Source organism: Micromonospora sp. NPDC047740 (assembly GCF_043204735.1).
Classification (GTDB): domain Bacteria; phylum Actinomycetota; class Actinomycetes; order Mycobacteriales; family Micromonosporaceae; genus Micromonospora.
Genome location: NZ_JBIDCT010000029.1, coordinates 1 through 57,671, shown reverse-complemented (window position 1 = coordinate 57,671; position 57,671 = coordinate 1). Strand labels below are relative to the sequence as shown.

Here is a 57,671-nt window from a genome sequence, read left to right as displayed (position 1 = left end):
CGCCGAAGGTCACCGTTCCGTCGCTCCGGGCGATGAAGGCCGCGGGTGAGAAGAGTGTCTGCTTCGTCGCCTGGGACTACCAGATGGCGCAGCTGGCCGACCGCGCCGGCGCTGACATCGTCTCGGTCGGCGACACGGTCGGGGTGAACCTGTGGGGCCATGCCCACCCGCTCGAGATCACGCTGGACGAGCTGCTGGTCGTCGCCAAGGCGGTGCGCCGCGGGGTGCAGAGAGCCCTGCTCAGTGCCGACTTCCCGTTCGGGCCACTCCAGGAGGGCACTGCGACCGCAGTCAGGGCCGCCGTCCGACTGGTGAAGGAGGCCGGTGTCGACCTGGTGAAGCTCGACGGCGCTTCGCAGCACCCCGAGGCAGTCGAGGCGATCACGCGTGCGGGCATCCCGGTCTTCCCGCAGTTCGGCATCACGCCCCAGACGTCGCTGAAGTACGGCATCGAGTACTCCGCCGCCAGCAGCGCCCAGGTCCCGGACGAGATGCTGGACCAGCTCGTCACCGAGGCCAAACGGCTCGAGGCGGCCGGCGCCGTTGCGCTCAACTTCACCAACTCCGGTCCGGTCGTCGGCCCGGTGGTGGTCGATGCCGTGGACATCCCGGTGCTCGGCGGCTTCGGCGGCGGCCCCTGGCTGGACGGCCGGATCCGCATGGTCACGGCCGCGATCGGCTACGACGCGGGCAACGTCGACAAGGAGCCCGACACCTACGCCAACGTCGCGAAGGTGGCCTACGACGCGCTCGTCGAGTGCGCCTCCGACATCCGCGGCGCCCGGAAGCTCCGCGGACAGAAGTAGAGCACCAGACACAGAGGAGCAGCCGTGCCCATCGTCGACCTCGACGGCATCCCCACCCGTTACGAGAGCATCGGCAGCGGGCCGGCTGTTCTCATGTTCAGCCCCGGCGGGTTCGACTCGAGCCTCGAGAACTGGACGACGTTCGGCCGGTACAAGGATCTCGGCTTCATCCCCGCCCTCTCGCAGAGCTACACCTGCATCGTCTTCGACCGGCGCGAGTCCGGGCGGTCGGGTGGCCGGCTCGAACGGCTGTCCTGGGACAAGTACGTCGCCCAGGCCGTCGCCCTGCTCGACCACCTCGGCATCGAGGACGCCCACGCGATGGGCGGCTGTGTCGGCTGCTCGACCGCCGCCCTGCTCGCGGTCGCCCACCCGCAGCGCGTGCGCTCGATGGTTCTGTTCTCCCCGGCCGGTGGGGTGACCTACCGCGCCGCTCAACAGCGCCGCTTCACCCAGCACCTCGGCTTCGTCGCGGAACACGGGTTGCAGGCCGTCGTCGAGCTGGCCCGCTCGACGGACGCCGGCTTCAGCAAGGATCCACGGGTCGGCCCGTGGGCGGCGGCGCTGCGCACCGATGACGCCTTCGCGGCGAGCTATGCCGGGCGCGATGCCGGCCGCTACGCCACCATCGTCAGCGGAACGGCTCGGCTCCTCTTCGACCGCGACACCGTGCCCGGCCCCGAGCCCGAGGACCTGCAGGTCCTCGACGTCCCGGCGCTCATCGTCCCGGGTGAGGATCTCTCCCACACCCGCTCCGCTGCGCGCTATCTGCAGGAGTGCCTGCCCGACAACGAGTACTGGGACGTGCCGGTCGCCGAGCAGACCCCGGAGTCGTCCCAGCGGCGGGTGCTGGACTTCCTCGGGCGGCACTGATGCTCGTCCTGGCCCGCCACGGTGAGAGCGCGTGGAACGCGGCCGACCGGTTCGCGGGCTGGGCCGACGTCGCGCTCACCGAGGCCGGCCGAGAAGAGGCCCGCTCGACCGGCGTCCGGCTGCGCGCGAAGGGGATCTCGCCGAACGTCACGCACACGTCGTTGCTGGCTCGCGCGCGCGACTCCGCGGACCTCATCCTGGACGCGTGCGGGGTTCCCGATGCTCCGGTCCTGCGCACCGCGCGGCTCAACGAACGCCACTACGGCGCCCTGCAGGGGATGCCGCGCGCCGAGGCCGCCGAGCGCTACGGCGCCGCTCGCGTCGCCCGCTGGCGGCGTGGCATCGACGCCCGGCCGCCCGTCGACGCCGACGGCAGGGCCGAGAGCCTGTCCGACGTACGCGAGCGGTTGCGACCGTACGTCGACGACGAGTTGTTCCCCGCCCTCGACGCGGGCCACACCGTCCTGGTCGTCTCGCACGGCAACGCGCTCCGCATGCTCGCCCAGCTGCTCGAAGGCCTCAGCGACGACGACGCCTCGGCGCTCGTGGTGCCGACCGGGAGCGCGCGCGTCTACGAGGCCGGCAGCGGCCTGCGCCGGGTCTGCTGACCTGTCCCGGACGGGTTGACGACTGTCAGTCGTGCAGGCGCAGCGTGTTGGCGACGAAGACGTCCTCCAGTGCGAGGGAGCCGGTCAGGATGTGCTGGGCGCGGGCATGCTCGAGCAGTTCGGTGAGCACCTTTCGGTTCGCCTCGAGCCCGTAGGGGAGCGGGTCCGCCCCCGTCTCGGCCAGGATCCGGCCGAGCAGCCGGTCGTCCTTGCTCTCCACGAGGCCGCGGCCCAGCTTCTGCACGTAGCGACGCTTCGCCTCCGCGAACGCCTCGAAGAGCGCGACCGAGAGGTCGGGGTCCTCCGCGAGCAGCGAGTCCTTCACGACCACGAGGTGGTTGATCGGGAAGATCCCGCGCTCGAGAAGCATCCTCATCCCCGCCTCGGTCGGCTCCGGGATGAGCGGCACGACGTCGGGGTGCTCGATCCCGGCGTTGACGACCGCGTCCAGCTCACCGGCGAGCAGCATCTCCTCGAGCGAGCGGCCCTCGGGCGCGGGAACGACGTTCGTCGGAGGGACGTACGTCGCCACGTGCTCGTCGCCCGAGAGCATCCAGGTGACCGAGTCGAGGTCGAGCCCGTGCTCGGCGAGCGCCGCACGCGCCCAGACGCCTGCGGTCACGGTGTAGCCCCGGTTGACGCCGACCCGGGCCCCGGTCAGATCCTTCGGCGTGCTGATCGAGCCGTCGCGCAGCACCTGGATCTTGCCGTGGTGGAAGCCGCGGACGAGGAAGACCGGGAGGGCGGTGAAGGCGGCGCCGTGCTCCTTGGCGGTCAGGTACGTCGTGAGCGCCATCTCGGCGATGTCGTACTCGAGACCGCGGACCATCTTGCGGAAGCCCTTGACCAGCACCGGCTCGTCGGCGAACGCCAACGAGTAGCCCGGAAGGTCGATCTCACCATCGACAAGGGCTCGGTTGGCGCCCTGCGGGCGGGTCAGGGTCAGCAGCTCGGGCATGGGGCTCCTCGCGGGCGGCGCAGCGGATCTCGGGCAGATAGGCCGTTGGAGGTGAGTCAGTGACCCGCCTCATGACCCGATGATATGCTGGTCAGACCATTCTGCCAATGACGGTTTGCGGCGAGGGAGAATCGATGACCGACAAGGTGCTCGCGGCGGTCCGGACCGCACCCGGCACGACCGAGATGCGCGAGTTCGACAGGCCGCGGATCGACGCCGAGTCTGCTCTGCTCGAGGTGGAGGTCGCCGGCATCTGCGGCACGGACGTCAAGCTCTACTCCACCCCGCCGACCAGCCCCGCGACTCAGGGGGAGGTCATCATGGGCCACGAGAACGTCGGCGTGATCGCCGAGGCCGGCGAGAGGTTCAAGGAGCGCCACGGCCTGCAGGAGGGCGACCGCGTCTTCGTCGAGCATTACGTCGCGTGCTTCAACTGCGAATGGTGCCGCATCGGCGAGTACCGCCACTGCGAGGCCACCGACTGGCGCACGAACCCGGACGCGCGCCGCTTCGGCTACACCTCGACCGGCTTCGAGGGGACCCTGTGGGGCGGCTTCTCGGAGTACATGTACCTGCCCTGGAACGCTGTCCTCCACAAGATCCCGGACAGCATCACCGCCGAAGAGGCCGGCCTGGTGATGCCGCTGTCCAACGGCATCGAGTGGGCGCTGCTCACCGCCGGCGTCGGCTACAACGACACCGTCTTGATCCAGGGCCCCGGTCAGCAGGGCCTCGCCCAGCTCGTCGCCGCCAAGACGGCCGGTGCCGCCCAGGTCATCGTCTCCGGCACCACGCGCGACAAGGCTCGCTTCGAGCTGGCCATGGAGCTCGGCGCCGACGCCGTCATCGACGTGATGACCGAGGACCCGCGGGAGAAGGTCATGGACCTCACCGGCGGTCGCGGTCTCGACCATGTGCTCGACTGCACTTCACGCGCGGGCACGGCTCCCGTGCTGCTCGGCGTCGACGTGCTCAAGCGACGTGGGGGCACCTTGCTCATCCAGGGTGAGCTCGCGGCGTTCCCCGACTTTCCGGTCAAGAAGATCACCGAGAAGGCGATCACGATCAAGTCCGCGCGCGGCCACTCGTTCAACGCGTGCGAGCTCGCCGTCGCGCAGCTGGCCTCCCACCGCTTCCCCCTGGAGAAGCTGGCCACGCACCGCTACGGCATCGATCAGGTCGACCACGCCATCCGGGTGCTCGCCGGCGAGACCGACGAGGACGCCATCCACGTCTCGATGATGCCCGCCCTGATCGGCCAGCCCGGCGGAGCCGTCCGTTGAGCGGCCTCATCGTCACCAACCCGCCCCGCGCCGACCGCGCGGTGGCGGACGCGCTGGGCGGCTTCGGCGTCGCCACGGTGCACGAGGCGCAGGGTCGCTCCGGCCTGCTCGGCTCGCACATCAATCCGGTCCAGCGGGGGGTCCGCATCTCCGGCAACGCGGTCACCGCGACGGTCGCTCCTGGTGACAACACGATGATCGGGGTCGCCGTCGAGCAGTGCGGCGAAGGCGACGTCCTCGTCGTCTCGCCGACGGCTCCCTGCGACATGGGCTACTTCGGAGACCTGCTCGCCACCTCGCTCAAGGCGCGAGGAGTACGTGGGCTGATCATCGAGGCCGGCGTCCGCGACGTGGCGGACCTCAACAAGATGGGCTTCCCGGTGTGGTCCAAGGCGGTCTCCGCCGAGGGCACCGTCAAGGGGACGCTCGGTGACGTCAACGTCCCCATCAGCATCGCCGGACGGATCGTCTCGCCCGGTGACGTGATCGTCGCCGACGACGACGGAGTCGTGGTCGTCGCCCGGCTCCGGGCTGCGGAGGTCCTCGCCGCATCCCATGCGCGCGAGGAGAAGGAGGCGCTCGCGCGGTCACGGTACGAGGCCGGTGAGATCGCGCTCGACGTCAACAACATGCGCCCGCTGCTCAAGAGGGCCGGTGCGCGCTACGTCGACTACGCCGACTGGGTCAAGGAGACCGACTCTTGATCATCGACATCCACGGGCACTACACGACCGCGCCCGGCCAGCTCCAGGCGTTCCGCGACGCCCAGCTGGCAGCCCTGGCATCCGGTGGCGTCTCTCCGCTGATGTCGCCGATCAGCGACGACGAGCTGCGCGAGAGCGTCGAGGCCAACCAGCTCCGGGTGCTGCGAGAGCGGGGCGGCGACGTCATGATCTTCTCGCCGAAGGCGTCCGGCATGGAGCACCACGTAGCCGATGCCGACACCGCCACCGCATGGGCGCGCGCGTCCAACGACCTGGTGCACCGCATCGCCGAGCTCTACCCGACGACGTTCGCGCCGGTGGCCCAGCTGCCGCAGACGCCGGCGGGCAACATCGACGGCGTCGTCACCGAGATCCGCCGCACCGTCGACGAGCTCGGCTTCGTGGGGGTCAACCTCAACCCCGACCCCTCGGGCACCTGGGCCGGCAAGCCGATCACCGATGAGTCGTGGTTCCCTGTGTACGAGGTGCTCGAGGAGCTCGACGCTCCGGCGATGGTCCACGTCTCCACGGCGTGCAACCCCAACTTCCACACGCTGGGTGCGCATTACCTCAACGCCGACGTCAGTGTCTTCGTGCAGCTGCTCCAGTCCGACCTCTTCGAGCGGTTCCCGGCGCTACGCCTGGTCATCCCGCACGGTGGGGGCGCGGTGCCCTATCACTGGGGCCGCTTCCGCGGTCTGGCGATGCGCAACGGCTGGCAGGACCCCGCGGACCTGTGGCGCAACGTCTTCCTCGACACCGCCGTGTACCACCAGCCGGGCATCGACCTCCTGCTCGACGTCGTCCCGGCCGACAACGTGCTCTTCGCCTCGGAGATGCTGGGTGCGGTGCGAGGCGCCGACCCGGCGACCGGCATCGAGTGGGACGACACGTTGCGCTACCTCGAGGCGGCGTCGCTGAGTGATGCGGACCGCGCGAAGGTCATGAGTGAGAATGCGCTGCGGGTCTACCCGGGTCTGGCCGCGCGGCTGGGCCGCTGACCGCTGCCGACGAGGAGGAGCTGCCGATGCGACGCCATCCGGTGACGCTCGCCTGCGGCGACTACGACCGCACGCGCGCGCTGTGGGAGGGCTCGGTGCGTCCCGACGGCATCGACCTCACCTACCTGCGGCTGCCGGTGGAGGAGACCTTCTTCCGGATGGTGCGGCACCGCGAGTTCGACGTGGCCGAGATGTCGCTGTCCTCGTACTCGGCCGCGCTGAGCCGTGCTGTCGCGGCCGGTGAGCCGTCGCCGTTCGTGGCGATCCCGGTCTTCACCTCGCGGATGTTCCGGCACGGCGGGATCTTCGTCAACGCCGACAGCGGCATCGAGCAGCCCGGCGACCTGCGCGGCAAGCGGGTCGGCAACGCCGAGTTCCAGCTGACCGCGAACGTCTGGATCCGCGGCATCCTCGCCGACGAGCACGGCGTGCCGGTCGACTCGGTCAGCTACCTGACCGGTGGTCAGGAGACCCCCGGTCGGGTCGAGAAGGGCGCCATCGACGTGCCCTTCGACGTCCGTGCTATCCCGGCGGACCGCACGCTCGCCGAGATGCTGCACACCGGCGAAATCGACGCGTTCTACGGTCCGCGGATCCCGAGCTCGTTCTATGCCGACGACGGTCGGGTACGTCGCCTGTTCGCCGACCCCGTCGCGGCCGAGAAGGCGTACTACGCCCGCACCGGGATCTTCCCGATCATGCACGTGGTCGCCATCCGACGGGATGTCTACGAGGCGGACCGCTGGATCGCCCAGTCGCTCCACCAGGCGTTCACTCGGGCCAAGGGCCTGGCCTACGAGGCGTTCCTGGACTCCTCCGCGCTGCGTTTCATGTCGCCCTGGCTCATCCAGCACGCCGAGGCCGACCGGGCGCTGCTCGGCGACGACCTGTGGTCCTACGGGCTGGAGCCCAACCGGCACGTGCTCGAGTCGTTCCTCGGCCATCACCACGCCCAGGGCCTCTCGCCGAAGCTGTTGCGGCCGGAGGACCTGTTCGCCCCGGAGACCCTGGAGAGCTTCGTCATCTGAGGGTGACGGTTGCCGCTCCCTACTATTTGGTCTAACCTTTGGACCATACCGCGACACGCTACCCCACGGGAGGCTCACTGATGTCCGATGACGAGACGACGGCGAAGGTCTGGCGGGAGCCGACGGGGCACGCTCGGGCCGGGTTCGGCGACTTCAAGAAGCAGCCGACGCCGTACGACTCGTTCATGGAGTCCGAAGGCGTTCCGGTGTGGCGTGGGCTCGGTGTTCGCACTGTCCTCGACCTGCCGCTGCAGGACTGGGAGCGCAAGGGCGGCCGCGGCAGCTACATCCAGACCTACGGCACCGAGACCAAGTGGGGCCACTTCGTCGTCGAGGTCCCCGCCGGCGGCGCGCTCAACCCCGAGAAGCACATGTTCGAGGAGATCTACCTCGCCGTCGAGGGGCGGGGCACCTGCGAGGTCTGGCAGGAGGGAGACGTCAACAAGCACGTCTTCGAGTGGCAGAAGGGCTCGATGTTCTCGATCCCGATGAACGCCTGGTTCCGGATCGTCAACGCGACCTCGAAGCCCGCCGTGCTGATGGCCGGCAACACCGCCCCCAACGTGCTGAACCAGCTCAACAACGTCGAGGCCGTCTTCAACAACGACTTCATCTTCCGTGACCGCTTCAGCGGTGCCGACGACTTCTACAAGTACCGCGAGGAAGTCGAGCCGGACCCTGTCCGCGGCCTCGCCATGCGGCGTACCAACTTCATCCCCGACGTCGTCAACTGCGACCTGCCCCTGGACAACCGTCGGTCGCCCGGCTACCGCCGGGTCGAGCCGATGATGACCAACAACCAGTTCTACTACTGGATCGCCCAGCACGAGAACGGCCGCTACTCGAAGGCCCACGCGCACACCTCCGCGGCGATCCTGATCTGCCTCAAGGGGAAGGGCTACACGCACACCTGGCCCGAGCACCTCGGCCCAACCCCGTGGGCCGACGGCAACGGCGACCAGGTCCAGCGCCTGGACTACGAGCAGTTCGGCTTTATCACCGCCGCTCCGGGCGGTCAGCGCTGGTACCACCAGCACTTCTCGGTCTCAAAGGAGCCGTTCCGCCTCAGCGCCTGGTTCGGTCCGCACAACCCGGGTCGCGACCCGGGCGCGCCCGGCAGCAAGCACACCGACTACACGGCCCGGGAGCTGCACGAGGGCGGCACCGCGATCGCGTACTGGCAGGAGGACCCGCACGTCCGCGAGGAGTACGAGGCGCTCCTGAAGGAGAACGGCGTCGAGCTGCGGATGGACCCGACCTGGTACGAGAAGCCCGCCGGGATCGAGTGGGACTACGAGAAGCGGCAGATGGCCGATGGGATTCAGTGACCCGGCCGAGTCCACGCCGCTCGACCACGCCGGCGGCCGGATCTTCACCAGCAGCGGCCGCAGCCTGATCCTGGAGGACGACCAGGTCCGCCTCGTCAGCGTCGGCGTCGACATCGGCTCGTCCACGACGCACATGGTGCTGTCGCAGATCGTGCTGGAGCGACGGGACAACCGCTACCAGGTCATCTCGCGCGAGGTGACCCACGAGTCGGCGGTCCTGCTCACGCCCTACAGCACGGGCGACGCCGGAGGGGACACCCTCGACGGTGACGCCCTCCGGGAGTTCTTCGACCAGCAGTACGCCCTGGCGGGCGTGCAGCCGGAGCAGATCGACACCGGCGCGCTGATCATGACCGGCGTCGCGGTGCGGCGTACCAACTCGCGCGTCATCGCCGACGTGTTCTCGCAGCTCGCCGGCAAGTTCGTCTCGGTGAGCGCAGGCGACGCGCTGGAGACGCAGCTCTCGGCCTTCGGGTCCGGTGCCGTGAAGAGATCCGAGCGCAACGGCAACCGCACGATGAACATCGACATCGGTGGTGGCACGTCGAAGATCGCCGTGTGCCACGACGGCGAGGTCGAGGCACTCACCGCGATCGACGTCGGGGCGCGCATCGTCGCGTTCGACGCGGAAGGCAGGGTCACCCGGATCGAGGAGGCGGGCCGCCGTCTCGCAGCCGAGGCCGACCTCGCCCTGGCGATCGGCGAGGTCCCCGACCGCGACGGTCTGTCGCGGCTCGTCGATGTGATGGCCGACCACCTGTACGCCGCCATGCAGAGCGGTACGCCGGCCGCGGCGACGGCCGACCTGCTGCGCCTGGACCCGCTTCCGGCCGGTCCGGACCCGGACGCGATCTCGTTCTCGGGCGGTGTCGCGGAGTACGTCTACGGGCGCGACACCAGCGACCACGGCGACCTCGGCCCCCGACTGGCCGAGGCGATCCGCCGGCGTGTGGACGGCTGGGGCCCGGAGCTGCAGGCCGCCGAGCAGGGCATCCGTGCCACCGTCGTCGGCGCCTCGCAGTACACCGTGCAGGTGAGCGGCACCACGATCTTCGTGGAGCCCACCTCGCTGCTGCCGCTGCGCAACGTCCCGGTGCTCACGCCGCAGTTGCCGCTGAGCGCGGACGAGCTGGACGCCGACCTCATCGCGGCGACGGTCCGCGACGAGCTCAAGCACTTCGACGCGATGCCGAAGGACCAACCGGTCGCCCTGTGCTACCGCTGGGAGGGGTCGGCCACCTTCGGGCGGCTCGACGCCTTCTGCCGCGGTGTCGTCGCCGGCATGGCCGAGTGGACGGCCGACGGCCAGCCGCTGGTGCTGGTCGGCGACGGCGACGTCGGCGGACTGATCGGCATCCACCTCGACGAGGAGCTCGACCTGCCCGTCCCGGTGGTCTCCATCGACGGGCTCAGGCTGCAGGCGTTCGACTTCGTCGACATCGGCGCGCTGCTGGCTGCCACCGGTGCCGTCCCGGTGGTGATCAAGTCGCTGGTGTTCCCGACCACCGCGGCGCTGGGTCGTAACGCAGCCTCGAGCGAGGACCGCCCGTCGCTCGCAGGCGCGCACTGACGCCAGCCCGCGTCACGTACACACCCGAATCCACTTCACCGCCCAAGGAGGTCATGGCTCACATGACGACTGCATCCGCCCCCCGGCCGCACGAGGTCGAGCAGGCCCCGTCCCAGCCGGGCTACCTGGTCGACCCGTACAAGGACTGGGCCGAGGGCGAGGGCATCCCGATCCACCTCGACTTCGGTCACGACCTGCTGACCCTGGAGACCGGACTCTGGGAGCGCTACGGCGCCAAGGGCTGCTTCGCGCACACCAAGGGCATGGGTGACTTCATGGCCAACTACGTCCTGGAGATCGAGCCCCGCAAGAACACCGAGGTCGTGCGCCACCTGTACGAAGCGTTCTTCTTCGTCCTCGCCGGCCACGGATCGGTCGTCGTCCGGCTGCCCGGCGGCGCCCAGCGGACGTTCGAGTTCGGCCCGAAGGCGCTCTTCGCGATCCCGCTCAACTGCCGGTACCAGATCTTCAACGGCTCGGGCTCGGAGCCGGTGCGCCTCTCGGTCACCAACGACGCCCCGCTGACGATCAACCTCTACCACGACCTCGACTTCGTGTTCGACAACCAGCACGACTTCGTCGGCCGCGTCGGTGACCCGAAGTACTTCGACGGCGAGGGCAAGCTCGACACCTTCAACAAGGACTCGGTGAAGGTCCAGAACATCTGGGAGACGAACTTCGTCAACGACCTCACCAGCTTCAAGCTCTACGAGTTCGAGGGCCGCGGCAAGGGCTCCATGAACGTCAACTTCGTGCTCGCGGACGGGACCATGCACTCCCACGTCTCGCAGATGCCGGTCGGTCGCTACAAGAAGGCCCACCGCCACGCCGCCGGAACCCACGTGCACGCGGTCGACGGCTCCGGCTACTCACTGCTCTGGTACGACGGCGACTCCGACTTCGTCGAGCTGCCGTGGCGCCACGGCATCATGTACACCCCGCCGTTCTGGATGTTCCACCAGCACTTCAACACCGGCGACCAGCCGGCCCGCTACGTCGCGATGAGCCTGGGCAGCCGGCGCTACCCGTTCATCTCGCTGCGTCGCAAGAGCGCGGAGGGCCAGGGCGCGGTCTCGGTCTCCAAGGGCGGCCGTCAGATCGAGTACGAAGAGCAGGACAACCGGATCCACCGCAAGTTCCTGGAGGAGTGCGCCAAGACCGGTGTGCCCTCGCAGATGGGCGACGTCTTCGACGAGCCGGCGATCCTGGCGATCCCGGAGTCGGAACTGACCGGCGTCATCCGCAACCCACAGTTCGACGGTCCGGCGGTCTGAACGGTGCACGACCTGGACTTCGACCACTACCACGACCTCGGGATCACCGAGGACGAGGCCGCGGCCATCAAGCAGCTCATCGAGGAGCAGGACACCCTCGAGCTGGTGACCGTCGGCATCGACATCGGCTCCTCGACATCCCACCTGCTCTTCGCGAAGGTGGTGCTGCGACGGCGCAGCACCGACCTGTCGAGCAGGTTCGAGGTGGTCGACCGCCAGGTCGTGTCGACCTCGCCGATCATCCACACCCCGTTCCGGGCGGACGGGATGATCGACGCGCACGAGCTGTCCCACTTCATCGCCGACGCCTACGCGGCGGCCGGGTTCACCGCGAAGGACATCGACAGCGGCGCGGTCATCCTCACCGGTGAGGCGATCAAGCGGCCCAACGCCCGCGCGATCGACGAGCTCTTCGCCAGCCAGTCCGGCAAGTTCGTCTGCGCCAGTGCCGGCCACGAGCTGGAGAGCCTGCTCGCCGCGCACGGCTCGGGAGCCACCCGGCTCTCGGGCCAGCGCGGCGGGGCCAGCCTCCACGTCGACATCGGCGGCGGCACCACCAAGCTGGCGCTGCTCGACGGCGGGGAGGTGCTCGACGTCGCCGCGTACGCGGTGGGCGGCCGCCTGCTCGCCCAGGACGCCGACGGAGGCTGGACCAGGATCGACGACTCGGCGCTGCTGGTCGCCGAGGACCTGGGCATCGAGCTGACCCCGGCCACGGCGGCCGACCCGGCGGTCCGCCGGCGGATCTGCGAGCGGCTCGCCGAGGTCTCCGTCGACGAGATCCTCGGGGAGGAGCCGACAGCGCTCGGCAAGGCGCTGCGGCTGACCCGTCCGCTGGAGCGCAGCCTCGCACCGGCCTACCTGACCTTCTCCGGAGGTGTCTCCGAGTACATCTTCGGCTCCGAGGCGGGCGACTACGGCGACATCGCCCGCGACCTCGCCGGAGAGATCGTCAAGCAGCTGGGCGAGCGGGCCGACATCCCCGCGATCGACGCCGGCCAGCGGATCCGTGCCACCGTCATCGGTGCGTCGCAGTACACGGTGCAGGTCAGCGGCAAGACGATCCACATCAGCGACCAGTCGGTGCTGCCGGTGCACAACCTGCCGGTGGTCCATCTCGGCCTCATCGACGCAGCGACCGTCGACCGTGAGCACGTCGCAGCCGCGATCCGGCGCGGCGCCGAGATCCGCGGCGCGGACCTGGCCCTGCCGGTCGCTCTCGGCTTCGGCTGGACCGGCCTTCCGGCGTACGCCGCACTCGAGGAGCTGGCGGTCGGGATCGCCGCCGGCGCCGGCGCCTCCGAGGAGCCCCTGACCCTCGTGATCGACGGCGACGTCGGCCAGCTGGTCGGCCGCATCCTCGGCATCGACGTGGGACTGGACCGCCGGGTCGTCTCGGTGGACGGCGTCGAGCTCAACGACCTCGACTTCATCGACATCGGAGAGGTGTTGACTCCGCCGGGCGTCGTGCCGGTGGTCATCAAGTCGCTCCTCTTCTCGTGACCGGAAGCACCGGATGAACCTCGCGGAGGTGCTGCGCAACCGCTCCTTCGTCACCTACCTCCTCGGAGTAGTCCTCTCCCAGATCGGGACCCGCGGCGCGATGGCGGCGAGCCTCTACCAGGTCTACGACCTGACCGGGTCGTTGGCGACCACCGGCCTCGTCGGCGCCGCCGGGGGGATCGCGGTGATGGTGCTCAGCCCGGTCGGCGGGGCGCTCGCCGACCGGATGGACCGTCGCCGCCTGCTGCAGCTGTCGCAGGGCGCCGGCGGTCTGGTCGCGTTGGCCCTGGCGGTCCTCACCCTGACCGACCACGTGCAGGCGTGGCACGTCGTCCTGGCCTCCCTGCTGTCGATGGGGGCGACCACCTTCGACAACCCGACCCGGACGGCGCTGATCGGGTCGATGGTGCCGGCGCACCAGCTCCCGCAGGCCTTCGCGCTGGTCAACCCGTGTCGCGAGATCGCGGTCCTGGTCGGCCCGGGGCTCGCCGGCCTGATGATCGCCCTCGGCGGCCCGGGCCTCGTCCACGCCTTCGACTCGATGACCTACGCCGCGATGATCGGGCTGCTCGTCCTCGTCAGGGCGCCGACCGCGCATCTCGACCGGGAGCACAAGCCGATCTTCGGCGCGATCGTCGAAGGCGCGCGCTACGTCGTGCACCGGCCGATCATCCTGCTGCTGATGTCGCTCGACCTCTCCGCGATGGTCTTCGGGGCCTACCGGGTGCTGCTGCCGGCCCTCGCGCTCGACGTCCTCGAGGTCGGCCCGAAGGGGTACGGCGTGCTGGCGGCCGCGCCCTCGGCAGGTGCCCTGCTCGCGACCTACAGCATCGTCAGGGTGCTCGGCCGCTCGCGCACGCTCGGCCGCATCCTGCTGTTCGCCACGGGCGGCTTCGCGGTCGCGGGCCTGGTTCTCGCGCATTCGCACTGGTTCGCGCTGGCGATCCTCGCCGCACTCGGCCTCGGCGTCGCGGACGCCCTGGCGACCTCGATCCGACATGCCGCCGTGCAGATCGAGACCCCCGACGAGCTCCGCGGCCGGGTCTCGTCGATCTATCAGGTGTCCTCCCGCGGAGGTCCGGCCATGGGCGACGCACTCGTCGGCGCCCTCGCCGGGGCCCTCGGGCCGGCGCTCGCTCTCACGATCGGTGCCGGGATTACGCTGAGCTACGTCACCACCATGCTGGTCCGCGACAATCCGGTACGCCGCTACACCGGCCCGGACCGCTCGCTGGCAGAGGTCGGCTGACCGCTCGGCCCGACCCCCGGCAGAGCGCCCCCGCAGCGTCAGCGACCATGGGACGCGTGCGCACGATCGACGTGGACCTGGGTGCCGAGTCGGCGCACGTCCACCTCGACCTCGGCACTGAGCGCCGTCGGCGGCGAGTGGACTATCGCGCGGGCGGTCCCTGGGGGCTCACGCGCTGGGTGGACCCCTCCGACGGCGCGGCGTACGTCCTGTTCAGCGGTGCGCTCGGAGGGGCGGCCGACCTTCTCGGCGAGGCGGGCCGTCCCGACGACCTGACCCGGACGACGCTGACCGTCCGGGTCTCCGGCGACGTCCCGGGGCCGACTCCGGTCAGCGTCGTCCCTGCTGCGGGGAGTGTGCTGGCCGGACACCACCTCGGCTTCGCCGTGGGGCCGTGGCGCCACGAGGCGGCCGACGGCGTGGCCATCCACGCCCGCCGGTCCTGCGACGCGGCGTTGCGCACGCCGCTGGCCGAGACCCGGGCTGCGCTGGACTGGATGCTCGACTTCTTCGGAGGTGACGCGCCGTGGGGGAGCGAGTACGTCCAGGTGTTGGTGCCGGACGCGCCGTGGCTTGCCATGGAGCACCCGGGATGTGTGCTGCTCTCCGAGCGACTGCTGACGGCCGACCGGGCGCGACGGGTCGCCGCCCTGGCGCACGAGGCCGCCCACCAATGGCTCGGCAACCTGGTCGCGCCGGCATGCTGGGCCGACCTCGGCGTCTTCGAAGGGCTCGCCGAGCTGCTCGGGCAGCTCGCCTGCCGGGACCTTCTCGGCAGCGCCGCCGACGCCTACCTGGACCACCGGCGCCGGCCCGCCCGGCTGGCGAGAGTGCCCGGGGTCGACCCGCGGGGTCTGGCCGAGACGGCCGGGCTGGCCGAGGTCGCGGGCCCGACCCAGCACGCGGAGCTGTTCCGGGCGGCGCGACACGGCCTGGCCGCCGACGTCTTCCGAGGCAGGCTCAACGAGCTCGTGCGGACCAGGGCAGGACTCGCCACCAGTGCCGCCCAGGTCTGGGCCGCCCTCGGAACCGAACCCCGGGAGCCCGTGCAGGTGCGCCTGCCGGCGGCCGCCGGCACGGGGGGCGAGACGTGGACGCGGGAACTGCGCGGCCTGCGGCAGGTGGACCCCGCCACCGCCGTGGTGCGTGCCAGACGGGCCTTCCGGTCTGCACCGGCGGGCCAGGGACGCGTCGAGCACGCCCTCGCCGCTCTCGCGGACCCCTCCCTTCCGACCGCGGTGGCCGTCGGTCTGGCGGCGGAGTTAGCCGGTGCTGGGCAGGTCAGCCGCTGATTGGCACGATCCAAGGTGAAAAGAAGACCACTAAGGTCTAACCATTCGTCCGTATCCTGTGATATCCATCTCGTGCTGGACTAACCATCAGTCCTACGAGGTCGTCCCGGCCTTGCGGATCAGCTATGGGAGAAACAATGAAGAAGAAGGCCCTGATCATTCCGGTCGCGCTCCTGACGGCCGTCCTCAGCGCCTGCGGCAGCCCGACCGCGAGCTCGGCCGGCGACAGCAAACCGAAGGTCGACAACCACGCGAAGCAGGTCTTCGACAAGTTCAACGGAATGACCGGCGCCGAGCGCACCGACGCGCTCGTCAAGGCCGCCAAGGACGAGGGCACGCTCTCGCTCTACACCTCGAACACCGACATGGACGACATCGTCAAGGGCTTCACCGACAAGTACAAAATCGACGTCAACGTCTACCGCGGCAACTCGGAGTCCGTCCTCCAGCGCATCCTGCAGGAGTCGAAGGCGGGCTTCGCGGGCGCGGACCTCATCGAGACCAACTCCGGCGAGCTCAACATCATCGGCGACGAGGATCTCTTCTACCCCTACAAGAGCGAGTTCCGCGACGCGGTCCGCCCCGAGGGCCAGAAGGACGACTGGACCGCCGACCGCTTCAACGCCTTCACCATCGCCTACAACACCAGCATGGTGAAGGGCAAGGACGCCCCGACGTCTCTCGACCAGCTCGCCGACCCGAAGTGGAAGGGCAAGGTCTCGATGGAGGTCGGCGACATGGACTGGTTCTCGGCGATGTACGGCTACTACCTCCAGCAGGGCAAGAGCGAGCAGGAGGTGACCGACCTGTTCAAGGCGATCGCCTCGAACGCGAAGATCGTCAAGGGCCACACGGTCCAGGCCGAGCTGCTCTCCGCTGGTGAGTTCGCGGTCGGCACCTCCATGTACACGCACTCCGTCCAGAAGGGCACCGAGCAGGGGCGCCCGATCGCATGGCGCACCGCCGCCAACCCGCCGGCACAGCCGATCGTCATCCGCCCCAACGGTGCCGGCCTGCTCGGCACCGCCAAGCACCCGGCCGCCGCGCTGCTGTTCATGGACTACCTGCTCACCGACGGGCAGAAGGCCATCGCCGACGCCTACCGCATCGGCTCCGTGCCGACTGCCGACGACCCGCTGGCCGGCCTGAAGACCATCGAGGTCGACGAGGACGAGATGCTCCACAACGCGAAGAAGTGGGACGACCTCTACGCGAAGGTCCTCGAGGGCGGCAAGGTCACTAAAAAGTGATCCCGCTGAGCCTCTCAGCGTGACCCGCTCAGCATGACCCTTGCGCCCCGGCTCGGTCCCCGACGAGCCGGGGCGCACCCATGCGCGCCCCCGTCGGGTGCCCGCCCGAAGGAGCCCCTCGCGTGACACGGCCTCAGGTCCGACTCCGGTTCCAGGCCGACGGCGCATGGGTCGGCGCGGCCAACGCCGGCTTCTCGTTCGCGCTCGGTGCCGCCTCTGTCGCGTTGCCGCTGCAGGCGGTCGCCGCCGGCTACGGGCCGGTCGAGGTCGGTGTGCTCACCGCCATCTCGGCGATCTCCCAGATGACCGGCCGCATGTCACTGGGCCGCCTGATGCGCGTGATGCCCGACTGGGTCATCATCGCGATCGCGTGCGTGGTGCTCGCGATCTCGAGCACGATGGTGGTGATCAGCAGCGCGCTGGCGCCCTTCGTCATCGCCCAGCTCCTGCAGGGCGTGGCTCGGGCGTACTTCTGGACCGGTTCGCAGACCCATGTGGTGCGCGGCGAGGGCTCGTCGGTCAAGGCCCTCGCGTCGGTCAACCTGATCGGCAACCTGGGCCTTCTCGCCGGTCCCGTGATCGCCGGTCTCCTCATCGGTGAGGACGCCCATACGGCGCTCCTTGTCGCGGCGGCGGCTGCGATCGTCTCGCTCATCCCCACCGCGCGCCTGGACCGGCTCCCGCCGTTCCGGAAGGTCCAGAACCGGCCGCCCGGACGTCTGTGGGCCAGGGCCGGCGTCTGGGAGGGGTGCTACGCAGGCGTCACCGCCGGTGCCTGGCGCGGTCTGCTGGGCTCCTACGTCCCCATCGCGCTCGTCCGCGCGGGGCATCTCTCGGCGACCGTGGGCATCCTCGTCGCGGTCGCCAACGCGACCGCGATCCTCGGATCGTGGCTGGTGCGGCACGTCGACGGCGATGCACGTGCCCGGCGGATCATGCGCGCGGGTACGCCGGTCACCGGTGCGGCGATGGCCGTGATGGGTCTCGCCGCCGGGTCGAGCGTGCTCGCCGGCTTGGCTCTGGCGGCCTCCGGGATCGCCGCCGGAGCGCTCCAGACGCTCGGTCCGGCACTCGCCAGCGACTCGGTGCATCCGGAGGAACGTGGCGAGGCCATCGCGGCGACCGGCGTCTGGCGGGCGGCATCGCTCTTCGTCTCGCCCCTGGTCACCGCCGGTCTGGTCGCCGTGGCGCCGATCGGCGCCGCGATGGTCGTCACCGGGGCGCTGATCGCGGCGCCGATCGGGCAGTGGGTGCGACCGCGCGCCGCTTCGAGCTGAGCTGCGAGGACCCTCAGGCGCCCGCAGGCGGCATGTCGCGGACCAGGCCCGCCGTCCGCTCCAGATGCGTCGTCATGACCTTGATGGCGGCCTCGGTGTCGCGCGCCTCGATGGCGTCGACGAGAGCCGCGTGCTCGTCGGTCCCGCGCCGTCCCATGGCCGGCGCGACCAACTGCGCCTGGCGCAGCGAGAGCAGCATCGGCCCGTGGAAGCTCTGCACGAGCGTCTCGATGGCCGGGTTGTGGGTGCACACGGAGACGCCGACGTGGAACGCCGCCGACAGGTTCATGGTGTAGGCGTTGCGGTCGAGCGCCTCCTGACCCTCCTCGACCATCCGACGCAGCCTGGCGATGTCTGCCTCGGTGGCGCGCTCGACGACGAACGGCAGGATGCCCACCTCGATGATGGTGCGAGCCTCGGTGATGTGCGCCGGTGTCAGCGAGGACAGGCTCATCAGGTCGGCCAGCCCCTCGCCGAGGCGCTCGCGGGTGGGGGAGGAGACGAAAGCGCCACCGCGCGCGCCGACCCGGATCTCGATGAGGCCGCTGGCCTCCAGGACTCGCAGCGCCTCGCGCACGGTGACCCGGCTGACGCCGAAGCGCTGGCAGAGGTCGCGCTCGCTGGGCAGGCGATCCCCGGTGGAGAGCTTGCCCTCGCGGACCAGGAGCTTGATCTGGTCGACGATGACCTGCGAGACCCGCTCGACGCTGACCGGCTTGAACAGGTCGGCACCCGTGTCGGTGGCGTCGGACATGGAAGACCTCGAGACGTAGGAGGGGCTGACTGTTGGACTAACGGTCAAACGTATAGCAAGCAGGGCCATTGTGCTCCCGGTGACACGCCCTTCCAACAAAAATCGCGGAGGGACGGCTGTCGTACCGTTCGCAGTGCGGCGGGGCCGAGAAGAAAACCCTGCTTGACGGGCTTCCCCTCGACTGATGTGATGTGCTACACATTGTGGTTAATGGTCTGACCGTTATTCCAGTGAGAGTCGGGCCGCCGCTTGGAGGAGCTTCGAATGTCACCCGCCCTCGTCCTCAGGGACATGCTGCTGTGTGAGGCGATGTGAGCATCGCCACCACCACGCCGGAGCAGGACCAGCGCGCCACCACTGACGCGGCGCCCGCCGTCTGGCGACGTCTCGTCCCCACCCCTAAGGTGCTGATCCTCGGTGTCGTCGCGCTGGTGGTCGCCTACCTGGCGATCGTGCCGCTGTGGTTCCTGATCCAGGGCACCTTCCTCGACCAGAACACGAGCGCGTTCACGTTGGACGGCTTCACGCGGGCGTACACCGATGACAAGGCCATCGAGATGATGCGGAACTCGATCTGGTTCGCCGTCGGGTCCGCTGTGCTCTCGTTGGTCGTCGGCACCGCGTTGGCGTTCTTGAACGTCCGCACCGACGTGCCGTTCAAGAGCCTCTTCTTCGCCGGCTCGATCGTGCCGCTCATCATCCCCGGCATCCTCTACAGCGTCGCGTGGATCTTCCTGGCCAGCCCCGACATCGGCCTGATCAACTACGTGCTGGAGCCGATCTTCGGCAAGGGCGTCCTCAACATCTACAGCGTCTGGGGCATGATCTGGGTCGAAGGTCTCCACCTCTCGCCGATCACCTTCCTCTTCATGGTGGCCGCGTTCCGCGCCCAGGACCCCTCGCTCGAGGAGTCGGCGCTGATGTCGGGCGCCTCCCGCTGGACGGTGATCCGCCGCATCACCGTGCCGCTGCTGCGCCCGGCCATCGCGGCGAGCGTCCTGATCATGACGGTCCGCGCCCTCGAGAGCTTCGAGGTCCCGGCGCTGCTCGGCCTGCAGAACGGCATCTACGTCTTCACCAGCAAGATCTACTTCATGCTGCGGACCTACCCGCAGGACTTCAACGGCGCCGGAGCGTTGGCGCTGGGCCTCTTCGCGATCGCCGCGCTCGGCATGCTCGTGGAGCATCTGATGAGCAAGGGCGCCAAGGCCTATCAGACGGTGACCGGCAAGGGCTTCCGCCCGCGCCCGATCGAGCTGGGCAAGTGGCGCCCCCTGGCCGGCGCCGCCATCATCGGCTACTTCGTCCTCACGGTCATCCTGCCGCTGCTGCTGCTCGTCTACACCTCGCTGCTGCCCTACTACCAGAAGCCGTCGGGCAAGGCGTTCAAGTCGATGACCCTGGACAACTACACCGCGCTGCTGGACATGTCCAAGGCCACGACCGCGCTGAAGAACTCGCTGTTCCTCGGGGCCGCCGCGGCGACCCTGGTCATGATCCTCATGGCCGTCGCCGCCTGGATCGTGGTCCGCTCCGGCATCCGTGGGCGCAAGCTCCTCGACCTGCTCTCCTTTGCGCCACTGGTCATCCCGGGCCTGGTCCTCGGTCTCTCCCTCCAATTCGTCTACCTGCGGAGCCCGATCGCCATCTACGGCACCATCTGGATCCTGCTGGTCGCCTACTGCACCCGCTACCTGCCCTACGGCATGCGGTATGCCGTCACCTCGATGCAGCAGATCTCCGCCGAGCTGGAGGAGTCGGCCGCCGTGAGCGGGGCGACCTGGTGGCAGGTCTTCCGTCGCGTGCTGCTGCCCTTGCTGATGCCGGGCCTGCTCGCCGGCTGGATCTACATCTTCGTGGTGTCGTTCCGCGAGCTGTCGAGCTCCATCCTGCTCTACAGCTCGGGCAACGAGGTCCTCTCGATCCTGATCTGGGAGCAGTTCGAGAACGGCAAGTTCACCGTCCTGGCCGCGCTCGGCGTGGTGATGATCGCCGTGCTCATGGTGCTCGTCTCCATCGCCTACAAGCTCGGGGCCAAGGTCGGCCTCCAGCAGGACTGACCCCGCGAGACTTCGAAGAAAGAGATAAGGACCATCGCCATGCTGGAGATCAGCAACCTCATCAAGTCCTACCCTGGTGAGAAGGCCAAGAAGAGCGGCTCGCAGGGTGCCCGGGTCTTCGCCATCAACAACGTCAACCTGCAGGTGCAGCAGGGTGAGATGTTCACCCTGCTCGGCCCGTCGGGTTGTGGCAAGACCACCACACTGCGCTCGATCGCAGGGCTGGAGCACCCCGACTCCGGCCACATCTCGGTCAAGGGGCGGACCCTGTTCCAGGCCGGCAAGGGCGCCAGGACGGTGAACGTCGCCGCCAACCGCCGCGGCCTCGGGATGGTGTTCCAGTCCTACGCGATCTGGCCGCACATGAGCGTCTTCGACAACGTCGCCTTCCCGCTGCAGGTCAAGCCCCGGAGCGAGCGTCCGGGCAAGGCCGACATCGAGCAGCGCGTCCACCGGGTGCTCGAGGTCATGGAGCTGCGCCAGTACGCCGACCGCCAGGCCACCAAGCTCTCCGGTGGTCAGCAGCAGCGTCTCGCGCTGGCCCGCGCCCTCGTCATCGAGCCGGAGCTGCTCCTGCTCGACGAGCCGCTGTCCAACCTCGACGCCAAGCTGCGCGAGTCGCTGCGCTACGAGCTCAAGCGCCTCCAGCGCGAGCTCGGCATCACCTCCATCTACGTGACCCACGACCAGATCGAGGCGCTCTCGCTCTCCTCGAACATCGCCGTGATGCGTGCCGGCGAGGTCGTGCAGCTGGGCAGGCCGCGCGACATCTACGAGAACCCGACCAGCAAGTTCGTGGCCGAGTTCATCGGCAGCTCGAACTTCATCCACGGTGACGTCGTCAACCGGACCGGTGACAACTACGTGGTCGACACCGCCGCAGGACAGCTCCACCTCGCCTCCAGCGCGGAGGTTCCCACGGGCAGGGAGGTCTCCGTCTCCATCCGTCCGGAGACGGTCGACCTCACCACGCAGCGGCCGGCCGACCTGCAGAACGTCCTCGAGGGCACGGTCGGCACCCGTGCGTTCCTCGGTGACGCGGTCGACCACCTGGTCAACGTCGGCAATCTCGAGATCCGGGTGCGGTCGCTGCCCAACCTCTCCATCGAGGCCGGCACCAAGGTGTTCGTCAAGCTGCCCGCCGACAAGCTCGCGCTCGTCCCGATCGGCTGATCAGGCGTTGTCGCGACGGCGACCCGCCGCCCGTACTCCTGCTCGGCGGCGGGTCGCACTCGCTTGCGGTGCACGAGCCAACCGGACGCGGGTGAGGAGAGAGCTCGCCTGAGCGAGGAGCCCACTCCTCGCCCGCCTTCGAAGGCGGCGGATCCGCTCAGATCCACTCGGCGGGGATCACGCCCCGCGCGGCAGCGACCTGGGCGTAGTACTTCCACAGCTTCTCGACGTGCTTCGGCCGGTCGAACGTCTCCAGGAAGTGGTCCAGCTCGGCCTGGGTCAGCGGCTCGACCGCGCCGAGCTGGGTGGCAAGGGTGAGCGCTCCGGCGTTCTCGGCCAGGTGCACCGCGTCGGTGAAGACCGCGCGGACGCTCTCGGCGACCAGCACCTGTCCATGGCCGCGCAGCAGCAGGGCGTCCCGGCCGTCGAGGGTCGCCACGACCTGCTCGCCCTTGGCGGGGTCGTCGATGTGCGAGGAGTCGTGGTGCACCGGGATGCCGCCGACCCAGCGGGCGAAGTGGTTCTTGACCGGGACCAGCGGACAGGTCGGCACCGCCGCGAAGATCGTGGTCGGGTCGTGATGGAAGTGGGCGACCGGCTGCGTCTCCGGGCGCGCACGGTAGATCTCGGCGTGGATGAAGAGCTCCGAGGGCGGCTTGCCGTCGCTCTCCAGCACGTTGCCGTCGTAGTCCAGAACGAGCAGGCGGGCGGGGTCGAGCGAGCAGCCGGCTGCAGGCGGCGATGCCGCGGCGCAGCGAGGCCTCCGTCGGGTCTGGTTCAGTCATCCAGTCCCGCCTCGCGTGCCGCGACCGTCTGGCCGAGGTAGACGCACGACTCCTCGCCGAGCAATCGAACGACCTCGCCCTGGGTGATCGGCTTGACCAGTTGGTCGGTCAGGGCGGCCATCGGCAGAATCAGGTCGCCGTCCTGGGCGAGATCCAGGACGAGGTCTATGTCATTCTCGTGCCAGGTGAACCGGTAGCGGTCGAAGTTGCGCAGGGTGCCATTGTCGCCGGGTGACTTCAGCAGTACCTCGCGCATCTTCTCGGCGTCCACCCCGTAGCGCTTGGCCAGCGCCAGGGCCTCGACGTTGGAGGCCGAGTGAACCCAGTGGAGGTAGTTGTTGCACGCCTTCGCGATCTGACCAGCGCCCAGCGCTCCGACGTGCTCGGCGTCCTTGCTGTAGCCCATGACGACCGGGCCCGCTCGACGTCGGCCTCAGTGCCGCCGAGCAACGACACAAGCGTCCCGTTGTTGGCGTTGGTTCCGCCGAAGACGACCGGGGCACCGACCACACTCGCCCCGGCGGCGTGGAACAGCCGATCCACGGTCGACATCACGCCAGGCTGTAAGTGCCGGTGACCACCAAGAGCTGACCGGCCCGAGCGTACGCCGCACAGGTCGTGCACCAACGCCACCATCGACTCATCGGTGGGAAGGCACGCCAGCACGACGTCGCACGCGGCCATCAGCGCCTCGAGCGATCCGGCGGACGTGACGCCGACCTCGGCGGCGGTGAGCACTCGTTCCGGCGCCAGGTCGAAGCCGACGACGTCCTGCCCGCGCAGGACCATGTTCTCGACATCGGCAGCCCCATGGCGCCGAGTCCGATCATTCCGACACTCATCCTCTTTCTTTTTCATGGTCGCAGCGGCGGCGCGCAGCTCATCTCCCATCAGAGCGGTCGACCCGAGTGGCTGGTCACGGCGGATGTCTCAGGAGGTTCAGCGCCGGGCGGGAATCAGCGTCTTGAGCTGAACGTCGAGGTCTGCGGCGACCGTGCGCGGCACGGAGGCGCCGCCCTCGAGGATCTTGCGGACGGCCATGTAGTCGCGGGGCGCGTTTATCGAGTCGATGGCGATGAGCCGGTCGCCGCGGTAGTACAGGGCGGAGAACTGCTGGCTTTCCGGCTCGCCGCGCAGCACCACGTCGTCGTAACCGAAGCTCAGGCCGGCGATTTGGAGCTTGATGTCGCCCTGGTCCGACCAGAACCACGGGACGACGGACAGCGGGTCATGGACGCCGACGAGGGTCGCTGCGGCGGCACGGCCCTGGGCGATCGCGTTGGCGACGGACTCGATGCGCAGCAGCCCGTTCTCTGCTCGCAGCGCGGTGCAGTCACCGGCGGCCACGACCCCGGGCAGGCTCGTGCGGGCATGGGCGTCGATGACGATGCCGCCCGATGACACCTCGAGGCCCAGCTGCTCGGCCAGCGCGGTGTGCGCGACGAGGCCGATACCGACCAGCACGACGTCGGCGGGGAGGCTGGTCCCGTCGGAGAGCTCGACCGAGGAGACGGTGCCGGAGCCGAGGAACCCGACGACGCCGGTGTCGAGGAGGACCCGTACGCCGCGCTGCTCGTGCGCGTCGAGGTAGAACTGCGAGACTACCGGGGCGACCGCGCGTGCCATCAGCCGCTCGAGGGCCTCGACGACGACCACCTCCTTGCCGAGGCTGTTGGCGACGGCCGCGACCTCCAGTCCGACGAAGCCGCCGCCGACGACGACGACTCGTCGCGCGTCGTCGAGGCTGGCGCGCAGCGCCGCGGCGTCGGAGAGGTCGCGCAGGTAGAACACGTTGCCGAGGTCGGCGCCCGGAACGTCGAGCCGGCGCGGCGTGCCTCCGACCGTGAGGGCGAGCTGGTCGAAGTCGAAGGTCCGGCCCGTCGCACTGACCGCACGACCCCCGGACGCGCCGAACTCGACGCGGTCGATCCACTCGCCTGTGACGACGCCGATGCCGTGGTCGGCGTAGTAGTCCGCCGAACGGAGCAGGAGCGACTCCGCCTCGGCCTTGCCCGACAGGTAGGACTTCGACAGTGGCGGGCGCTGGTAGGGGAGGTGCTCCTCCGCGCCCACCAGCGTGATGGGACACGTCGCTCCTAACTCGCGCAGCGACGCGGCGAGCTGGGCGCCAGCCTGGCTGGCTCCGACGATCAGGACTCCGGGATCCGTCATGTGCGCTCCTCGTGATGGTCAGACCATTAAACCATGAGACCGATGAACGTAGTTAGTACGCAGTGCGTACTATCGCGCCATGGCATCACACGGACCCGAGGAGGTCGACGCTCTCCGTCTCGCGGTCGTCCGGCTCGAGCGCAAGCTGCGCAAGAGCGCCGGGACTGGCGAGGTCACCCCGTCGCAGTTCTCGGCGCTCTTCGCGCTGGATCGGCACGGGCCCTTCCGGCTCGGCGAGCTCGGCCGACGCGAGCAGATCGGCAAGTCGACCGTCACCCGCCTGGTAGTGACGCTGGAGAGCAAGGGCCTGGTCAGCCGCACCGTCGACGAGCTCGACGCGCGCAGCAGCATCGTCGCGATCACCGACGCCGGCCGCCGTCTGCTGGTCCGCCTCGCCGAGCGGTCGAACGACTACCTGCGCAACCGGGTGGCCGAGCTAGACCCGGCCGAGGCCGACCGGCTCTTCGACGCCGTCGGTGCGCTGGCCAAGCTCGGTGCTGCGCGGTGAGCGGATACCTGTCGGCGACGTTCAGGTCCATGCGGCACCGGGCCTACCGGCTGTACTTCACCGGTCAGATCGTCTCGACGGTCGGGACCTGGGCGCAGAAGGTCGCCCAGGCCTGGCTGGTCCTCGAACTCACCGGGTCGGGCACCCTGCTCGGGGTCACCGTCGGCCTGCAGCAGGCCCCGACCCTCTTCCTGACGCCGTGGGCCGGGATCATCGCCGACCGGATCGATCGGCGACGGATGCTGCTCTGTACCAATTGGGCGGCCGCGGTGCCGGCGGCGGCCATGGGTGTCCTGGTGCTGCTCGACCGGGCCGCCGTCCCCGCGATCATGCTGCTCGCTGTGCTGATCGGCATCGTCGAGGCCTTCGACAAGCCGGTGCGCCACACCTTCGCCGCCGACATCGTCCCGACGGAGGACGTCACCAACGCGGTCGCGCTGAACGCGACCATGTTCAACGCGGGCAAGGTGCTCGGGCCGGCCGCGGCAGGCGTGGCGATCGGCTCGGCCGGCCTTGCGGTGACCTTCCTCTTCAACGTCTTCTCCTTCCTCGTCATGATCGTGGCTCTCACCCGGATCCGACCCGACGAGATCCGGCCGCGCGACATCCGCCCGAAGGAACGCGGCGCGCTGCGGGAGGGCGTCGACTACGCCCGTCGTACGCCGGTGATCGCCACGGCCCTGGTGCTGATGACTGTCACTGGTCTTGTCGCCTACGAGTGGAACACCGCGGTGCCGTTGCTGGCTCGGGAGTTCTCCCCGGACGCCGCGATGATCGGCTACTTCTTCGCCGCGATGGGTGCGGGTGCGATCGCCGGCAGCCTGTCCCTCGCCGGGATCCTGGTCGCGGCGCCGCGGGCGTTCCTAGGTGCGGCGACAGCGTTCGCGGCGGCACTGGGAGTCGTCTCGCTGGCACCCTCGACGTGGGCAGCGCTGGTGGCGATGTTCGTGCTCGGGGCCGTCGCCACCACGTTCCGTGCGCTGGCGACCTCGCTCGTCCAGCTGGAGTCTGAAGCGGTGGTGCGCGGCCGGGTGGTCTCACTGCTGATCATGGCGATCAACGGCACCTCACCCATTAGTGGGCCACTCATCGGGTGGATGTCGCAGACCTACGGCGCCAGGGTCGCCATCGGCACCGGTGCCGCGATCTCGCTGCTCGCGGCGCTCGCGAGCTGGCGCTACCTGGCACAGGCGGTGCCGGAGCGGTTCGCGGTTCCCGAACGCGCCGACCGCACGCATGTCTGATGCTGGCGGGGCCTGCCGTTCGCCGCCGGCACAGCCGGTGATGTCCCTTGACACCTGCGGCGCATGGTGAGGTTGCGACGCAGAACCCTGGCTCGCCCATGGTCTGGCTCCGGACCTCAAGGCAGTCCGTGTCGCCAACTACATCAAGACCCCGCGCCGCGATCTGTTGAACGTCTCGGAGGCCTCAGGGGTCGAGCACCCCAGCTTGATCGGCCCACGCGGCGTGGAGATCCTCGACAACATCGCCGAGGGCGGCTTCTCAACGGGGTGTACGCGCCGACGACACTCAGCACCCGCTGCCCGAAGTCGACCGCCCGCACGCGCACCATGTCGACGCCGGCCGGGCGCAACGCCTTCGCAACGAGAACGGGCAGCGCGTCAGGCGCCGTCATCCGTGCCGCGTGAATCGCCTCTTCGATGACACGGGCGACCAACTGCAGATGCGAAGGCTTCGACATCATTGCTGAGCCCGTCCCCTCGAACGCCCCGGTTACATGAGGCGCTCGACCGGTTCCTCGACGAGCGGAACTTCTACGGTCGGGACCTCATCGCCGGCATTCTGGCCGGCGTCCAGGGTGTGGCTGCGCTCCCGGTGCTGCTGCGCGCATCGGCCCGCGATCTCGGTGACGACCAGGACAGCTTGACCGGCGAGATCATCGACCTATTGCGTATGAACAAGGCAGCCGCGCGTCGCACGGTGCTGGACCTGGCCACTGGTGGCACCCCGGAACTACGCCGGGCAGGGCTGTGGGCGCTTGGATTCGTGGTCGAAGCGCAGGATGTCGAACTGCTGGCCGCAGCCGCGGCCGACGCCGACCCGCGGGTCAGGTCCGTGGCGATCGGTTCGATTCCCAACCCTGCTGGCAATGGCCGAGGATTCCAGGTGCTCGTCGTGGCGCTGCGTGACCTCGACGATCAGGTACGCATTTCGGCTGTCAGCAGGCTCGGCTACACCGGCCGGGCCGACGCGGTTGCGCCACTCGCCGCCCTCGCCCCGGACCCCGTGCCGCGGGTGCGGTCCATGGTCGCGGACGCACTCGGCCAGCTCCGCAAGGTCGAGGCAACCCCGGCGTTGCTGCGGCTGCGACACGACCCCGATCGGCACGTCCGCGAGAACGCCCTCGAAGCCCTTGGCTCAGTCGGCGGGGCGGCTGCGGTCGACGTGTTGCTGCTGATCGCCGGCGATGAGGATCCGCTGCTGCGAGCCCAGGCCGCGCGGGCGCTCGGCAGGGCGGTGGACTCGGATCCGCGGTGGTTTCGGTAGCGGGGCCTTCGCGGTGTTTGCGGAGTTCTCGGTACAGCGTGGAGCGGCTGATGCCGAGGCCGGCGGCGACTTGCTCGGGGATCGCACCGTCCTTGATCCGCCGGGCGGCTCCGGCTGGAGCGTGCCGTCGGCGCCCGCGCGGCCAAGCAGGCCCGCGGCCTGCCGACCGGGCGCCCGGCGAAGCTCCCGGGCGACGAGGTGTGAACGACGCGAAACCACGTTGCACGTTCACGACGTCGCCACCGTGGGGGGGCCAACCCGACCCGATTCAGTGCACCCCATGATCCGAACTCTCCGCACCCTGGGCCGCGTCACGCGGCCCTCGCCCTCCCTCTGCTCACCCCGCTGCCGGCGTACGCCGCCGTGCCGGACTCCCTACCGGCGCAGGCGGCGCCGGCGGCCGACCACGTGATCTTCATCGGCCTCGACGGCTTCGACTACGACTACCTGGGCGAGGTGCCGACGCCCAACATCGACCGGCTCGTCAAGCGTGGCAGCGTCACCGAGTCGACCGGCGTCATGCAGTCGATCACCAACCCGTCCTGGTCCTCGGTCGCGACCGGCGCCTGGCCGGAGCGGCACCTCAACACCGCCTACGTCTACGACCCGGCGTCGCACACAGCCCGTGGCCAGGAGCGCGATCTCGCGGTGCCCACCATCGCGGAGGCGGTCCGCGCCCAGGGCGGCACCGTGATGTCGTCGCAGTGGTTCATCGTGCAGAACCACGGGACGGCGTACGGCGACCCGGAGGGCATCTACACCCAGCCCGGCGGTGACTGCTCGCGTCGCGTCGACGACATCGTTAAGGTGATCAAGGGCGAGCCCGTCAAGAGCGGCGCCACCATGGTCACGGCCCCGAAGATCCCCGACCTCATCGCGGTCTACTGCGACGCGCTCGACGCGATCGGCCACGAGGGTGGCGACCACGACCCGCGGATCCCGGGCACTCTGGCGGATCTCGACGCCCAGATCGGCCGGATCGTGCAGGCCACCAAGGACGCCGACATCTTCGGCCGCACCACCTTCGTCATCACCGGCGACCACGGCATGACCACGTTCACCAAGGGCTTCGGCACGCAGGTGATCGACGCGATCGCCAAGGCCGGCTACAAGGCCGAGCTCCTCGGGACCGGCAAGACGCCCAAGCCCGACACCGACGCCGTCATCGTCGTCGGCGGCATCGGCAGCCTGCACCTGGTCGGCGCCGCGAAGAACGACCCGCAGGCGGTCGCGAAGATCAAGGCCGCGCTCGAGGCGACCCCGCACGTGAGCCAGGTGTTCGACAAGGCCGCCCAGCAGGCGATGCACATGAGCCCCCGCTTCGGTGAGCTCGTCATCGAGCCGGAGCCCGGCTGGTCGATTGGCGGCGACCCGGCGGGCGGCGTCGCCGGCCGTCACGGCGCCACGACAGAGCTGCACATCCCGCTGGTGCTCGCCGGCACCGGCGTCCTGCCCGGTGTGCACCCCGTCGACCCGCACCACGTCGACATCGCTCCGACGATCGCCGCGCTGCTCGGCATCCAGCCGCCGTCGGGCGCGCAGGGTCGGGTGCTGAGCGAGTCGATCCGCGACTGACGCCGGAGCGTCGCCGTGGCGGTGACCTCCACCGTCACGGCGACGCGTCGTCTCAGGACGTCCGCGCGGGCCACAGCGACTTCCCGTGGCTGCCGGGAACCTGGGCGAGCGACGTCTTGACATCCTCCCGGCCCTGAAGGGGCCGGGATTCCCACGGTTGCCCGTGGGGTTTCCTGTTTCATCGCCGACTGCCTTTCCGGGAGGTTTCCCTTGAGGTCTTACATCAGCTCGGCAGGCGTTTTACCTCTCCGCCAGCCCGGCGGCGAGGATGTTCTTGGCGGCGTTGATGTCCCGGTCGTGCTCGGCCCCGCAGCCCGGGCACGGCTCAGCGCGTCGATGTCCGTGAGTTAGAAGGCCTGAGACGCTCACTGGTGGCAGAACCGGGCCATCGTGAAGGGCGGGCCGGGCTGCGCGGTGGGCCGCCAGACCGGGTTCAGCGTGATCGCCAGGGCGGGTGCAAGCCAGGCATCTCCCAGCTTCTGGAGGGGGCCGAACTCGCGGCGGGGGTGGTTGACCTCGGCGCCGGCGAGGAAGCTGATCAGGACGTCGTTGGCGCTCATCCGGCCGATGATTCCCGCGTGGAAGGTCGGTACCTCGACCACAGGAATTCTGATCTTCTGGCCGGGCGGGGCCTCGGCCGCGGCCACGGTGGGCAGGAAGGCGACAACGCGTACGCCCGGGATCGGGCACAGGATCTGGAAGCGGTAGAAGGGCGCCCCGTCCAGCAGTGAGCGGACGAACGGCTCGTCGGGGGTGCTGCTGGCCCGGTTGCCGATTTTCGTCACCTGGAACATCACCCGCAGTAGCCACCCGGCTGCCAGCCCCCAACCGGTACTGGCGTCCGGCGGAGGATAGTAGGTGCGGCCGGCGCGGGTTAGCGGGCTGAACATTGCCAGCGCGTGCACCGGAGAGCCAGGCCGGTTCCGTAGGTAGGTGAGCGCCACTACCACTCCCTCGCTCTGTGCGATCAGGGCGATCGGTCGGCCGGTCCGCCGGTGTACCGCCTCGACCTGCGCGGCGAGCAGCTGTGCGCTGGACTCCAACGACCGGTGGGTGGCGTTCGGCCGGTAGGGCAGCGGGTGGCCGTGCGGGTCCAGGCCGACGTATGAGAACAGCTGGACGTTCGGGTCCGCTGCGGGCCGGCCGTCGTACGCGGAGTCGTGTCCGGCCAGCAGGATCACCGCGTAGGGAACCTGCGGCGGCAGCGGCCGGGTGAAGATCGGCGGTGTGAAGGTGTTGGCCTGGTTGCCGGGCTGGGAGAGCACCTGCGACGCCAGGGGAACGGCCAGGGCGAGCACCACGACGATCGGCACGACCGGCATCCGCGGCCACCGTACGCGCTTCTGCAGGACGGCCGCGTGCACCGTTTGCCGCCAGAGCAGGCCATTGAGCGCGCCGACGGCCGCGGTGACGAGTGGCGTCCAGACTTCCGGCGTGGTCCACACCAGCCCGCCGCCAACGGTGATCACCGCGAAGTCGAGTAGCGACCAGCCGACCAGTTCGGCCGATGGCAGTCCGCGCCACAGGCTTCGGCCCACCGACATCCGCTGCAGGAAGGGGGCGAGTATCAGCATCGGAATCAGTGAGGCGAACAGGAACCAGGACAGCGAGAGCACTGAAGCGGCGACCGCGTAGGCGGCGAACGGCAGGACGAGGACCGCCCCGAACGCGGCCACCCCGACGTTGCGCCGGAGCAGCGCCCGGCGCGGCGGCCGTGGGCTGTTCGCCGGCCAGGCCAGGCTGACGATCGCCGTGGTCAGCACTCCACGCAGCGCGATCAGGCCCAGCAGGCCGGAGCCGAACAACAGCCAGGTGTTGTGGTAGACGAGCAGCCAGCGCATGTCGTGGTAGGAGTCGTATGGCCAGACCGCAGTGCTCTGCGGCGCCAGCCCCTCGGCTGAGAGGAACCCGACCAGCACCAGCACGAGGACCTCGGCCAGCGGGACCGCCGCGGTGATCCCGAGCAGCGCCAGTAGTCGTCGGTGCGTTGGTCGCACGAGCCCTCCTCCAGTGCAGGCGGCGCTACCCCGACTCTCCCGCTTGCGGCGATCACATAGGGCTGAACGATCAGACCGGTCCGTCAGTCGCCCCTGCGGCGACCGCACCGACGACGCCGGCCCGTCGCCGGCCGAGGGGATCCGTCGGCGACGTGCCGCTGGGGTTGCTGGATGGGGCGGCAGGGGCGCGCGGGCCGCGAGGTGCGGCTACCGCGTCGTGAGGCCGAGATCGTCCTGGTCAACGTGGCATTGTCGTCGCCGCCGTCCGGCGATCAGACCTTTGCTCCGGCCAGGCCGGCCCGGCGGATGTACAGCGTCTTCTGCAGCACGACGGCCGGATTCGATGTGCAATCGGTAGACGAGGTGACCTGGTCTGTGACCGGGGCGGCCTCTCTGGGTGGCTCGCGATGAGCCGCCATCACGACGCTCTAGAAGCGCTAGACGCAAGCGCTCAGCGAGCGCAAAGCTTGTCGTTTAACCTGCCGTCCCGATGAGCTGCGAGTTTGGCTCGGGATCAGGCTGCGCACTGTGGACAGCAAGCGGCCTTGGCGTGCATGGATGTTGCTGAAAGACCGCGCAGCACCTCCTACAGGGGCTGGGCTGGCAGCCGGGACACCGCCTCGACATCCAGCCACACCGAGGGGTGCTCGTCATCGCCTCGGCAAACGATGGGTCGGCACGGGGTGGGCAGCCGAGGGCAGCTGCCCCTTCCGGCTTCCGCACGGCGGATGTGCCGGATCGGAGTCCGGCCAGCCAGTACTGCTGGCCGCTCTGGTCGCCCATGACCTGATCGTTGTGCACTCGATCAGCGCCGTCGCTCGCCTGCTCGTCGAACTGCACGCCGAGGTGGCGGGAGGCGACCATGTCTGCTGATCCCGCCACGGTTGCCGCAGCCCGGCAGGTCCTGGCCCACCTTGGCGTCACCTTGGCCGATCTGGAGTCCGACGCCGGCGTGCTGGTGTCGCTGCCGACGGTCGCGGAGTATCTGCCGCGCGTGATCGCGGCGGCGGGCCCGGGTGCGAGACGGACCTACGGCACGTACTGGGAGCGCATGGCCGCCGCGTGGGGTGATTGGCCCCTGAACCGCGTCGCGGCCAGCGACATCGAGGCGATGAAACAAGAAATGATCGCTACGGCGCGATCGCGGCGTAACAGCCGCAACGGTCGGCATGCCGGCGAGCACGTCATCGCCGCCGCCCGCGCCTTCTACTTGGCCGCGATGGTGCGGTGCCGCGCTCGCGATACCTCCCGCTGGGAGTGCACGCCCAGCAGGTCCAGCAGCGCCAGCTGTCGCGGGTTGTCGAAGTCCACCGGCCCATAGGTTTCCGGCAGCCCCCAGCGTCGCCATCCCCAGCGCGAGCAGGAGCAGGCCCGGCCCGGGGAGGGGGAACAACAGTGCGCCGGCGACCAGCTGCACCCAGCCCAGCGCGGTGAACACGGTGCGCTGGCTGAACGGGCGACCCGGGCGGGCGGAGGACCGTGGGCCCGTCACCAGCGCGAGCTCGGCCGGCCGGCCGGGGGCGGTGGCCGGCGTGCGGAACGGCGGCCCACCGGGGATCTCCCGGTGGGCCGCCTGAATCTCCGTCATGGGATCCGTGTGTGACGCAAGGTCAGTCGACGTCGGTGCCGGGCAGGGCTGCGCCCGGCACATCCTTCGGCAGGTAGATCTTGGCGTCACCCGGGTAGGGCAGGTCCCAGTTGTGGGCGCCGTACCACGTGTACCGGTTCATCAGCTCCGGGTTCGCGTAGTCGGCCTGCGCCCACTTGCCGGTGAGGCGCTGCTTCGAGGCCCACTTGTCCCACGCCTCCGAGTAGGAGACGAAGCTCGCCGGGACGGGGCCCTGGAGGGCGGCCGCGTTGGCGCCGGTCGGCGTGTCGAGGCCGCACGCGGGCGCGGTCTTGATGTTCTCGGTCAGCGAGATGTTGTTGGCCTTCGCGGTGTACGGCGTGAGGTCGGCCTTGGGCGTGAAGGCGCCGTACATCGGGGTGGCCGCGGCGACCTTCTGGTTGAGCGGCTCCGCACCCAGGATCTGCTCGATGGTGCGGACCATGTTGATCTGGGAGTAGTAGGTCGAGACCGTCTTGCCGTGGACGGCGTACGGGCTGATGACCTGGATCGGGGCCCGGTGGCCGTCGACGTGGTCAGGGCCGGCCTGGCTGTCGTCCTCGACCACGAAGATCGCGGAGTCCTTCCAGTACGGGCTGTGCGAGATCGTCTCGACGATCTTGCCCAGCGCGAGGTCGCCACCGGCGACGTTCGACCGCTGGGACACCGGACCACCGGTGTGGTCGTCGGAGAGCCACACCATGTTGAACTCCGCCGGACCGTTCTTCTGGAAGTCGTCCTTCCAGATCTGGTAGCGGTACAGGTCGGGGATCTGCATGTCGAACGGGGGTGCGGTCGGCACGGTGATGTTGTTGAGCGAGGGGATCGGCGAGCCGTAGTTGCCCTTGAGCGCGGGGCTGGTCAGCTGCGCCGGGTCGCCGCCCTGGTCGACGTTCTGCGCGGCGCAGTAGTACTGCTGCCAGGTCGAGCCGGCCGGCTTGCCGCTGGAGGAGTAGACGAACTCGCCGAAGTTCTTGGCGGAGTGGCCGGCGGCCATCACGGCGGTCCACAGGAAGCCCGAGCGCTGGTGGCCCAGCACGTCCTCCTGGGTGTCGTAGCTGCGGACGTACTCACCCGCGCTGGACTCGGTGTACTCCGGGTTGTCGCCCTGCATCAGCCAGTTGTGACCCTCGGCGGAGTTCGTGCCGACGTCGTAGGTGTTGTCGTAGAGACCGAACTGCCGCGAGAGCGCGTGGATGTTGGGCGTGACCTGCTCGCCGAACTGGGCCAGCGACGGGTCGCCGTTGCCCTCGGGCATGTCGCCGTGGACCTGGTCGTAGGTGCGGTTCTCCTTGACCAGCATGAAGACGTGCTTGATCGGCGAGGGGTCACCGATGCGCCGGGGCACGGGCAGGGGCGCCACGTTGCTGCTGCGGACGGCGCGCTTGACGTCGCTGTCCGCACCGCCCCAGCCGTTCTGCTTGAAGACCTGCGGGGTGTAGGTGTCCCTGATCTCGCTGTCGGAGGGGAGGGTGAAGCGGGTCAGCGAGGCGGTCGTGGCGTGGGTGCCGTGACCGGTCGCCGGGGTGGTGCCGAAGCCCTGGTTGTAGGTGATGGCCGGTCCCCGGGCGTCGATGCCGCGACGGTTGGCCACGACGATCTGGTCGCCGACCGAGAAGACGTCCTCGGGGTAGTAGTCGGTCGGGACGAGGCCGACGTAGCTGACCGGGTCGAGCGCGCTCTCGCCGAGCTTGTAGACGGCGATCGCGTTGGCACGGCCGAGGCTGACCAGCAGACGGCCGTTGTACACGGCGATCGCGTCGGGCTCGTAGCCGACCTCCGAGCTCTGCCAGGGCTTGGTCTCGATCGTCTGGACGACCTTGTCCGTGGTGGTGTCGACCACCGAGATGGTGTCGTCGTTGGTGTTGGCCACGTAGAGCGCGCTGCCCTCGAGGTGCATGTCGGTCGGGTGGAGACCGACCTCGATCTGGCCGATGGGCGCCGCGGCGTTGGCCGTGTCGATGACGCTGAGGACACCAGTGGTCGAGGTGCCGAGCACCGGGTCCGCCGGGACGTTGGTGCCGTAGGACTTGATGGTGTCCTCACCCGGCTGAGCCAGGCGGCCGCCCTCGTCGCTGACGTAGAGCTTGGTGCCGACGAACTTCAGCTGACGCGGCGCGATGCCGACGGGGTAGGTCGCCTTGATGGTGCCCGCGACCGGGTCGATCGCGACGACGGTGTTCTGGCCGTTGACGGCGGCGTACAGCGTGCTGCCGTCGGGCGAGAACGTCATGCCGGCGGTGAGCGCCTGACGGGTGGGGCCGGTCAGGTTGGGGATGGCGATCTTGGTGCCGGCCGCCAGGGTGCCGTCGGCGTTGACCGGGAACCGGGTGATGCCGGTCGCGTTCGGCATGAAGAGGAACTTGCCGTCGGGGGAGTAGAGGGGGCTCTCCTGGCCGACGGTGTTGTCGGAGGGACGCAGGTTGGCGCCTGAGGCGGTGCCCGCGCGGAAGATCAGCTGGTAGGTCTCCAGGTCGAAGATCTGCAGCGAGATCGACCGGTCGTTGGCGGTCGCGGCCAGGAAGCGGCCGTCGGGGCTGATCGTGGAGCCCATGAACTTGCCGTAGTTGGTCACGAGCCGCTCGCCGAGCGGCTTGATGATCTGGTTGGAGGAGATCTGTAGGCCGTCGGTGTACTCCTCGCCGACCAGGTTCTTGCCGAAACCCCTGGTGGAACCGTAGGCAACACCACCCGTGATCGTGACCGCGAGGGCCACGCCGCCGGCCACGAGGCCGGTGGGCAACGAGCGCAGGAGGCGACGACGAGGCCGCTTCACGACGCGGTTGCGCCTTACATTCATCTGGTTTCCCTTCACTTTGTAGTTGCCAGCAGGTCGACGACTCCGTCGAACTGCCACAGCGGGTTCGGTCGGTCGCCCAGGGGGGTGGCGACCTGGAAGAACCCGTTGACCTCCTTCGGCCCGTCGCCGTCGGCGACGTACCGTCCGTCCGCGGTCACGTCGAGCTGGTAGATCGCGTTGCCGGTCGCGGTCGCACCAGGGAGGGTCCACGTCACGACGCAGCGCCAGTCGGCGCCCGGACCGTGGTCCTCGACGCGCTCCCCGGCCTTGTCGCACTTGGCCGTGGCGTGGAGCTGCTCCTTGGTGACCGCCTGCCGGTTGAGCTGCTCGGTCTGCAGGACGTACAGGTGCGAGAACGACGTCGCCAGCGAGGCCTCGAGCTTGGGCCGCTCGATGCCCGTGCCGTTGGCACCCGTGGTCACGGCGACGACCACGGTCGTGACCGCGGCCAGGCCCGCCAGCGGGGCCAGACCCGCGACCAGGAAGCGGCGGCCCATGCCGTCGTAGGCCAGGTCGGTGAAGTCGCGACGCACGAAGAGCCGGTAGGCGAGGTAGGTGGCCAGGGCCGTCCAGGCCAGGCTGACGGCGAGCCCGATCCACAGCGACCCGAGCTGACCTGGGGCCGTGAAGAGGCCGCGGTAGGTAATGAAGGCGTTCATCGGCGTCGCCACCCGGAGCGCCACCGGGACCGGCATCAGCTGGACACCTTCGAGGATGAGCGCGATGACCACCGGCATCAGTAGGCCCAGCGGGGAGCGCCCCAGCGCGACCGACCCGAGCAGGCCGACCGCGGAGAAGGCGAGCGTGGACGGGACGATGGCCAGCCAGCCGAGGAGGACCGTCCGGGTGAGCTCACCGGAGTCCATGATGTGCCCGTCCAGTCCCGGCATCGGCTGGGTGCCGAGCGCCAGCAGGCCGCCGGCCAGCGACGACACGAGGAGTGCGGCGAGAAGCGCCAGGGTGACAGTGAGCGCGGCCATCGCCTTGGACACGAAGATCCGGCGCGGCGAGCGCACCGCGACCATCAGGTGCCGCCACGTGCCGAGCCGGTCCTCGACGGCGAAGACGTCACCGGCCACGAGACAGGTGAGCAGGGGCAGCACCAACGTGCCCATGACGTCGAGGATGACCAGGGAGCCCGCCCAGCCGGACTGGTTCATCCAGCGGCCGTAGACCGCGTCGGCGGGAAGGGAGGTCTGCTGGCTGATCACCGCCGTGTAGATGGCCGGGGCGAGCAGGCACGCCAGGAAGACCAGCCGGACGCGCCACTGCGAGACCAGCTTGACCAGCTCGAACGTGTAGCAGCGGCTCACCGCCACGGGCTGTGGCTGCGTGCGGACGGGGGCATCGACGATGGCCGCGGTCATCGGGAGGTCTCCTGGAGGTCGGGGGTGGAGCCAGGGCTGATGCCGGCGTCTGGGCCGGGGTCGGTGTCGGCGTCGGCGCCGGTGAGCGCCAGGAAAGCGGCCTCCAGAGGGGGCACAACGGGGCCGAGCTCGCGGATCGCGATGCCCGCGCCGACGAGCCGGGCGACCAGGTCGTCGAGGGCCGGCTCCGGGCCCCGCACGACGACCGACTGGTCGTCGTACTGCGACTGCGACTTCCGGCCCGCGACCTGGCTCAGGCCCGGGATGTCGGCGGCGAGCCGGCGTGCGCCGTCGGCGTCGGTCGTGACGAGCCGGTAGTCGAGCTCGCCGCTCTCCGTGGCCAGCTTGTGCACCGGGCCCGAGAAGACGACCCGGCCGGTGGACAGCAGGGTGACGTCGTCACAGAGCGCCGCGAGGTCGTCCATGCGGTGACTGGAGAGGACCACGGTGCCGCCGGCCTCGGCGAGGTCGGTGAGGACCTGGTGGACCTGTCGCTTGCCGGCGGGGTCGAGGCCGTTGGCCGGCTCGTCGAGGACCAGCAGACGCGGCTCGCCGAGCAGGGCGGCGGCCAGCCCGAGGCGCTGCCGCATGCCGAGCGAGAAACCGCGGACGCTGTCACCCGCCACCTCGGTGAGCCCGACCCGGTCGAGCAGCTCGTCGACGTCGGCGGAGCGGCCGGCGCCGCTCCGCAGGGAGACCAGGGCCGCAAGGTTCTGGCGCGCCGTCAGCTCGGGATACAGACCGGGGCCGTCCACGAAGCCCGCGACGCCGCCGGGCACCGACAGGATGCGCCCGACCGGTGAGCCGAGGATCTCCAGCGAGCCGCCGTCGGCCACCGCCAGGCCCAGCAGCATGCCCAGGAGAGTGGTCTTGCCGGCGCCGTTGGGCCCGACAAGCCCGTGGATCTGCCCCTCGGGGAGGTCAAGATCGACCCCGTCGAGGGCGATGACATCGCCGAAGGTCTTGGTGATGCCGCGCGCACGAACGGCAGCAGCTGGTTGCATCGGGGTCTCGTCCCATCCGGCCGCGAGCAGCCAAAAACAGTTGCCAACTCCAACTTCCTTCGACGGCGAACCTAAGGAGCCCAGACGACCTGACCCGATCGATTTGCTGAACGTATTGCAAACGTCCAACCAAACGCCTAGGAGGTCGCGCAAATAGGTCAGACGGGCTGCCCGACATCGATGCGAGCAGGTCATCGAGTGTCTCCCGTAGCGGCTGCAGGTCGAGGGTGTGGTTCGCGATGGCCTCCTGCACCCAACATCACCGCTAGAGCACGAGCAGTTCGGCCAGGTCGTCAGGTCGGGCAGCGGTCAGCCTCAGTCCCTCGACGGGCCCGGAAGTGCTGGTGTCTTTCCGGCGCCTGCTGATAGCGCTGCCGGCACGGCTCGGCCGGGACCTGGCCCGCGACTCGGGGCTGTCACCGGCGGACTACGAGGTGCTGAGCACCCTGTCGGAGGAGCCAAACCGTAGGTGGGCGCTCAAGGACCTCGCCGCCAAGATGGAGTGGTCGCGCAGCCGGCTGTCCCACCACGCGGCCCGCATGCAGGGCCGGGGACTCATCGACAAGGAGCCCGATCCGCAGGACGCGCGGGGCTGCATCCTGCACCTGACCGACGACGGCTTCAGGATGCTGGAGGAAGCCGACCCGCACCATGTCGTCTCCGTAGGCGCCTGCTCGGTATGGCTTGCCCGGACCGTTCCGGCCGGGTGACCGAACGCGGGCTGCTGCGCGCGCTGGGCTGGACCCGGGTCACCGCATCAGCATCGATCCGCACGCCGGGATGCTGGTCGTCGCCTCGGCGCTGGCCGGGCCGCACGTGGTGGGCAGCCGGGGGGAGCTGCCGCTACCGGCCAGCGCACGGCAGATGTGCGCCATCGCGGCTGGGCAGCCGCTGCTGCTCGCCGCCCTGGTCGCCCATGACCTGCTGGTGATCCACCCGGCCAGGACCGTCGCGCGGCTGCTGGCCGACCTGCATGCCCAGGTGATCGGAGTCCCCAATGACAGCTGATCCTGCCCGTGTCGCCGCCGCCCGGCAGCTGCTGGCTCACCTCGGTGTCACCCTCGCCGATCTGCAGGCCGACTCCGGTCTACGCCTGCCGACCCGTCGGCCAAGCCCGCACGTTCCGGGCAGGCGGGGCTCAGGTTGACGCGAGGGTGGCCGCGGTCGAGCGCGCGGCGCGGAGTACGGCGTTCACGCTGGCGGTGAGGACCGACCGGTCTCGCCCTGCGGCCCAGTGGGGGCCGCAGCTGTTGCGGTATTCGATGAGGGTCAGCGCTTCGCTGTCGCTCCCAGTCGTGAGCGAGGACTGGTGGAGGGAGAGGATCTCGACGCCGATGTGCTGCTCCTCGAGCAACTGGGTGGTGGCTTCGACGGGGCCGATGTCGTCGTAGATGCCCTTGTGCTCGACTCCGTCGATGCGCAGGCTGACGGTCGTACGTCTGATGCCGTCGTGGCTCACGGATTCGAGGTCGACCAGCTCGATCCCATCGGCGTCGGAGGTCAGGTAAACGGATTCGAACAGCTCGAGCAGCTGTGGTGGCTCGATCTCGAGCCCGGTGGTGTCGGTACGTTCCTGAACTCGGCGGGCGAAGTCGATCTGGAGACGGCGGGGCAGCTCGATCCCGAACTCGGTCTCCAGCAGGTAGGCGATGCCGCCCTTGCCGGACTGGGAGTTGACGCGGATGACCGCGTCGTAGTTCCGCCCGATGTCAGCGGGGTCGATGGGCAGGTAGGGCACCCGCCACTCGATGTCTCGCTCCGGGCGGTTCTCGGCTGCTGCGCGGTTGCGGTGTTCGGCGAAGCCCTTCTTGATCGCGTCCTGGTGGGTGCCGCTGAACGCGGTGTGCACGAGGTCGCCGACGTAAGGGTGCCGCGAATGCACTTCGATGCGGTTGCAGTACTCGACGGTGCGGCGGATCTCGTCGATGTCGGAGAAGTCGATCATCGGGTCGACCCCTTGGGCGTGCAGGTTCAGAGCCAGGGCGGCGATGTCGACGTTGCCGGTGCGCTCTCCGTTGCCGAAGATGCATCCCTCAACGCGCTGCGCGCCCGCGAGGACGGCTAGCTCGGCGCAGGCGATGCCGGTACCGCGGTCGTTATGGGGGTGGACCGAGAGGATCACCGCGTCGCGTCGGGCGACATGTTTGTGTATGTGCTCGATCTGGTCGGCGTACACGTTGGGGGTGGCGATCTCGATGGTGGCCGGCAGGTTGAGGATCACCGGACGCTCCGGAGTCGCGTCCCACAGCTCGGTCATGGCGTCACAGACCTCGATGACGTACTCGGGCTCGGTGAGGTTGAAGACCTCCGGGGAGAACTCGAACCGTACGTTCGGCAGGTGACCCGCGAGATCGAGCACATCGCGGCCACCGGCGAGGATCAGCTCACGCAGTTCGTCGCGCCCCTTGTCGAGCACAACGTCGCGCCAGGTCGGAGCGGTCGCGGTGTACATGTGGATGACGACCGGGTTGGGGATGCCGCGAATCGAGTCGACGGTCCGCTCGATCAGGTCGCGGCGGGCCGGGGTGAAGACCACGATCGTGACATCGTCAGGGGCGATATCCGACTGTGCGATGAGACGCACGAAGTCGAAGTCCGTTTGTGACGCCGAGGGGTAGCCGATCTCGATCTCCTTGTACCCCATCGCGACCATCAGCTCGAAGAACCGGCGCTTGCGGGCAGGGTCCATCGGCTCGGGCAGGGCCTGGTTGCCGTCACGCAGGTCGACCGGGACCCACAAGGGCGCCTGGGTCAGGCGGCGGCTGGGCCAGTCGCGTTCGGTGAGTGGGACCTCGACCCGCGTGTAGACGTCGCGGTAGCGGTGCGAAGGCATCTGGGAGGCGCGCTGGCGGTTCCATGCGGGTGCGTCAGACGGGACCGGCCCTGCTGGCGTGCTGATGCCGGGAAATGTGGACATGCTGCGGTTCCTTCTCCTGGTTGGGTGAACCGGCGCGTTCGTCGACTCCACGGAGGGGAGCCGGTTCGACTAGGCCCCGCCGTGGCGGCGAAGGAGAAGTACCTGCGGGATCAGCACGCCATCACGTTAACACAACTCCTCGGACAAGTAGACAGGCAGACAGGTAGGATGTTCGTCATGCACGACGAACGGGCCAATGCTGCCTCCGAAGTTCCGCGACTTCGCGTCTTCGTCGCGGGCGCGACCGGAGCGATCGGATCTCGCCTTCTACCGTTGCTCACCCAGGCGGCCACACGGTGGCGGGAATGACCCGTACCGCAGCGAAGGCCGAGCTGGTCCAGGCGCTCGGTGCGCAGCCGGTGCTGTGCGATGTCTACGATGCAGCGGCGCTCACGACTGCCACAAGCGACTTCCGACCCGACCTCATCCTTCACGAGCTCACCGAGCTCCCCGACACCGTCGAGGAACTGCCGGTACGGCGGACCGACAACCCACGCATCCGCATCGCCGGGACACGCAATCTCATCGCTGCCGCCACCGCCGCTGACTGCGGGCGACTCTTCGCGCAGAGCGTCGCCTGGGAACTGCCACCCTGCGACGGTGCCAACGCGGTCCGGGCTCTCGAGGACGCCGTTCTCGGCTTCGGCGGCGTGGTGCTGCGATACGGCCAGTCCTACGGACCCGGGACCTTCTACCCCAACGTCCCGCCGGTCGGCCCGCCCATCATCCACATCGATGCCGCCGCTGAACGCACGATCGTCGCACTGGATCGGCCTACCGGCATCCTCACGATCACCGACAACACCGCCACGTCGGACTGAGAGGGTCACAGCTCATGAAACAGGTACAGCGAACCTCACTGGCCGACCAGGCGGCGCGACTCCTTCTCGAGCGGATCCGCTCGGGCGAGTGGCAGATCGGAGCCAAGCTTCCCGGCGAGACGACGTTGGGTCCTCAGCTCGGCGTCGGCCGTTCGACGGTTCGAGAAGCGATCCGACAGCTGGCCGGGCGGGGCGTGCTCCAGACTCGGCAGGGTGCCGGCGTGTTTGTTACCGCGCTCGACGTCCGTGAGGACTGGGACGTGGTACTGCGGCAGGCAGACATCGCTGCGGTCATCGAGGGCCGCATCGCCATCGAGACCGAGGCTGCAGCCCTTGCTGCGCAGCGGCGTACCGCATCGGACATACGCGCGATGCGACGCGCCCTCGCACAACGCATCACAGGAGGGCAGACCATCGAGGAGTACGTCGATACCGATATGGCAATGCACCGCACCGTCGTGGCCGCGGCCCATAACAACGTCCTACTGGAACTCTTCGACGGATTCGTGCCACGGGTCCGCCAGGCGATGATCGACATGCTCAACCTGCAACCAGCCGGCACGCCCTGCGACTCCGACGCATCAGGCAACGACCAGGAGGCACACGCCGCACTCGTGCAAGCCATCGCCGACCGCGAGCCCACCGCGGCCGCTCAGCTGAGCCGGGCCCACCTCGCCTCACTGAAGGCGGCGCTGGCGTGAGGACCGACGTCGCAGCCAGCAGACGGCCGGTCGTCGAGCTCGCCGAGGTCACGTTCCGGCGCGGCGAGCGCACCATCCTCGACTCGATCAGCTTCGCCGTGCATCCGGGCGAGCACTGGGCCTTAACGGCCCAACGGTGCTGGCAAGAGCACGATCCTCTACCGGCCGGGGTGGAGGCGGGCGGCGTCGAGCTTAGCCAGGAACGCCGGCCGGCGCCGGTGCTGTCCACGCAACTCGTCCAGGTATTTGGCGAACTGGTCGGTCTCGCCGGTGGCCGCGTATGCGTCACGCAGATGGCAAATCAGCGTGATGGCTGTGTCGTAGCGGCGCTTGTCATGTGAGTCCAACAGGTGGGCGTTGACGAGTGCCCGGTAGGGCTCGCGCACGTCGGCCGGATGGCTCTGTTGCCGACGGCGCAGGAGTTCGACGCGTTGCCGGGTGGGCAACTCGTCCAGGCGTGCGAGCCCGGTGTGCCAGGCCTCATCGTCACGGCCGGTACGGTGCAGCGCGTCGATCAGGTGGGGCAGGTAGCCGGGCTGCTGGGCGACGCGGTCGCGTACCACGGTCAGCGCCCACTCGGTGTGGGTTTCATCGCGGTCGGTCTCGGCCACCGTCGCCAGCAGTGGCCGGAGGTTGTCGATGGTCGGCTGCTCGTCGAACGCAGCCCGACGCTCGGCCACCGCGGCGCGCGGTTCGCCGGTCTCGATCAGCAACCCCACCAGCAGGTCACGCAGCCGCGCGGATTGGTGGCCGGTGGGGTGTTCGGCGAGTCCACGTCGCGCCCAGTCGATTGCGTCGGCGGGTCGTCCCGCCTCGGCCAGCACCCGTACGACGCGCTCGTACTGGTCGGCGCTTACCAGGTGCTCCGCCAGCACGGCCACGTACCGGTCCACGTCGCCGGAGACCTCGGCGAGCTGCTCGCGTAGGTGCCGTGCCGTCCACTGCTGGTGCCAGTTGTCGGGATCCGCTACCGAGGCACGCTGCTCGACCAAGCGGGTCACCTCGGCCAGGCCTTTCGCCCCGAGAGCCGGCGCCCACTCGCGCAGGATCACGTCCGGCCAGCCAGGGCCGTCGCAGACGAGCCGGACCAGCCACGCGGCCAGGCCAGTGGGTCGTGGCGGTGCCGCCCGGCACGCCCGGGCGTAGAGCTCCATCAGATAGGCGAGGTCGTTGCCGAGTACCCCGGAGGAGCTGTCCATGTACATCAAGGCGGTCGTCATCCGATCGACTGCCTTGCGCAGCACCTGCACCGCGACCGCCGCGTCACCCGCGTCGATCAGCCGGGCGCAGCGGTCCGCGACCTCACGTGCCGTCTGCGAGTAGGCCTGCCGGCCCGCGTACGGGTCACGACGGCGATCCCGCCGCAACCGATCCACCAGCACAGTCAGCTCATTCTCGTTCCCTGCGCTCACCGGGTACATCACACCAGAACTTCCGCGAGGACCTAGGGCAGGTTGGCGGTGAGTTCTTCGCGCCATTGCGCGAAGCGTCTGCGCATTTCGCTGATATGGGCGGGGTGGGCGCCGTAGGCGGCGAAACGTCGGTCCGGGTACCGCTCCAGCATGCCGAACAGGTCCGCCAGGATGCGCCGGTCGAATCCCGCGTCGGATTGTTCGGCCAGCTCGCACAGCCGTGTCCGGGTGTAGCGACCGGTCATGAGGGCCGCGTCGATGCCCAGGAAGTCTCGGGGCTCGGCGCGTGTACAGGGCGGACATCTTGCCCGCGACGACGTCGTCGGCGTGCAGCACCGGCCCGACGTCCATCATCACCGGCGGCAACGCGCGCCAGTTGGCCGCCAGTTCGACCTTGTACGGATGGGCAGGTTGAGCGGGATCGGTGACCGCGAGCCGGGCGAAGGTGTCGAACTGCTGCGTCACCTCGACGGAATACCCGCCGTCGCGGTAGCCGTCGACTACCGCGTCCACTGCTGCGGCGAACTCGCTACGACGCTCCCACGCCGTGAACAGGTCGATGTCCTCGCTGGGGCGGTCGAGGATGCCGTGGGCCTGCACGGCGTAGCCACCGGCCAACGCGAACCCGTAGCGGGCAGCGACCCGCAGCCCGATCTCCGCCAAGCGGAGGTGAGCCTGATCCACCCTTACCCGGCCAGCGTCTGCGGCGGGGTGCTTAGCTCGGGAAAGCGTGCCTGCCACAACGCCCGCAGCCGTGCCGGGAGCCACAAGCTGGGCCACAAACGGCGCAAAGTCGGGCCATGCAACCACCGACGCAAGTCGTCGACCGAATTGGCCTGGTTCAGCACCGTCTGGTACATCAGCTGCAGATCACCGGCGTCGTCCAAGTCGTAGGTGCTGTCGCCGGACCAGTCCAGCCACCGATCCAGCGTCACCACACCGCGAACCGGACCGCGCAGGTCGGACAGGGTGGCGGCGACCACGAAGTGCCGCTGGTCCACATACCGTGACCCAGGCGGTGCGCCATTGCCGCTGGCCATGTCTCTACCTCCCGCCCAGATCGTACGTCTGAGCGGCGCCACGACATCGACCTGCCGGCCATCTGATCTCCCGGGACCGGCCTGCCCTGCGGCCTGATGATCATCGCTGGCAAGGACGAACACACGCGTGCCGATCCGCACTAGACGCGGGTCAGGCTGCCGCCGCTCGCGGGGTTCGAAGTTCTCGCGCCGGACGTCGGCAGCCTCCGGTCGACCATGCCGGGCCGCAGTCCGCTCGTGCCCGAGCCGACGGGGCGGACGGACCGGGTGGCGCTAAGCACTGCCCACCTTGCGGCAGGATACGCTCGCGGCTGCCCGGGCCAGATGTGGTGGAGGTGACCTTGGCGCGGCGGCTGCTGACCGAGGACGAGGAGTCCGTGCGCGTGGCGGTGGGTACACGGTTGTTCGTCCAGGCACGGACCCACCTCAATCGCGGCGAGCTGGTCGACGGGCGCCGTTGCATTATCGGATCGGCGGACGTGTTGAACCCGTGCCGGGTCCGCGATCAGATCGCGTGGGTGAGTTCGGTGAACGCAGCAGCGACCCGCAGAGCGGGCGGGGTGTCGACGGCGAGGTTGTGGGTGTGGTCCTAAACGCCCTGCAGGAGGCACACCAGGAAGAGCGCGCCGCCGCGGAGCGAACTCGCCCGCCGGAGGACCTCCGTGATCCCGGTGAGCCGTCGGTCCGCGAGCAACTGGCCCGGGTGCACGCGATCGTCGCTGATCTGGAGCGGCGGCTGCCGGAGGCCGGAGTTGGCGAGCCGCGCCGTCCAACTCGCGAGCGACGGCGAGTCGGCAGCCAACCGGCCGGGCGCCGATAACCGGGAAGGGCCAGAGCCTCCCGGCGAGCGGCGGTCAGGGAGCGTCGACGACCTCGCGTCCGAGAGGCCAGAACGCAGCGGGCACGAGTTTGAAGTTGGCGATGCCAAACGGGATCCCGATGATCGTGAAGCAGAGCATGACGCCGGCGACGATGTGGGACAGGGCCAGCCACCAGCCGGCCAGGACCACCCAAAGGATGTTGGCCAGTCCGGAGGCGACGCCTGCGCCCGGCTTTGGTACGAGGGTGCGGCCGAAGGGCCACAGAGAGTAGACGGCCAGGCGCAGAGAGGCGACGCCGAAGGGGATGGTGACGACCAGCAGGAAGCAGATGAGGGCGGCGATGCCGTAGCCGGCCGCGAGGACGATGCCGCCGCCGAAGATGAGCCAGAGAACGTTCAGCACGAAGCGAATCACGCCTACAGCATGAACAACGCTCGCCACCGGTCGCCTGGACCCCCGGTTGCTGCTGATTGTCGGGGCCAGGAAGGGATTCGGCTAGCCGCGTGCAGGGCGAGGACGCCCGGGCATGGCGGCATCGCTGGCCAGGAGCAGGATGCCTTCCAAGCCGAGACCGCCCGGCCGTAGGTCTGGCGGATGGGGCGGCTCCGGTGGAGTGCGGGTACCGCTACGGTGGATGTCCCGGAGGGCCCGAGGTGAGGGAGGCGTTGAACAGTCCGTGGGCGGCTATGGCGTGCAGGTCACGCTGGTGCTCGTGCTGGTGTTGGTGAACGCAGTGTTCGCGGGCAGCGAGATGGCGTTGGTGTCGCTGCGTGAGAGCCAGTTGCAGCGCTTGGAGCGCGCCTCCCGCGGCGGGCGGGTTCTGGCGAAGCTGGCACGGGATCCGAACCGGTTCCTGGCGACGATTCAAATCGGTATCACCCTCGCCGGCTTCCTGGCGTCCGCGGCCGCGGCGGTGTCGCTGGCCGCACCCCTGGTGAAGCCCCTGGGCTTTCTTGGCTCCGCAGCGGAGCCGGTGTCGATTGTCGTGGTGACGATCGTGCTGACGTTCGTCACGCTCGTCCTCGGCGAGCTGGCGCCCAAGCGCATCGCGATGCAGCGTGCCGAGGGGTGGTCGCTGCTGGTCGCCCGACCGCTGGACTCGCTGTCGGCGTTCTCCCGGCCGGCGGTCTGGTTGCTCGGCAAGGCCACGGACATGGTCGTCCGGCTCGCCGGGGGTGACCCGCGTGCCCGGCGGGAAGAGGTCACCACCGAGGAACTGCGGGACATGGTCGCCGCGCAGCGGAACCTGACGCCGGAGCATCGGATGATCATTTCCGGGGCGTTCGAGGTGGCGGAGCGGATCCTGCGGGAGATCCTCGTGCCGCGCCGGGACGTGGTCACCTTGTCGGAGTCGTTGTCCGCGCCGGAGGCGTTGCGGGAGTTGGGTAAGTCGGGGCAGACCCGCGCGCCGGTCGTCGGCCGCGGTGGCCTGGACGACACGGTTGGTGTGGTGCACCTGCGGGACCTGCTCGACCAGGAAGGTCCGGTCGCCGACCATGTCAGCCCGGCGCTGTATCTGCCGGAGACGCTGAAGGTCACCGAGGCGATCCGGGAGATGCGTCAGCAGCGGCAGCAGTTCGCCCTGGTCGTCGATGAGCGCGGGTCGATCGACGGGATCGTCACGATGGAGGACCTGGTCGAGGAGATCGTCGGGGAGATTTACGACGAGACCGACCGGGATGTCCAAGCCGTCGTCAAGGCGGCGGACGGGTCGCTGCTGCTGCCCGGCGGGTTCCCGCTGCACGACCTGACGGACATCGGCGTCGACCTCGACGAGGAAACCCTGGAGGCGGGCGACTACACCACGGTCGCCGGTCTGATCCTGGCTCACCTCGGGCACATCCCGAAGACGGCGGGAGAGATCGTACGGCTGCCCGGGCTCACCGCAGAGGTGGTGGAGGTGACGGGTCGGGCCATCACCCGGGTGCGCCTTCGGCCCGTTCCCACCGATGAGGTCGGCGAGGACGAGGCCTGATCGTCGCTAGGACACCCATGGTCGACCGGGCCCGGCGTTGGCGGTGCGACCGAAGGGGGCACGAGGTGGCGGGACACGGGTCGGTCCTCTGGCGCGCGGGGGCAGTAGCCGCTGCCGCAGTTCTGGTTGTTGCGTCCGGTTCGGGTCAGGCGGCGGCGAGTCCGTCGCCCACGCCCACGGCGTCGCGGGGGACTCCGGTTTGCCAGGTGCGGGACAGCCGGCTGACTGAGATCTCCGGGATGGTCGTCACCGAGACGGGGTTCGTCGTGGTCAACGACAGCGCCGATGAGGAGCCGCGCCGCCGGATCTTCTTCCTCGACGCCGGCTGCAAGGTGGTCCGCACCGTGCGTTACCCCTCCCGCCCAAGGGACACCGAGGACCTGGCTATGGGCGCCGACGGGACGCTGTGGGTCGCCGACATCGGCGACAACGACCGCTCCCGGGAGACCGTCGCGCTGTGGAAGTTGCCGCCGGGCGGTGACCGGCCGGTGCTGCACCGGATGACGTACCCGGACGGCCCGCACGACGCGGAAGCGCTCCTCATGGCCGGCGACGGCCGGCCGATCATCGTGACGAAGCAGGGCGGCACAGCCGGCCTGTACGCCGCGACCGGCGACCTGAAGCCGGGCGCGACGGTGCCCCTGGAGCAGGTCGGGCAGGTGAGTCTGCCGCGCACCACCACCAGCAACCCGTTTTCCTTCCTCGGCCGTGCCGTGGTGACTGGTGCCGCTACGGCGCCGGACAGGCGCCGGGTGGTGCTGCGTACCTACGCCGACGCGTTCGAGTTCGACGTCGTCGATGGTGATGTCGTTGCCGCACTGACCGGCGGCACCCCTCGGGTCGTCCCGCTGCCCGACGAGCCCCAGGGCGAGTCGATCACCTACAGCCGAGACGGACGGTTCCTGCTCACCGTCTCCGAAACCGCCGACCAACCGCCGGGCACGAAGCCCACAGTCCTGCGCTATCCCGTGCCGGCGGTCGCCCAGGCAGCCTCGTCGAGCGCAGCCAGGCACACCCCCACCCCCAGCGCCGCCGCAAGGGGTGCGTCAGCAACCGAGGGCCGAGTGAGGGCGCTGATCGGCGCGGTGGGCGCGGTCGGTCTGGTCCTGGTCGTCGCGGGGTTGCTCGGCATGGCTCGGTCACGCCGTACCGGCAAGCGGTAGGGGCTCGAGGGCGCCGCCGCGAAACGAACTGCCGCGGGAGGAGGACTTGAGCTCCCCCGCTCCGGGTTCACGAACGCGACACTACCTTACGGTAACTGAGCGAACGCACTCAGCTACTTTCAGGTTGTTTTGTTAGGTTTCTCGGCCAGCGGCATCCATTATGGACGCCAGTGATCTTGTTGCGTTACGAGGGTTCGAGGGAGACGTAGTGGTGTTCAAGAAGATGCTGGGCGCGTTCGGGGTGGGCGGACCCAGCGTCGACGCGGTCCTGTCCAATCCCAACACCCGCCCGGGACTGACGCTGGGCGGGCAGGTGAACCTCGTCGGCGGCAGCCATGACGTGCAGATCGACCAGGTCACCGTCGGGTTGGTCACCAGGGTGGAGATGCAGGGCGCGGGGGAGGAGTACGACGCGTTCGTCGAGTTCCATCGGGTCGGTGTTGCCGGCGGGCTGCTGCTGCGGGAGGGGCAGCACCTGTCGCTGCCGTTCCAGCTGGCGATGCCCTGGGAGACGCCGGTGACCAGCCTGTACGGGCAGCAGCTGCACGGCATGACCATGGGCCTGCGCACCGAGGTGGCCATCCGCGGCGCGGTGGACAAGGGCGACCTCGATCCGGTGTACGTGCACCCGCTGCCGGTCCAGGAGCGCATCCTCGAGGCATTCGGTCGGCTCGGGTTCCAGTTCAAGGGCGCCGACCTGGAACGCGGCCACATCTATGGCCTGCACCAGAGCCTGCCCTTCTACCAGGAGATCGAGTACTTCCCGGCCCCGCAGTACGCGCAGGGCGTCAACGAGGTCGAGTTGACCTTCGTCACCAACGAACACGGCGTCGACGTTGTGCTGGAGTTCGACAAGCGCGGTGGCCTGTTCAGCGGCGGACACGACTCCTACGGCCGCTACCAGGTCGCCCACGCCGACGCCGACCGCGTCGACTGGACCGCGCAGGTCGACGGGTGGGTCCGCCAGGCCCTCGACCAGTACCAGAGCCTGCGCGCCAGCCACGGCTACGGCCAGCCCGCGCACGGGTACGGCATGCCGGGTGGCTACCCGCCTCCTCCACCGCCCGGCTACCGCCAGCCCGGCTACGGGCACGCCGCCTACGGGGCGCCCGGCTACGGCCACCCCGGCGGCCACTACAAGGAAGAGCACCACCATGAGCGGCACGGCTCCGGCATGGGCGGCATGGTCGCGGGCATGGTCGGCGGCGCGGCGCTCGGCTTCGCCGGCGGCATGATCGCCGAGGAGGTCTTCGACTCGTTCGGCGACGACGAGGGTGGCGAGGACGAAGGCTGACCCCAGTGAGTCCCTTGTGGACTTGCCCGCACGGGTGATGATCTAATTCAACCCGGTTCGCCGGATGTAGCCGGAAATGCCAGGCTACGTGGAGAAGGAGTGTTCATGCCCGTTACCGCCGATCTCACCACGCTGGTCGACAAGGCCTACCAGGACAAGAGCCTGACCGAGTTGGTCGACGCCCCGGTGTCCGCCCTTGCCGGCGTCAGCGACGGTGGTGCCAAGCTGCTCAAGGAGGCGCTGGGCATCGTCACGATCGGCGACCTTGGCCGCAACCCGTACTTCCGTACCGCCAGCGCCCTGGTCGCCCTGGCCAAGTAACACACTCTCCCGGCGATGCCCGGGCGGCCAGGTCCCGTGGCCGCCCGGGCATCCGCCCATTCCGACAGCGGTTTAGCCACCTTGCGGGACTGGGCAACGCTGGACGCAGACACCCGCCTGGGAAGGGACGCTCTCGTGGAAGTTACCGGCATCTTCACCGCGATCATCATCGGTCTCATCATCGGCGCGCTGGGCCGGCTGGTCGTACCCGGTAAACAGAGCATCCCGATCTGGCTGACCCTGCTCATCGGCGTGGTCGCCGCGCTGCTCGGCACCCTCGTCGCCGGGGCCTTCGGCGTCGCCGACACCCGCGGCATCGACTGGATCGAACTGGCTCTCCAGGTCGCCTTCGCCGCGATCGGCGTGTCGGTCGCGTCCGGCGCCTACGGCCGCCGCCGCTGACACGAGCCCTGACGCCGGCCCGTCCATCCCTGGGCGGGCCGGCGTCCTGCGCCCGCCGATATGCGGCCATCCGCTGACCGGACCGGGCGGGTTCGCTGGCACACTGGTCACCCCATCTGACCCGCTCATGAAAGGACTACGCCGATGGCGGCGGAGGGCAGCACCAAGGCCGTGGTGACGGCGCTGGCGGCGAACCTGGGTATCGCGATCAGCAAGTTCGTCGCCGCGGCGATCACCGGTTCGGCGTCGATGCTCGCCGAGGGCGTGCACTCGGTGGCCGACTCGACCAACCAGGCGCTGCTGCTCGTCGGCGGCAAACGCGCCCGCCGCACCCCCACAGCCCTGCACCCGTTCGGCTACGCCCGCGAACGCTACATCTACGCGTTCCTCGTGGCGATCATCCTGTTCACCCTTGGTGGCCTCTACGCCCTCTACGAGAGCTGGCACAAGATCAGCCACCCGCAGGAGCTGTCCTCCCCGCTGATCGCGGTGGCCGTGCTGCTGATCGCCATGGCCCTCGAGGGTTACGCCCTGCGCACCGCTGTCGCCGAGGCCAACCGCACCCGCAACGGGCAGGGCTGGATCGCCTTCGTCCGCCGCGCCCGCGCCCCCGAACTGCCGGTCATCCTCCTCGAAGACGCAGGGGCGCTGCTTGGTCTGGTCCTGGCGCTGCTCGGCGTCGGGCTCAGCATCATCACCGGCAACGGCATCTTCGACGGCATCGCCACCGGCTGCATCGGCCTGCTGCTGGTCAGCATCGCCGTCATCCTTGCCACCGAGATCAAGAGCCTGCTGATCGGCGAGTCGGCCCTTCCCGAGGAGGTCGCCGCCATCCACACCGCGCTGCTGTCCACGCCGGGCGTGGACCGGGTGATCCACCTGCGCACCATGCACCTCGGACCCGAGGACCTGCTCGTCGCCGTCAAGATCGCCGTTGACGCGACCGACAACGGGGCAAGCATCGCGGCCACCATCGACGACGCCGAAGCACGCCTGCGCCAGGCGCTGCCGGCCGCCCGCGTCGTCTACCTCGAACCCGACATCGATCGTGTCACGGTGACCGCCTGACCGGTGTCCAGCGGGCACGAAAGGAACCTCCAGACCCCGGCCGCGACGGAGACATGCCGTCTGGCCGGGGTCTGTCCGCTGCTGGGAACGACGAAACGGGTGCCGTCAGCGACTGGACGAAACCAGACCGGCGGGTGTGGCGATGTCGTCTCCCACCCGGCGGGCCCACCGGCCGGCGGCGATCCCGTAGCCGATGGCAAGAGCCGCGAACCCGAGCGCTGCGCCGGCCAGCAACCCCGCCGACCGCCCATCATCCGGCAGGAACCGTGACACCCCCACCATGCCGGCAGCGTAGGCAAGGTTGAACAGGGTGTCGTTAACCGCGAACACCCGCCCCCGGAACGCGTCGGCGCACTCGTGCTGCACCATCGTGTCCACCACGATCTTGACACCGTGACCGGCCAGGTTGACCAGCAGCACGAGGATCACCAGCAGCGGCGAGGCGAACGGTAGCCCGAACACCGGCACCGCCACCGCCAGCGCCCCGAGCAGACCGGTCACCCACCGCCAGCCGCCGATCCGTCGCGACACCGCCGGCGTCACCACCGCGGCGAGCAGCACCCCGATCGCCCCTGCCGCGAACACCAGACCCAGCTGCGCCGACACGTCGGCCACGTCGGTGCCGAAGGCGCTTCGGTAGAGCAACAGCAGCGCCAAGGCGAGAGCGCCGAAGAGCACCCGGAACCCCGCCTGCGTTGCCATCGCGTACGCGGCGCCGCGCGCCGACCGCAGGTGTCGAACTCCGTCGAACATGCCCCGCAGCACCGCCCCGGCCTCACCCACCAGCCCGGGGCGGTGCGGCACCACCTCGTCCGGACCCAACTGCGGTCGGGAGAAGAAGAATCGGGCCAGCACGGCGCACGCCCCGTAACCGACGACGGCGAGCAGCGCGACCGCCGCGTATCCGGCGTCCCCGGCGGGGAACACAGCGCGTAGCAGAAGCAGGGCGCAGCCCAGGCCCGCCGAGTAGGCCACGGAGCCGGCGGTGCCGCCCACGGCGTTCGCCGTGACGAGGTAATCGTCGGCCACCACGTGCGGCGTCGCCGCGGACATCCCCGACAGCAGCAGGCGCCCCAGCCCGATCACCGCGAGCGTCCCGATGAGGAACACCATGCCTTCGTCGCCGACGACGATGGCCGCGGCGATCGGCAGCACCAGTGCCGCGCGGAGCAGATTGGTCCAGACGATCACCGACCGGCGACTCCACCGATCCAGGAGCACTCCCGCGAACGGCCCCACCAGCGAGTACGGCAGGACCAACGCTGCCGCGGCCAGGGCGATCCCCGTCGGCGTGGTGTGCCGGTCCGGGTTGAACAACACGCTGCCGGCGAGCGCGGCCTGAAATATGCCGTCGGTGAACTGCCCACCCAGCCGCACGCCGAGCAGCCGCCGGAACGCCGGCACGCCGAAGACGGCACGAAGGTCATGAAAGCGGCGAGAAGCCATGATCCCCCAGCTTACGGTGTCCCTCGGCCTTGTCGGCCGCCGGTGCTCACGACGTCCCTGGGCCCGGGGGGTCAGCGGGCACAGCCACCCCTGTGCGCACACGACGGCGCTCTCGTGGCGTGCCACCGGGCCGGGTATCCCCAACCGCTGAACCCTGCCGTCGGTACCCCGACCAAGCGACGGCCAGCAGCACCTCCGACCAGCGCTCGAACTCAACGGAGCCACCCAGGACTCCGGTCCGGTGCGGAGATGGCAGGACTGTGATGAGACACGCCAGCCGCTAACTGGCAGTCAAGCTCCTGATCAAGCCAAACGTCTCCCGCCGGGGCCGGCGCCGGCAGCAGCAGACGGACAAGTCCCGTCAAAGGCACGAAGCCAGTCAGGCCAAGGGTCACGCCTGCCACTGCCGGCTATCAGCTCACCACTGCCGAGCCGACCCTGCCACGCTCACAGTCGGGTCAGGCCGGTTGGAGGAACTCCAGCAGCTGGCTCGTGAGTTCGGCGGGGCGTTCCTCGAAGATCCAGTGGCCACAGTCCTCGATGACGTCGCCGCTGACATTGGCGGCGTATTGGGCGGCCTGTTGGGATACGGCGTCCCCGAGGCTCGCCCGGGCGCCCAGGGCGAGCACTGGCATGGCGAGTTTGGTCTTGGCGTACTCGGCGTTGTCGGCGACGTCCTGTGGAAGGGCGCGGAAATACTCGAAGCTTGCCCGCAGGTGGGCGTCGTCCTGAAGGTACCGGGCGTACTCCGCGACCTCGTCCTTGCCGATGCCGGTCTTCTGCACCTCCATCGAGTCGGTGAACCGATCCACCCAGAGCTCCTCCCGGCCGGCCACGATCTGCTCCGGCAGCCCGTTCGGGAGGCTGAAGAACCCGAAATTCCACAGGCCCGGCCCGCTTGGAGTGAGCGACGGAGCCTGATACAGGCTCTGGTCGGGGATGGGTGCCTCGGTGAGGACGAGCTTGCTCACCTGATCGCCGTAGGCGGCGGCGTACGCGTACGCGACCATGGTGCCGATGTCGTGGCCAACCAGGCAGATGTCCCGTTCGAGCCCGAGTTGGGCGAGGAGGTCGTGTACGTCCCGGGCGAGGGTCTTCTTGTCGTATCCGCTTGCCGGGGCGTCGCTCCCGCCAGCGCCGCGCAGGTCGGGCGCGATGACGGTGTACCGCTTGGCGAGCTCCGGCAGGACCTTGCGCCACATGAACCACGTCTGCGGATAGCCGTGCAGCAGGACCATTGTCTCGCCCTGACCACCGCGTACGTAATTGATCGTGATTTGACCGACCCGGGCCGTCTGTTCCGTGAATCCGGGTGGGATCCGTGCGCCGTCCATGTCTCCCCCTCGCAGTCGTCAGTCCGTTTCGCGTACCCGACACCACGGTCGGCATACCCGAATCGCCTCGGCTAGCGGAGCGGCCGGAAACCGGCACGAAGCTCTTCGGTGAGGAGCTGCGGTTGTTCCCAGGCCGCGAAGTGCCCGCCCCGGTCGAGCCGGTTGTAGTGGATGAGATTGGGGTACGCCCGCTCCGCCCAGCTCCGCGGCGCCTCGTAGAGCTCGTCCGGGAAGACGCTCACGGCGGTCGGCACGGAGACGCCCTTCGCGGACAAGAAGGACAGCTTGTTCTCCGCGTAGAGACGAGCCGCCGAAACCCCCGTGTTCGTCAGCCAGTAGAGGGTGATGTTGTCGAGGATGTCGTCTCGCGTGAGGCCGCCGGGTTGGCCGGCGAAGGCCCGGCAGATCAGCTCCAGGCTGGCTGCGTCATGGTCCAGCATGAAGCTCGCCAGAGCGATGGGGGAGTCCGCGAGTTCGGTCAACGTCTCGGGGCGCGTCCCCATCACGAGGGCGTACGCTCCATGCTTCCAGAAGAAGTCGAGCTGCCCGCAGGCGCGCTTCTCCTCTTCTGAGAGGTTGGAGGGCAGCTTGCTGAGTGCCTTGTTTATCCCGGTGATGTCGGACTGGATCAGTGCATCGATGTCGGGGGGAACCGCACCGGGCATGTTGGTGTGAATGCCGAGCAGTTCCGGGGGCGCCTGCAGACCGATGAGGTCGGTGATGAGCGCGCCCCAGTCGCCGCCCTGGGCGACGAATCGGTTGTAGCCGAGGCGCTTCATCAGTTCGATCCAGGCGCGTGCGATGTGTTCCGGGCCCCAGCCTGGCGTGGTCGGCTTGCCGGAGAACCCGTAGCCCGGCAGGGACGGGATCACCAGATGGAAGGCGTCCGACGCGCTCGCGCCGTGTGCCGTGGGATCGGTGAGCGGGCCGATGATTTTCAGCTGTTCGATGATCGAGCCGGGCCAGCCGTGTGTGACGATGAGCGGCAGGGCGCCTTCGTGTTTCGATCGGACGTGGATGAAGTGGATGTCGAGCCCGTCGATCTCGGTGACGAAGTTCGGTAGTGCATTCAGCCTCGCCTCGACGTTGCGCCAGTCGTACTCCTTCTCCCAATAGCGCGCGAGTGCCTGGCTTGATTCGAGCGGTACGCCGTGCGAGTGATCAGCGACGGTCTGCCTCTCGGGCCAGCGCGTGGCCCTGATGCGCGTGCGCAGCGCTTCAAGGTCCGCCTCGGGGACCTCGACCGTGAACGGCCGGACACCTGCGATGCCCACCCGCTCTTCGGTCTTGACAGCCACATGGGCCTCCGCTCCTCGCCAGGGGCATCCGAGTACCACCACGATCGGGGCCTACACCTGGTTGTCGCATGAGTTCGGCGAGCCGAGCCGAGACGGGTGGGTACCGGATTTGTCCGGGAGCCCGACGGGGGGACCGCTGGGTCGGGTGCCTGTGCCGTCGAGCGCTGCGGCAATGCCGGCCTGGTGCTCGTTTCCTGCCGCAGCGATTCGGGACGTGGGCCCGGGGTCGGGTGTCGACCACGAGACGCTGCGCAACTCGGTGGCTCAGCCGCGGCAGGAACCGGTGCAGCAGGGTGGGTCTCGGCATGGTGGCACGACCCGTTAGGTAATGATTACTAATGGCGGTGACGGCGTGGGGGTGGGTGATTGGCCGGAGGTGGCAGGTTGGCCCGGCTGTCCCGTACCGTGGGTCTGCTGGGGCTACGCTACCCCGGCGGGCCGGAGCTGAACGAAGAGCGGCATGCCACCTGGCTTGAACTCTTCTTCGACCTGGTATTCGTCCTGGCCCTGCTGGGCGTGACCGCGCGGTTGGACATCCGGGCATCGCCGAGTGTGCAAGAACTCGCCGTTGCCATCGTGCTTTACGTGCTCATCCAGTGGTCATGGATCGGCCAGTCTTTCTACGACACCCGCTACGACCCGGACGACACTCTGCACCGACTGCTCGTGCTGGCTGCGACGGTTGGTGCTGGCGCCATTACCCTCGGCGTGCAGCAGGCCCCTCCGGCCTGCTGCTGCCGGTCGGGTACCTGATCGTGCGTGGCTTTCTGCTCCTGATGTACCTGCGAGTCCTCGCAGCCGACCGGTCCGCCTGGGATCTGGTCGCCGTCTATCTCACCGGATTCGGTACCGGGTGGTTGCTCTGGGCTGGGTCACTGGCCATCTCCCCGACCGTACGACCGGCAGTGTGGATCACCGCCCTGGCTATCGAGCTGCTCACCCCGTGGCTCGGCCGCCGCTGGCTGCGCCGCCATCCCGTACACAGCACCCACCTGCCTGAACGGCTGGGGCAGTTCACCATCATTCTGCTCGGCGCCACGCTGACCAACCTGCGTGACGCGGCACCCACCGCCCACCCGCCCGCCCGCGTGGTGGCCGCCGCCTTTGCGGCCTTCCTTCTGCCGGCCAGCATCTGGTGGATTTACACCACCTACGTGAACAGCAGGCTGACCAACTTGATTAGGAATCGTCGGTGGTCCTAAATTGGCCGTGTGGATCATGGCGCTTCGTCTTTGGGCTGGTTCGGGGGGATTCCGGTGACGTGGGCCGGTCGTGATCGCGGGTTCTCCTGGATCGATGTCGCGGCGATGAGCCGGTGACCGGGAAGCTGCCGCTGGCTGAGGGC

Annotated in this window: 48 protein-coding genes and 4 pseudogenes (1 of these 52 running past the window's edge); 33 read left to right on the top strand and 19 right to left on the bottom strand. The window is 69.3% G+C overall.

Annotated elements, in window-relative coordinates:
• The 3 genes in view from ACGF4F_RS34575 to ACGF4F_RS34565 are tightly spaced (at most 24 nt apart) and all read left to right on the top strand, a layout consistent with a single transcriptional unit that may run on beyond the window.
• Positions 1–806 carry the 3' portion of a 3-methyl-2-oxobutanoate hydroxymethyltransferase gene (locus tag ACGF4F_RS34575; protein ID WP_357444196.1) on the top strand. The gene continues 16 nt to the left of window position 1, outside the view, so only the last 806 of its 822 coding nucleotides appear in the window; the start codon falls outside the window, past its left edge; it ends in the stop codon at positions 804–806.
• Positions 807–830: 24 nt separating this feature from the next.
• Positions 831–1,679: an alpha/beta hydrolase gene (locus tag ACGF4F_RS34570; RefSeq protein WP_357444198.1), complete on the top strand. Its 849-nt coding sequence runs from the start codon at positions 831–833 to the stop codon at positions 1,677–1,679.
• Positions 1,679–2,287, top strand: coding sequence for a 2,3-diphosphoglycerate-dependent phosphoglycerate mutase (locus ACGF4F_RS34565; RefSeq protein WP_357444200.1), 609 nt, complete (start codon positions 1,679–1,681; stop codon positions 2,285–2,287). Before ACGF4F_RS34570 ends, ACGF4F_RS34565 begins: the two co-directional genes overlap by 1 nt.
• Before the next feature lie 25 nt (positions 2,288–2,312).
• Here ACGF4F_RS34565 and ACGF4F_RS34560 read toward each other — a convergent pair whose 3' ends face one another.
• A complete protein-coding gene (locus ACGF4F_RS34560) occupies positions 2,313–3,245 on the bottom strand; it encodes an ABC transporter substrate-binding protein (protein WP_357444202.1) in 933 nt (310 codons plus the stop codon).
• Positions 3,246–3,379: 134 nt separating this feature from the next.
• On the opposite strand from ACGF4F_RS34560, the gene ACGF4F_RS34555 reads away from it, so the two are divergent.
• From ACGF4F_RS34555 to ACGF4F_RS34500, 12 genes are all read left to right on the top strand, one after another.
• The gene (locus ACGF4F_RS34555) at positions 3,380–4,528 is read left to right on the top strand and encodes an alcohol dehydrogenase catalytic domain-containing protein (RefSeq protein WP_357112278.1); all 1,149 of its coding nucleotides are present in this window, start codon (positions 3,380–3,382) and stop codon (positions 4,526–4,528) included.
• Positions 4,525–5,232: a 4-carboxy-4-hydroxy-2-oxoadipate aldolase/oxaloacetate decarboxylase gene (locus tag ACGF4F_RS34550; protein WP_357444204.1), complete on the top strand. Its 708-nt coding sequence runs from the start codon at positions 4,525–4,527 to the stop codon at positions 5,230–5,232. The genes ACGF4F_RS34555 and ACGF4F_RS34550 overlap by 4 nt, the downstream gene beginning before the upstream one ends.
• Positions 5,229–6,233 (top strand): amidohydrolase family protein, encoded by a 1,005-nt coding sequence (locus ACGF4F_RS34545; protein WP_357444206.1) that lies wholly within the window; start codon positions 5,229–5,231, stop codon positions 6,231–6,233. Before ACGF4F_RS34550 ends, ACGF4F_RS34545 begins: the two co-directional genes overlap by 4 nt.
• Positions 6,234–6,259: 26 nt before the next feature.
• A complete protein-coding gene (locus ACGF4F_RS34540; RefSeq protein WP_393084355.1) occupies positions 6,260–7,261 on the top strand; it encodes an ABC transporter substrate-binding protein in 1,002 nt (333 codons plus the stop codon).
• Between the two features lie 80 nt (positions 7,262–7,341).
• On the top strand, positions 7,342–8,589 hold the full coding sequence (locus tag ACGF4F_RS34535) for a hypothetical protein (RefSeq protein WP_357444209.1): 1,248 nt from the start codon (positions 7,342–7,344) through the stop codon (positions 8,587–8,589).
• Complete coding sequence (locus tag ACGF4F_RS34530) at positions 8,576–10,159, top strand: ethanolamine ammonia-lyase reactivating factor EutA (RefSeq protein WP_357444211.1); 1,584 nt, start codon at positions 8,576–8,578, stop codon at positions 10,157–10,159. Before ACGF4F_RS34535 ends, ACGF4F_RS34530 begins: the two co-directional genes overlap by 14 nt.
• Before the next feature lie 62 nt (positions 10,160–10,221).
• Complete coding sequence (locus ACGF4F_RS34525) at positions 10,222–11,433, top strand: hypothetical protein (RefSeq protein ID WP_357444213.1); 1,212 nt, start codon at positions 10,222–10,224, stop codon at positions 11,431–11,433.
• A 3-nt stretch (positions 11,434–11,436) separates the two neighbouring features.
• Positions 11,437–12,936: an ethanolamine ammonia-lyase reactivating factor EutA gene (locus tag ACGF4F_RS34520; protein ID WP_357444215.1), complete on the top strand. Its 1,500-nt coding sequence runs from the start codon at positions 11,437–11,439 to the stop codon at positions 12,934–12,936.
• 13 nt (positions 12,937–12,949) lie between these two features.
• A complete protein-coding gene (locus ACGF4F_RS34515; RefSeq protein WP_393084349.1) occupies positions 12,950–14,185 on the top strand; it encodes an MFS transporter in 1,236 nt (411 codons plus the stop codon).
• A 56-nt stretch (positions 14,186–14,241) separates the two neighbouring features.
• Positions 14,242–15,477, top strand: a complete 1,236-nt coding sequence (locus ACGF4F_RS34510; RefSeq protein WP_393084346.1) for a M1 family aminopeptidase — start codon at positions 14,242–14,244, stop codon at positions 15,475–15,477.
• 137 nt (positions 15,478–15,614) lie between these two features.
• The gene (locus tag ACGF4F_RS34505; protein ID WP_357444223.1) at positions 15,615–16,727 is read left to right on the top strand and encodes an extracellular solute-binding protein; all 1,113 of its coding nucleotides are present in this window, start codon (positions 15,615–15,617) and stop codon (positions 16,725–16,727) included.
• 80 nt (positions 16,728–16,807) lie between these two features.
• The gene (locus ACGF4F_RS34500) at positions 16,808–18,004 is read left to right on the top strand and encodes an MFS transporter (RefSeq protein ID WP_393084343.1); all 1,197 of its coding nucleotides are present in this window, start codon (positions 16,808–16,810) and stop codon (positions 18,002–18,004) included.
• A gap of 13 nt (positions 18,005–18,017) precedes the next feature.
• Here ACGF4F_RS34500 and ACGF4F_RS34495 read toward each other — a convergent pair whose 3' ends face one another.
• Entirely contained in the window at positions 18,018–18,758 is a 741-nt protein-coding gene (locus tag ACGF4F_RS34495; RefSeq protein ID WP_393084340.1) for a FadR/GntR family transcriptional regulator, read from the bottom strand.
• A 311-nt stretch (positions 18,759–19,069) separates the two neighbouring features.
• Here ACGF4F_RS34495 and ACGF4F_RS34490 point away from each other — a divergent pair, with 311 nt between their 5' ends.
• On the top strand, positions 19,070–20,818 hold the full coding sequence (locus ACGF4F_RS34490; RefSeq protein WP_393084337.1) for an ABC transporter permease: 1,749 nt from the start codon (positions 19,070–19,072) through the stop codon (positions 20,816–20,818).
• 39 nt (positions 20,819–20,857) lie between these two features.
• Positions 20,858–21,991: an ABC transporter ATP-binding protein gene (locus ACGF4F_RS34485; RefSeq protein ID WP_393084334.1), complete on the top strand. Its 1,134-nt coding sequence runs from the start codon at positions 20,858–20,860 to the stop codon at positions 21,989–21,991.
• Positions 21,992–22,148: 157 nt separating this feature from the next.
• Here ACGF4F_RS34485 and ACGF4F_RS34480 read toward each other — a convergent pair whose 3' ends face one another.
• The 4 genes and pseudogenes from ACGF4F_RS34480 to ACGF4F_RS34465 all read right to left on the bottom strand — a co-directional run bounded on the left by ACGF4F_RS34480 (position 22,149) and on the right by ACGF4F_RS34465 (position 24,948).
• The gene (locus tag ACGF4F_RS34480; protein WP_393084390.1) at positions 22,149–22,772 is read right to left on the bottom strand and encodes a class II aldolase/adducin family protein; all 624 of its coding nucleotides are present in this window, start codon (positions 22,770–22,772) and stop codon (positions 22,149–22,151) included.
• Positions 22,769–23,182 carry an NAD-binding protein gene (locus ACGF4F_RS34475; protein WP_393084331.1) on the bottom strand — a complete coding sequence of 138 codons (414 nt, stop codon included), beginning with the start codon at positions 23,180–23,182 and terminating at the stop codon, positions 22,769–22,771. Before ACGF4F_RS34475 ends, ACGF4F_RS34480 begins: the two co-directional genes overlap by 4 nt.
• A 17-nt stretch (positions 23,183–23,199) precedes the next feature.
• Positions 23,200–23,565 (bottom strand): annotated as a pseudogene (locus ACGF4F_RS34470) (NAD(P)-binding domain-containing protein); the annotation flags it as partial.
• A gap of 150 nt (positions 23,566–23,715) precedes the next feature.
• Entirely contained in the window at positions 23,716–24,948 is a 1,233-nt protein-coding gene (locus ACGF4F_RS34465) for an FAD-dependent oxidoreductase (protein ID WP_357444241.1), read from the bottom strand.
• A 79-nt stretch (positions 24,949–25,027) separates the two neighbouring features.
• Between ACGF4F_RS34465 and ACGF4F_RS34460 the strand changes: the two genes are divergently transcribed.
• The 4 genes from ACGF4F_RS34460 (at position 25,028) to ACGF4F_RS34445 (ending at position 29,539) form a co-directional block, all read left to right on the top strand.
• A complete protein-coding gene (locus ACGF4F_RS34460) occupies positions 25,028–25,456 on the top strand; it encodes a MarR family transcriptional regulator (RefSeq protein ID WP_357444244.1) in 429 nt (142 codons plus the stop codon).
• Positions 25,453–26,700: an MFS transporter gene (locus ACGF4F_RS34455; protein ID WP_357444247.1), complete on the top strand. Its 1,248-nt coding sequence runs from the start codon at positions 25,453–25,455 to the stop codon at positions 26,698–26,700. The genes ACGF4F_RS34460 and ACGF4F_RS34455 overlap by 4 nt, the downstream gene beginning before the upstream one ends.
• Before the next feature lie 592 nt (positions 26,701–27,292).
• Positions 27,293–27,964 carry a HEAT repeat domain-containing protein gene (locus ACGF4F_RS34450; protein ID WP_393084327.1) on the top strand — a complete coding sequence of 224 codons (672 nt, stop codon included), beginning with the start codon at positions 27,293–27,295 and terminating at the stop codon, positions 27,962–27,964.
• Between the two features lie 363 nt (positions 27,965–28,327).
• Entirely contained in the window at positions 28,328–29,539 is a 1,212-nt protein-coding gene (locus ACGF4F_RS34445; protein ID WP_393084324.1) for an alkaline phosphatase family protein, read from the top strand.
• A gap of 365 nt (positions 29,540–29,904) precedes the next feature.
• Here ACGF4F_RS34445 and ACGF4F_RS34440 read toward each other — a convergent pair whose 3' ends face one another.
• Complete coding sequence (locus ACGF4F_RS34440; protein WP_393084321.1) at positions 29,905–31,536, bottom strand: hypothetical protein; 1,632 nt, start codon at positions 31,534–31,536, stop codon at positions 29,905–29,907.
• 862 nt (positions 31,537–32,398) lie between these two features.
• Here ACGF4F_RS34440 and ACGF4F_RS34435 point away from each other — a divergent pair.
• Positions 32,399–32,857 (top strand): integrase, encoded by a 459-nt coding sequence (locus tag ACGF4F_RS34435; protein ID WP_393084393.1) that lies wholly within the window; start codon positions 32,399–32,401, stop codon positions 32,855–32,857.
• Positions 32,858–32,881: 24 nt separating this feature from the next.
• Here the strand turns inward: ACGF4F_RS34435 and ACGF4F_RS34430 are convergent.
• From ACGF4F_RS34430 to ACGF4F_RS34415, 4 genes and pseudogenes are all read right to left on the bottom strand, one after another.
• A pseudogene (locus tag ACGF4F_RS34430) lies at positions 32,882–33,124 on the bottom strand (PGPGW domain-containing protein); the annotation flags it as partial.
• Positions 33,125–33,146: 22 nt separating this feature from the next.
• Positions 33,147–35,918 carry a bifunctional YncE family protein/alkaline phosphatase family protein gene (locus tag ACGF4F_RS34425; RefSeq protein ID WP_393084318.1) on the bottom strand — a complete coding sequence of 924 codons (2,772 nt, stop codon included), beginning with the start codon at positions 35,916–35,918 and terminating at the stop codon, positions 33,147–33,149.
• A gap of 35 nt (positions 35,919–35,953) precedes the next feature.
• Complete coding sequence (locus tag ACGF4F_RS34420) at positions 35,954–37,309, bottom strand: ABC transporter permease (RefSeq protein ID WP_393084315.1); 1,356 nt, start codon at positions 37,307–37,309, stop codon at positions 35,954–35,956.
• A complete protein-coding gene (locus ACGF4F_RS34415) occupies positions 37,306–38,313 on the bottom strand; it encodes an ABC transporter ATP-binding protein (protein WP_393084312.1) in 1,008 nt (335 codons plus the stop codon). The genes ACGF4F_RS34420 and ACGF4F_RS34415 overlap by 4 nt, the downstream gene beginning before the upstream one ends.
• Before the next feature lie 344 nt (positions 38,314–38,657).
• Here ACGF4F_RS34415 and ACGF4F_RS34410 point away from each other — a divergent pair, with 344 nt between their 5' ends.
• The gene (locus ACGF4F_RS34410) at positions 38,658–39,023 is read left to right on the top strand and encodes a MarR family winged helix-turn-helix transcriptional regulator (protein WP_393084309.1); all 366 of its coding nucleotides are present in this window, start codon (positions 38,658–38,660) and stop codon (positions 39,021–39,023) included.
• A 70-nt stretch (positions 39,024–39,093) separates the two neighbouring features.
• Positions 39,094–39,321 (top strand): hypothetical protein, encoded by a 228-nt coding sequence (locus ACGF4F_RS34405; RefSeq protein WP_393084306.1) that lies wholly within the window; start codon positions 39,094–39,096, stop codon positions 39,319–39,321.
• 130 nt (positions 39,322–39,451) lie between these two features.
• Here ACGF4F_RS34405 and ACGF4F_RS34400 read toward each other — a convergent pair whose 3' ends face one another.
• Positions 39,452–41,146 (bottom strand): 2-isopropylmalate synthase, encoded by a 1,695-nt coding sequence (locus tag ACGF4F_RS34400; RefSeq protein ID WP_393084303.1) that lies wholly within the window; start codon positions 41,144–41,146, stop codon positions 39,452–39,454.
• Between the two features lie 380 nt (positions 41,147–41,526).
• On the opposite strand from ACGF4F_RS34400, the gene ACGF4F_RS34395 reads away from it, so the two are divergent.
• Positions 41,527–42,051 (top strand): epimerase, encoded by a 525-nt coding sequence (locus tag ACGF4F_RS34395; RefSeq protein ID WP_393084300.1) that lies wholly within the window; start codon positions 41,527–41,529, stop codon positions 42,049–42,051.
• Between the two features lie 14 nt (positions 42,052–42,065).
• A complete protein-coding gene (locus ACGF4F_RS34390) occupies positions 42,066–42,752 on the top strand; it encodes a FadR/GntR family transcriptional regulator (RefSeq protein ID WP_393084297.1) in 687 nt (228 codons plus the stop codon).
• Between the two features lie 158 nt (positions 42,753–42,910).
• On the opposite strand, the gene ACGF4F_RS34385 is transcribed toward ACGF4F_RS34390, so the two are convergent.
• From ACGF4F_RS34385 to ACGF4F_RS34370, 4 genes and pseudogenes are all read right to left on the bottom strand, one after another.
• Positions 42,911–44,164, bottom strand: coding sequence for a DUF6880 family protein (locus ACGF4F_RS34385; protein ID WP_393084294.1), 1,254 nt, complete (start codon positions 44,162–44,164; stop codon positions 42,911–42,913).
• Positions 44,165–44,196: 32 nt separating this feature from the next.
• A pseudogene (locus ACGF4F_RS34380) lies at positions 44,197–44,848 on the bottom strand (nucleotidyl transferase AbiEii/AbiGii toxin family protein).
• 2 nt (positions 44,849–44,850) lie between these two features.
• Positions 44,851–45,204 (bottom strand): hypothetical protein, encoded by a 354-nt coding sequence (locus ACGF4F_RS34375; RefSeq protein WP_091302886.1) that lies wholly within the window; start codon positions 45,202–45,204, stop codon positions 44,851–44,853.
• 854 nt (positions 45,205–46,058) lie between these two features.
• Complete coding sequence (locus ACGF4F_RS34370; protein WP_357444284.1) at positions 46,059–46,439, bottom strand: YccF domain-containing protein; 381 nt, start codon at positions 46,437–46,439, stop codon at positions 46,059–46,061.
• A 262-nt stretch (positions 46,440–46,701) separates the two neighbouring features.
• Here ACGF4F_RS34370 and ACGF4F_RS34365 point away from each other — a divergent pair, with 262 nt between their 5' ends.
• From ACGF4F_RS34365 to ACGF4F_RS34340, 6 genes are all read left to right on the top strand, one after another.
• Positions 46,702–48,000, top strand: coding sequence for a hemolysin family protein (locus ACGF4F_RS34365; RefSeq protein ID WP_357444287.1), 1,299 nt, complete (start codon positions 46,702–46,704; stop codon positions 47,998–48,000).
• A 206-nt stretch (positions 48,001–48,206) separates the two neighbouring features.
• The gene (locus ACGF4F_RS34360; RefSeq protein ID WP_393084290.1) at positions 48,207–49,163 is read left to right on the top strand and encodes a hypothetical protein; all 957 of its coding nucleotides are present in this window, start codon (positions 48,207–48,209) and stop codon (positions 49,161–49,163) included.
• A gap of 208 nt (positions 49,164–49,371) precedes the next feature.
• Positions 49,372–50,457, top strand: a complete 1,086-nt coding sequence (locus ACGF4F_RS34355) for a sporulation protein (protein ID WP_393084287.1) — start codon at positions 49,372–49,374, stop codon at positions 50,455–50,457.
• A gap of 105 nt (positions 50,458–50,562) precedes the next feature.
• Positions 50,563–50,778, top strand: coding sequence for a hypothetical protein (locus tag ACGF4F_RS34350; RefSeq protein WP_357444296.1), 216 nt, complete (start codon positions 50,563–50,565; stop codon positions 50,776–50,778).
• Positions 50,779–50,913: 135 nt separating this feature from the next.
• The gene (locus tag ACGF4F_RS34345; RefSeq protein WP_357444299.1) at positions 50,914–51,180 is read left to right on the top strand and encodes a GlsB/YeaQ/YmgE family stress response membrane protein; all 267 of its coding nucleotides are present in this window, start codon (positions 50,914–50,916) and stop codon (positions 51,178–51,180) included.
• A gap of 144 nt (positions 51,181–51,324) precedes the next feature.
• Entirely contained in the window at positions 51,325–52,248 is a 924-nt protein-coding gene (locus ACGF4F_RS34340; RefSeq protein ID WP_393084282.1) for a cation diffusion facilitator family transporter, read from the top strand.
• 105 nt (positions 52,249–52,353) lie between these two features.
• On the opposite strand, the gene ACGF4F_RS34335 is transcribed toward ACGF4F_RS34340, so the two are convergent.
• From ACGF4F_RS34335 to ACGF4F_RS34325, 3 genes are all read right to left on the bottom strand, one after another.
• Positions 52,354–53,694, bottom strand: a complete 1,341-nt coding sequence (locus ACGF4F_RS34335) for an MFS transporter (RefSeq protein ID WP_357444306.1) — start codon at positions 53,692–53,694, stop codon at positions 52,354–52,356.
• Positions 53,695–54,152: 458 nt separating this feature from the next.
• On the bottom strand, positions 54,153–54,932 hold the full coding sequence (locus tag ACGF4F_RS34330) for an alpha/beta hydrolase (RefSeq protein WP_357444309.1): 780 nt from the start codon (positions 54,930–54,932) through the stop codon (positions 54,153–54,155).
• 167 nt (positions 54,933–55,099) lie between these two features.
• Positions 55,100–56,326: an epoxide hydrolase family protein gene (locus ACGF4F_RS34325; protein WP_357444312.1), complete on the bottom strand. Its 1,227-nt coding sequence runs from the start codon at positions 56,324–56,326 to the stop codon at positions 55,100–55,102.
• A gap of 405 nt (positions 56,327–56,731) precedes the next feature.
• Between ACGF4F_RS34325 and ACGF4F_RS34320 the strand changes: the two are divergent.
• Positions 56,732–57,528 (top strand): annotated as a pseudogene (locus ACGF4F_RS34320) (low temperature requirement protein A).
• Positions 57,529–57,671 lie beyond the last annotated feature (143 nt).

Excerpts from the sequence above, each read along its gene's own strand:
- ACGF4F_RS34485 (WP_393084334.1), top strand. The coding sequence starts at position 20,858 with ATGCTGGAGATCAGCAACCTCATCAAGTCCTACCCTGGTGAGAAGGCC.
- ACGF4F_RS34500 (WP_393084343.1), top strand. The coding sequence starts at position 16,808 with ATGCGCGCCCCCGTCGGGTGCCCGCCCGAAGGAGCCCCTCGCGTGACA.
- ACGF4F_RS34560 (WP_357444202.1), bottom strand. The coding sequence starts at position 3,245 with ATGCCCGAGCTGCTGACCCTGACCCGCCCGCAGGGCGCCAACCGAGCC.
- ACGF4F_RS34400 (WP_393084303.1), bottom strand. The coding sequence starts at position 41,146 with ATGCCTTCGCACCGCTACCGCGACGTCTACACGCGGGTCGAGGTCCCA.
- ACGF4F_RS34340 (WP_393084282.1), top strand. The coding sequence starts at position 51,325 with ATGGCGGCGGAGGGCAGCACCAAGGCCGTGGTGACGGCGCTGGCGGCG.
- ACGF4F_RS34330 (WP_357444309.1), bottom strand. The coding sequence starts at position 54,932 with ATGGTCCTGCTGCACGGCTATCCGCAGACGTGGTTCATGTGGCGCAAG.
- ACGF4F_RS34460 (WP_357444244.1), top strand. The coding sequence starts at position 25,028 with ATGGCATCACACGGACCCGAGGAGGTCGACGCTCTCCGTCTCGCGGTC.
- ACGF4F_RS34335 (WP_357444306.1), bottom strand. The coding sequence starts at position 53,694 with ATGGCTTCTCGCCGCTTTCATGACCTTCGTGCCGTCTTCGGCGTGCCG.
- ACGF4F_RS34350 (WP_357444296.1), top strand. The coding sequence starts at position 50,563 with ATGCCCGTTACCGCCGATCTCACCACGCTGGTCGACAAGGCCTACCAG.
- ACGF4F_RS34495 (WP_393084340.1), bottom strand. The coding sequence starts at position 18,758 with ATGTCCGACGCCACCGACACGGGTGCCGACCTGTTCAAGCCGGTCAGC.
- ACGF4F_RS34475 (WP_393084331.1), bottom strand. The coding sequence starts at position 23,182 with ATGGGCTACAGCAAGGACGCCGAGCACGTCGGAGCGCTGGGCGCTGGT.
- ACGF4F_RS34505 (WP_357444223.1), top strand. The coding sequence starts at position 15,615 with ATGAAGAAGAAGGCCCTGATCATTCCGGTCGCGCTCCTGACGGCCGTC.
- ACGF4F_RS34535 (WP_357444209.1), top strand. The coding sequence starts at position 7,342 with ATGTCCGATGACGAGACGACGGCGAAGGTCTGGCGGGAGCCGACGGGG.
- ACGF4F_RS34555 (WP_357112278.1), top strand. The coding sequence starts at position 3,380 with ATGACCGACAAGGTGCTCGCGGCGGTCCGGACCGCACCCGGCACGACC.
- ACGF4F_RS34530 (WP_357444211.1), top strand. The coding sequence starts at position 8,576 with ATGGGATTCAGTGACCCGGCCGAGTCCACGCCGCTCGACCACGCCGGC.
- ACGF4F_RS34565 (WP_357444200.1), top strand. The coding sequence starts at position 1,679 with ATGCTCGTCCTGGCCCGCCACGGTGAGAGCGCGTGGAACGCGGCCGAC.
- ACGF4F_RS34540 (WP_393084355.1), top strand. The coding sequence starts at position 6,260 with ATGCGACGCCATCCGGTGACGCTCGCCTGCGGCGACTACGACCGCACG.
- ACGF4F_RS34375 (WP_091302886.1), bottom strand. The coding sequence starts at position 45,204 with ATGGCCAGCGGCAATGGCGCACCGCCTGGGTCACGGTATGTGGACCAG.
- ACGF4F_RS34405 (WP_393084306.1), top strand. The coding sequence starts at position 39,094 with ATGCTGGTCGTCGCCTCGGCGCTGGCCGGGCCGCACGTGGTGGGCAGC.
- ACGF4F_RS34390 (WP_393084297.1), top strand. The coding sequence starts at position 42,066 with ATGAAACAGGTACAGCGAACCTCACTGGCCGACCAGGCGGCGCGACTC.
- ACGF4F_RS34415 (WP_393084312.1), bottom strand. The coding sequence starts at position 38,313 with ATGCAACCAGCTGCTGCCGTTCGTGCGCGCGGCATCACCAAGACCTTC.
- ACGF4F_RS34420 (WP_393084315.1), bottom strand. The coding sequence starts at position 37,309 with ATGACCGCGGCCATCGTCGATGCCCCCGTCCGCACGCAGCCACAGCCC.
- ACGF4F_RS34465 (WP_357444241.1), bottom strand. The coding sequence starts at position 24,948 with ATGACGGATCCCGGAGTCCTGATCGTCGGAGCCAGCCAGGCTGGCGCC.
- ACGF4F_RS34515 (WP_393084349.1), top strand. The coding sequence starts at position 12,950 with ATGAACCTCGCGGAGGTGCTGCGCAACCGCTCCTTCGTCACCTACCTC.
- ACGF4F_RS34435 (WP_393084393.1), top strand. The coding sequence starts at position 32,399 with ATGTCTGCTGATCCCGCCACGGTTGCCGCAGCCCGGCAGGTCCTGGCC.
- ACGF4F_RS34525 (WP_357444213.1), top strand. The coding sequence starts at position 10,222 with ATGACGACTGCATCCGCCCCCCGGCCGCACGAGGTCGAGCAGGCCCCG.